The organism is Geobacter sp., assembly GCF_030834625.1.
Classification (GTDB): domain Bacteria; phylum Desulfobacterota; class Desulfuromonadia; order Geobacterales; family Geobacteraceae; genus Geobacter.
On sequence record NZ_JAUQXO010000085.1, the window covers coordinates 1 to 46,721 of the forward strand.

General features: G+C 52.7%; 43 protein-coding genes and 1 riboswitch. Of the genes, 40 read left to right on the top strand and 3 right to left on the bottom strand.

All coding sequences use genetic code 11. From position 1 onward, the window contains the following. The first annotated feature begins 1 nt into the window (after position 1). The 5 genes from tnpA to RCH91_RS19865 all read left to right on the top strand — a co-directional run bounded on the left by tnpA (position 2) and on the right by RCH91_RS19865 (position 4,349). A complete protein-coding gene (tnpA, locus tag RCH91_RS19845) occupies positions 2-436 on the top strand; it encodes an IS200/IS605 family transposase (RefSeq protein ID WP_306536932.1) in 435 nt (144 codons plus the stop codon). A gap of 209 nt (positions 437-645) precedes the next feature. After that, the gene (locus RCH91_RS19850; RefSeq protein WP_306536934.1) at positions 646-1,344 is read left to right on the top strand and encodes a DapH/DapD/GlmU-related protein; all 699 of its coding nucleotides are present in this window, start codon (positions 646-648) and stop codon (positions 1,342-1,344) included. Between the two features lie 64 nt (positions 1,345-1,408). Then, positions 1,409-3,037, top strand: coding sequence for an AMP-binding protein (locus tag RCH91_RS19855; RefSeq protein WP_306536936.1), 1,629 nt, complete (start codon positions 1,409-1,411; stop codon positions 3,035-3,037). A 4-nt stretch (positions 3,038-3,041) separates the two neighbouring features. Beyond that, positions 3,042-3,275, top strand: a complete 234-nt coding sequence (locus RCH91_RS19860; RefSeq protein WP_306536938.1) for an acyl carrier protein — start codon at positions 3,042-3,044, stop codon at positions 3,273-3,275. 204 nt (positions 3,276-3,479) lie between these two features. Beyond that, on the top strand, positions 3,480-4,349 hold the full coding sequence (locus RCH91_RS19865) for a 2-oxo acid dehydrogenase subunit E2 (protein ID WP_306536940.1): 870 nt from the start codon (positions 3,480-3,482) through the stop codon (positions 4,347-4,349). Between the two features lie 99 nt (positions 4,350-4,448). Here the strand turns inward: RCH91_RS19865 and pepA are convergent, their stop codons facing one another. The 3 genes from pepA to RCH91_RS19880 form a co-directional block, all read right to left on the bottom strand. Next, positions 4,449-5,396: a flocculation-associated PEP-CTERM protein PepA gene (pepA, locus tag RCH91_RS19870; protein WP_306536942.1), complete on the bottom strand. Its 948-nt coding sequence runs from the start codon at positions 5,394-5,396 to the stop codon at positions 4,449-4,451. 374 nt (positions 5,397-5,770) lie between these two features. After that, positions 5,771-6,607, bottom strand: coding sequence for a PEP-CTERM/exosortase system-associated acyltransferase (locus RCH91_RS19875; protein WP_306536944.1), 837 nt, complete (start codon positions 6,605-6,607; stop codon positions 5,771-5,773). A 117-nt stretch (positions 6,608-6,724) separates the two neighbouring features. Continuing rightward, positions 6,725-6,801, bottom strand: a riboswitch (cyclic di-GMP riboswitch). A 136-nt stretch (positions 6,802-6,937) separates the two neighbouring features. Then, positions 6,938-7,624, bottom strand: coding sequence for a CAAX prenyl protease-related protein (locus tag RCH91_RS19880; protein ID WP_306536946.1), 687 nt, complete (start codon positions 7,622-7,624; stop codon positions 6,938-6,940). 164 nt (positions 7,625-7,788) lie between these two features. Between RCH91_RS19880 and RCH91_RS19885 the strand changes: the two genes are divergently transcribed. The 35 genes from RCH91_RS19885 (at position 7,789) to RCH91_RS20055 (ending at position 46,570) form a co-directional block, all read left to right on the top strand. Next, positions 7,789-8,463 carry a PEP-CTERM/exosortase system-associated acyltransferase gene (locus tag RCH91_RS19885; protein WP_306536948.1) on the top strand — a complete coding sequence of 225 codons (675 nt, stop codon included), beginning with the start codon at positions 7,789-7,791 and terminating at the stop codon, positions 8,461-8,463. A 35-nt stretch (positions 8,464-8,498) separates the two neighbouring features. After that, positions 8,499-9,536, top strand: coding sequence for a nitrogen regulation protein NR(II) (locus tag RCH91_RS19890; RefSeq protein WP_306536950.1), 1,038 nt, complete (start codon positions 8,499-8,501; stop codon positions 9,534-9,536). Further along, positions 9,526-10,872: a sigma-54 dependent transcriptional regulator gene (locus RCH91_RS19895; RefSeq protein WP_306536952.1), complete on the top strand. Its 1,347-nt coding sequence runs from the start codon at positions 9,526-9,528 to the stop codon at positions 10,870-10,872. The genes RCH91_RS19890 and RCH91_RS19895 overlap by 11 nt, the downstream gene beginning before the upstream one ends. Positions 10,873-11,265: 393 nt before the next feature. After that, on the top strand, positions 11,266-11,643 hold the full coding sequence (locus RCH91_RS19900) for a DNA-binding response regulator (protein ID WP_306536954.1): 378 nt from the start codon (positions 11,266-11,268) through the stop codon (positions 11,641-11,643). Then, on the top strand, positions 11,636-14,287 hold the full coding sequence (gene prsT / locus RCH91_RS19905; RefSeq protein WP_306536956.1) for an XrtA/PEP-CTERM system TPR-repeat protein PrsT: 2,652 nt from the start codon (positions 11,636-11,638) through the stop codon (positions 14,285-14,287). The genes RCH91_RS19900 and prsT overlap by 8 nt, the downstream gene beginning before the upstream one ends. Positions 14,288-14,305: 18 nt before the next feature. Continuing rightward, positions 14,306-15,673 carry a TIGR03013 family XrtA/PEP-CTERM system glycosyltransferase gene (locus RCH91_RS19910; RefSeq protein ID WP_306536958.1) on the top strand — a complete coding sequence of 456 codons (1,368 nt, stop codon included), beginning with the start codon at positions 14,306-14,308 and terminating at the stop codon, positions 15,671-15,673. Between the two features lie 77 nt (positions 15,674-15,750). Next, on the top strand, positions 15,751-16,560 hold the full coding sequence (locus RCH91_RS19915) for a polysaccharide biosynthesis/export family protein (RefSeq protein WP_306536960.1): 810 nt from the start codon (positions 15,751-15,753) through the stop codon (positions 16,558-16,560). Between the two features lie 18 nt (positions 16,561-16,578). Next, positions 16,579-18,141 (top strand): XrtA system polysaccharide chain length determinant, encoded by a 1,563-nt coding sequence (locus RCH91_RS19920; RefSeq protein WP_306536962.1) that lies wholly within the window; start codon positions 16,579-16,581, stop codon positions 18,139-18,141. A gap of 27 nt (positions 18,142-18,168) precedes the next feature. Next, positions 18,169-19,044: an XrtA-associated tyrosine autokinase gene (locus tag RCH91_RS19925; protein ID WP_306536964.1), complete on the top strand. Its 876-nt coding sequence runs from the start codon at positions 18,169-18,171 to the stop codon at positions 19,042-19,044. Then, positions 19,041-20,387: a TIGR03016 family PEP-CTERM system-associated outer membrane protein gene (locus RCH91_RS19930; protein ID WP_306536966.1), complete on the top strand. Its 1,347-nt coding sequence runs from the start codon at positions 19,041-19,043 to the stop codon at positions 20,385-20,387. Before RCH91_RS19925 ends, RCH91_RS19930 begins: the two co-directional genes overlap by 4 nt. Positions 20,388-20,395: 8 nt before the next feature. Then, complete coding sequence (locus RCH91_RS19935) at positions 20,396-21,535, top strand: XrtA/PEP-CTERM system-associated ATPase (RefSeq protein WP_306536968.1); 1,140 nt, start codon at positions 20,396-20,398, stop codon at positions 21,533-21,535. Then, entirely contained in the window at positions 21,535-22,434 is a 900-nt protein-coding gene (locus tag RCH91_RS19940) for an XrtA system polysaccharide deacetylase (protein ID WP_306537016.1), read from the top strand. The genes RCH91_RS19935 and RCH91_RS19940 overlap by 1 nt, the downstream gene beginning before the upstream one ends. Before the next feature lie 35 nt (positions 22,435-22,469). Continuing rightward, complete coding sequence (gene wecB, locus RCH91_RS19945) at positions 22,470-23,516, top strand: non-hydrolyzing UDP-N-acetylglucosamine 2-epimerase (RefSeq protein ID WP_306536970.1); 1,047 nt, start codon at positions 22,470-22,472, stop codon at positions 23,514-23,516. 32 nt (positions 23,517-23,548) lie between these two features. Continuing rightward, on the top strand, positions 23,549-24,592 hold the full coding sequence (locus tag RCH91_RS19950; protein WP_306536972.1) for a FemAB family XrtA/PEP-CTERM system-associated protein: 1,044 nt from the start codon (positions 23,549-23,551) through the stop codon (positions 24,590-24,592). Then, positions 24,589-25,815, top strand: coding sequence for a TIGR03087 family PEP-CTERM/XrtA system glycosyltransferase (locus RCH91_RS19955; protein ID WP_306536974.1), 1,227 nt, complete (start codon positions 24,589-24,591; stop codon positions 25,813-25,815). Before RCH91_RS19950 ends, RCH91_RS19955 begins: the two co-directional genes overlap by 4 nt. Before the next feature lie 8 nt (positions 25,816-25,823). After that, the gene (locus RCH91_RS19960) at positions 25,824-27,650 is read left to right on the top strand and encodes an asparagine synthetase B (protein WP_306536976.1); all 1,827 of its coding nucleotides are present in this window, start codon (positions 25,824-25,826) and stop codon (positions 27,648-27,650) included. Then, entirely contained in the window at positions 27,640-27,930 is a 291-nt protein-coding gene (locus tag RCH91_RS19965; RefSeq protein WP_306536978.1) for a nucleotidyltransferase domain-containing protein, read from the top strand. Before RCH91_RS19960 ends, RCH91_RS19965 begins: the two co-directional genes overlap by 11 nt. A gap of 167 nt (positions 27,931-28,097) precedes the next feature. Further along, complete coding sequence (locus tag RCH91_RS19970) at positions 28,098-29,234, top strand: S1C family serine protease (RefSeq protein WP_306536980.1); 1,137 nt, start codon at positions 28,098-28,100, stop codon at positions 29,232-29,234. A 117-nt stretch (positions 29,235-29,351) separates the two neighbouring features. Beyond that, positions 29,352-30,194, top strand: a complete 843-nt coding sequence (locus tag RCH91_RS19975) for an ABC transporter permease (RefSeq protein ID WP_306536982.1) — start codon at positions 29,352-29,354, stop codon at positions 30,192-30,194. After that, positions 30,194-31,396 (top strand): ABC transporter ATP-binding protein, encoded by a 1,203-nt coding sequence (locus tag RCH91_RS19980; RefSeq protein ID WP_306536984.1) that lies wholly within the window; start codon positions 30,194-30,196, stop codon positions 31,394-31,396. Before RCH91_RS19975 ends, RCH91_RS19980 begins: the two co-directional genes overlap by 1 nt. Then, positions 31,390-32,298 carry a glycosyltransferase family 2 protein gene (locus RCH91_RS19985; protein ID WP_306536986.1) on the top strand — a complete coding sequence of 303 codons (909 nt, stop codon included), beginning with the start codon at positions 31,390-31,392 and terminating at the stop codon, positions 32,296-32,298. Before RCH91_RS19980 ends, RCH91_RS19985 begins: the two co-directional genes overlap by 7 nt. A 62-nt stretch (positions 32,299-32,360) precedes the next feature. After that, positions 32,361-33,491, top strand: coding sequence for a polysaccharide pyruvyl transferase family protein (locus RCH91_RS19990; protein ID WP_306536988.1), 1,131 nt, complete (start codon positions 32,361-32,363; stop codon positions 33,489-33,491). Next, positions 33,478-34,368 (top strand): UDP-N-acetylmuramate dehydrogenase, encoded by an 891-nt coding sequence (locus tag RCH91_RS19995; protein WP_306536990.1) that lies wholly within the window; start codon positions 33,478-33,480, stop codon positions 34,366-34,368. Before RCH91_RS19990 ends, RCH91_RS19995 begins: the two co-directional genes overlap by 14 nt. Next, entirely contained in the window at positions 34,356-35,150 is a 795-nt protein-coding gene (locus RCH91_RS20000; protein WP_306536992.1) for a polysaccharide deacetylase family protein, read from the top strand. The genes RCH91_RS19995 and RCH91_RS20000 overlap by 13 nt, the downstream gene beginning before the upstream one ends. Then, positions 35,129-36,031 carry a DUF6492 family protein gene (locus RCH91_RS20005; RefSeq protein WP_306536994.1) on the top strand — a complete coding sequence of 301 codons (903 nt, stop codon included), beginning with the start codon at positions 35,129-35,131 and terminating at the stop codon, positions 36,029-36,031. Before RCH91_RS20000 ends, RCH91_RS20005 begins: the two co-directional genes overlap by 22 nt. Continuing rightward, the gene (locus RCH91_RS20010; RefSeq protein ID WP_306536996.1) at positions 36,031-36,975 is read left to right on the top strand and encodes a glycosyltransferase family 2 protein; all 945 of its coding nucleotides are present in this window, start codon (positions 36,031-36,033) and stop codon (positions 36,973-36,975) included. Before RCH91_RS20005 ends, RCH91_RS20010 begins: the two co-directional genes overlap by 1 nt. Next, positions 36,972-37,964, top strand: coding sequence for a glycosyltransferase (locus RCH91_RS20015; RefSeq protein WP_306536998.1), 993 nt, complete (start codon positions 36,972-36,974; stop codon positions 37,962-37,964). Before RCH91_RS20010 ends, RCH91_RS20015 begins: the two co-directional genes overlap by 4 nt. After that, positions 37,961-38,968: a glycosyltransferase family A protein gene (locus tag RCH91_RS20020; protein ID WP_306537000.1), complete on the top strand. Its 1,008-nt coding sequence runs from the start codon at positions 37,961-37,963 to the stop codon at positions 38,966-38,968. Before RCH91_RS20015 ends, RCH91_RS20020 begins: the two co-directional genes overlap by 4 nt. Next, the gene (locus RCH91_RS20025; RefSeq protein WP_306537002.1) at positions 38,965-40,077 is read left to right on the top strand and encodes a glycosyltransferase family 4 protein; all 1,113 of its coding nucleotides are present in this window, start codon (positions 38,965-38,967) and stop codon (positions 40,075-40,077) included. Before RCH91_RS20020 ends, RCH91_RS20025 begins: the two co-directional genes overlap by 4 nt. Next, the gene (locus RCH91_RS20030) at positions 40,071-41,264 is read left to right on the top strand and encodes a glycosyltransferase family 4 protein (RefSeq protein WP_306537004.1); all 1,194 of its coding nucleotides are present in this window, start codon (positions 40,071-40,073) and stop codon (positions 41,262-41,264) included. Before RCH91_RS20025 ends, RCH91_RS20030 begins: the two co-directional genes overlap by 7 nt. 3 nt (positions 41,265-41,267) lie before the next feature. Next, positions 41,268-41,861 (top strand): tetratricopeptide repeat protein, encoded by a 594-nt coding sequence (locus RCH91_RS20035; protein WP_306537006.1) that lies wholly within the window; start codon positions 41,268-41,270, stop codon positions 41,859-41,861. Between the two features lie 51 nt (positions 41,862-41,912). Continuing rightward, positions 41,913-43,196, top strand: coding sequence for a putative O-glycosylation ligase, exosortase A system-associated (locus RCH91_RS20040; protein WP_306537008.1), 1,284 nt, complete (start codon positions 41,913-41,915; stop codon positions 43,194-43,196). Continuing rightward, on the top strand, positions 43,193-44,269 hold the full coding sequence (locus RCH91_RS20045) for a glycosyltransferase family 9 protein (protein WP_306537010.1): 1,077 nt from the start codon (positions 43,193-43,195) through the stop codon (positions 44,267-44,269). The genes RCH91_RS20040 and RCH91_RS20045 overlap by 4 nt, the downstream gene beginning before the upstream one ends. Before the next feature lie 18 nt (positions 44,270-44,287). After that, a complete protein-coding gene (locus tag RCH91_RS20050; RefSeq protein ID WP_306537012.1) occupies positions 44,288-45,154 on the top strand; it encodes an FkbM family methyltransferase in 867 nt (288 codons plus the stop codon). Between the two features lie 69 nt (positions 45,155-45,223). After that, a complete protein-coding gene (locus RCH91_RS20055; protein WP_306537014.1) occupies positions 45,224-46,570 on the top strand; it encodes a hypothetical protein in 1,347 nt (448 codons plus the stop codon). Positions 46,571-46,721 lie beyond the last annotated feature (151 nt).

The window sequence follows — 46,721 nt, forward strand, 5'->3', positions numbered from 1 at the left end:
TATACACAAAAGCCATAATGTTTCTGTGCTGTTATACCATTTGGTTTGTCCAGCAAAGTATCGTCGAGTTGTATTTACCGATGAGGTAGATGCTCGACTTAATGAAGTTTGCCTGGAGATAGCTAAACGGTACGAGATCAAGTTTATCGAGATTGGAACTGATTACGACCATGTTCACTTTCTTGTGCAATCAGTACCGATGTATAGCCCAACTCAACTGGTTCGGATTGTAAAGAGCATAACGGCCCGAGAAATCTTCAAGCTTGTTCCTTCTGTAAAGAAGAAGCTATGGGGCGGTGAGTTTTGGTCAAAAGGATACTTTGTTAACACCGTTGGACAGAAAGGCAATGAAGAAACAATTGCAAAGTATGTCCGTAACCAAGGTCGCGAAAAAGAATATCAGCAACTACACCGGGAACAGCTTACGCTTTTTTAAGATACCCCGTAGCTTGCTGCGGGGTAGTTCATTCAGCTGAATTGTCAAAGAACCGTTCCATCTGACCGGAGAACCCCCGTCGGTAGATGGATTTAAGCTGTAAACCCCAGGCTGAATTGATTCAGCGGGGGGAACCAGGCTGGTGCAATCTGACTGCTCACGGATTCAGGTCATTGTTTCATGACAAAGGGAGATAAAAAGGCAGAACTATGAAATCAACTCCATTTGAACTAGCCACTATCGCATCCATTCTCCTGGGCATCACCGGAGTTGCATTGTTGCTTACCTACTTAACAGCTCTATTGACGACATCGATTTTTCATGAATATCATGTTCTTGCCGATGCCTTTCTCTTCATTGCCTTTTACTTGATTCTTTCAGCCCTCACGGTCAGACTACTCATCAGGTATTCTCCCCTTGAAGCGGAAAGTCATGGCATCGACTGCTTCACGGTGACCTCGAAAAAAGCCTTTTTCTGGAAGATTCTCACGTCGGTCACTGCCATGAGTTGCTATCAGTTTCTTCCGTTAATACCTCTTTTCCTTCGCCCTGGTTATTTTGCCCTGTTCGGTGCCAAACTGGGTAATAACGTTGAGGTTGCCGGCATACTCTCCGAACTTCCACTTATCTCTGTTGGTGACTATGCATTTATTGGCGGTAACACTTTCATAACTGCCCATGCAGTGGTGCAGGGGATGATAATCCTCAAACCGATCAAAATCGGCGTTAACGTCACTATCGGAGTAGGCGCTATCGTCATGCCGGGGGTGGAGATTGGAGAAAACTCAATAGTGGCCCCAGGCTCCGTGGTGGTGATGGATACGGTTATTCCGCCACACGAATATTGGAGCGGAATGCCGGCACAAAAGGAGCGGTCACTTAAAATTCCACGAAAAGGTCCCCGCTAGATGTTAGGCCCAAGTTATGACCTAAAGGAATGAACAGGAGATTTTCGCTGTCGGAGAAATAGTCATGAACAATTCACTGATTATTGAAAATCAATATAACATCGGTCACATCTGTACACGTCAGCAGTGTGATTTGGGTAGGGCTGAAAAGGAGGCCATGCGGTGGGTCTCTCCGACGTTTGAGATTATGGCATATACTTTTAAGGACATTGAAATACAAAGTAATAAATTTGCCAATCTATTGCTTCGGCTAGGAATATTGCCGGGGGATGTATTTTTTACGTTCTTGCCTAGAATGCCAGAACAGTTTTTTGCCTTTCTAGGTATACTTAAAATTAACGCGATAGCAGCACCTCTCTTTTCGAATTTTGGCGAAGAAGCACTCCTTGATCGCCTTGGTGATGCGCATGCCAAGGGGGTTATCACCAAGAAAAGTCTATTGAAAAAGATTGAAAAAATCCGCGACCGGCTCCCTTTTTTAGAGCAAGTGATCGTTGTTGACGTTGATGAACATCTCTCAGACACAGTTCTTAGCTATAATGCACTAATGAATGAGGCTTCTCCTGAATATAAAGCTGAACTCACAAGTGCGGAAACCCCTTCCGTCCTCCATTACACTTCTGGGTCAACCGGTAAACCCAAAGGGGTTCTGCATGTTCACAGCAGTGTCCTCCTTCAAAACACGACTGCTGCGGAAATACTCACTTTGAAGGGAGATGACATCTATTGGTGCACTGCCGACCAGGGGTGGGTAACCGGCACCTCATACGGCATCATTGGCCCGTGGAGTATTGGCCTCACCCAAGTGCATTTCGGTGGGGTATATGACGCGGAAGCGTGGCTCAGGATTTTGGAAACTGAAAAAATTACAGTTTGGTACACTGCACCAACAGCTCTCCGAATGCTGATGCGTGAAGAGCCCGCCCTTTTCGCGAAATTCAGCTTGCAGAGCCTCAGGCACATGTTCAGCGTGGGCGAACCTTTAAATGCCGAAGTCATTCATTGGGCGCGCAGAACTCTTGGCAAAGAAATTTACGACACGTGGTTTCAGACAGAAACTGGCGCCATTATGATCTCAAACCGTCCCGGCCTTGAAATAAGACCGGGATCCATGGGAAAGCCGATTTGCGGCATTGAGGCCGCTATCATTGCCGACGATGGTACTCTCCTACATAACAAGGAGCAGGGGAACCTCTGCCTGAAGACTGGGTGGCCTTCGATGTTCGTTACCTATCTCAATAATGAAGAAGTTTATCGTCAAAAATTCAGAGGGGACTTCTATTTTTCAGGGGATACGGCCTATCGTGATGAAGACGGCTATTTCTGGTTTATGGGCAGGAGCGACGATGTTATCAATATCGCGGGTCACCTCGTGAGTCCTTTTGAAGTGGAAAGCGCCCTCTTAGAGATCGAAGAAGTGGCGGAATCGGGTGTTATTGGCGTCCCTGATGATCTCTTGTTTGAAAAAGTAGTTGCCTTTGTCTGCATTCACAAAGGTTATAGCTCTTCAATAGAATTGGAACTCAAAATACGCCTCCATGTGACCAATAAAGTGTCATCGATAGCTACCCCACAAGAAATATTATTTGTCGATTCAGTTCCCAAAAACAAAAGCGGCAAAATAATGAGACGCGTTTTAAAAGCTTTCTACCTGGGAACTGATACCGGCGACATTTCAACATTGGAGATATAGCCATATGACCACTAAGGAAAGACTGAATGCCATTTTTTGCGAAGTTTTCGATGACGAGACCATAGAAATCAGATCCGAAATGACAGCCAATGATGTGGATGGCTGGGATTCTCTTTCTCATATCAATCTTGTTGTTGCAATTGAAGCCAAATTCAAGATGAAATTTAGCCAGAAAGAACTTCAAAGCTTCAAGAATATTGGGGATCTTCTGAAGGGTATTGAAGACAAAACCAGATGACTATCAAAAGGTCGTGGATAAATTCATAAGTGTCCAGTTAAGGACTTGTCGGTGATGGAAGACCAAGGTCAATTAGGCCAAACACATCTCTTCTCCTACACCGTTTTTGTCAAGACCCTTCAATATGGGCCGGTTTGGTGCGTATTTTGATCAGTGGTTCTTGCCTGGAACAAACCATTAAGCAAGCAGACGAGGTAATATTGAATGCAGAGTGGCTATAAATCAGCAAGTAGTGAGGAGAGATACGAAGTTCGGAACGTACATAAATATTTCGATGTCAATGCCACTATCGTAGAACGTGAAATCAAGCCAGGGGCTACTGTAACGTTTTCATCGGAAGTTGATCTGTCAGAAATCGAAGAAATTCGATCAAGTTGTGCAGACGGTTACAAGCCGTCGTACACTGCCTTTGTTGCAAAAGCCGTCGCATTGGCTCTGAAAGAGTTCCCCTATGCGAATCGACGGATATTGCGTGCCGGATGGTTACCTTTTTTACCTGCAAGGATGCAACAATTCAATACTTGTGACATTGCTGTTGCGTGCGAGAGAAATCTTGAGGGTATTGAAGTCTCAACATTTATCGACATATTGAGAGACTCCGAAAAGTTATCACTGTTTGAAATAACAGAATGGCTCCATGATTTGGCTCGATGTAACGAGGCAAATAACAAACAGTGGCGCGATTATAAAAAAGTTATTTTTCAGGCGCCATCCTGGTTCGCCAAGTTTATCATCAACTTACCTGTAAAAATACCCAAGTTATGGAGCATGTGGCGTGGCGGCGCCGTCATTATAAGTTCTCCAGCAAAGTACGGTGTCGATGCTGTCGTGGGCGCCTGGATGAACCCTTTGGGGGTGACCTTTGGGATTGTTAAAAAAAGACCTACCGTAAAAAACGATGAAATTGTCGTGTGTCCTACGTTTATTTTTTCGCTCAATTTCGACCGTCGTGTTATGGCGGGGGCACAGGCCGCTCGCTTTTTCCAGCGTATCATATATATACTGGAACACGCTTCAACTGAGCTGGCATGTCATCTCGGTTTTCCTGCTTCGCGGTGTGCTGGGCAGGGGTAACTTCGGGCACTCCCTACCACAAACGTTCTTGCCATTGAATGAGAAAAGCCAAGGGAATTCCCTTGGCTTTTCTACTGCTGCTGGATTGTGTGGGGGCAGTTAGCTCTTCATTTTTCTCCGAGCGAAGCCTGCCAAACCGAGGAGCCCCATACCCATGAGGATAACGGAGGAGGGTTCCGGAACGACGGTGAACTTATTGCTCCCATCGGCCTTCAGGAGGAGGTCGTTGGACGTGACGGTGTTGACGGCAAACTCTCCTTCACCGGCTCGGCCATCGAAAAAGGCTGCGGTTGCTGAATCGAGTGGCGGGTAGTTCTGGGTGCCTTCGTACCGAATGGCGATGATTTCGTTCCCAGAAAATTGATCGACAGTTATAAGAGTCGGGTCCAGGGTGCCAGCAATAATGTCCCCTAAGAGAATAGCGGACCCTTGACCTTCGGTTGGAGAGGTAGCAATAAAGGAGCTTATCTGTCCCGGCCGTATATCAAATCCCGCAACTAGCTGACCGTCGTCAAAACCGAAACCTGATCCAACGACCGCATTGGGGGTTGGATCATAGAAAATGTAAGCTTGCCCCCCGATGGTCTCAAAAAGAGCAGCTCCGGCCGTCCCAATGGGCGTAAATGAGGAAACTCTTTCCTGGAATTCAGCTACGATGGTGTATTCAAAGTTTGTGTTTAATCCCGGGAAAAGAACAGAATTACCGTTAATGTCGCTCACGCCTTGGAGGAAAGCTTGATACTTAAAGGTTAAGGGGGTTTGGTTATTAAACGCGTCAAGGAATTTTGTTTGGCTTGGCTGTCCCCCAGTTGCCAGACCCACCGCAAGACCGCTCCCTGAAGAAGCCCAGTCTAGGTTGTGGATGTCACTGACAAAGCTAGCAGTATCTTCATTGAATAAGCCCCCCACCCAAAATGGCTGCGCAAATGCCGTCCCAGCGAAAAGCATCGTGCCAGCAACTGCTGTTGCTACTAATGATTTTTTCATTGCTTTCTCCTCCTTTCGAATTGTTTTGTTGTTATTGCTTATCATCACATCCCATTTCATCTGCACACCTCCGTTCTATTTACAATTAATTTGAAAGTGTATTTAGCTGATTGATAGGTTTACATCAGCAAATGGTGTGCCAATGCGTAACTGACCGAAATTACCCTGGATTGTCTTTGGGGGGAGGTTTTTGTGGCCTTGAATGTAAAGAATGTCGACGATTACTTGGGAAATCCTTACAGTTCAAATTTCACAGGGGGGATTTGAGCCAGGTAGGATCGTATTGGAATGTGACGTGACACCGTTGATCAGCTATAACTGGCCAACCTGCGAATGCTCGGCGCACAAGAACGAACGCCCCGCCAGAGGAAGCTGGGGGGCGATCGGTGTGATGCGATAACGATGTCTGATAGGCTAGGGAAGGGTGAAAGTCATCAGGCGTGAAGGGGGAGGGCGCGTCTGTACGTGAGTACCCGTTGATGGCGGGTGGGTGTATTCACTTTTCTCCTCAGTTCTTCCAGGAGTCTTCCCTCATCGGTTATCACGTCCCAGACGTCCTGACGCTCGGTTTTAATCCTAGCGAGAAGCCCTTCGACATTCTGATAACAGGGCTGGCGCTTGCCGTGGTATTCAACAAGAGGCCCGATCGGCTTGAAGTAGATGCCGAAGCGGGTGAGAAGGCGCAGAAGGGACGGTTCCATCACCGCGAACCAGTCGGTGACGCCGTGCGCGGCGCTCATCTGCACGATGGCCTTCATGAGGCCGATGGTGATGCAAGGCATGAGAAGTTGCTTGTCGATGGCGGGCCCTGGATTATCGGATGCGGAGGCTCCACTAGGCTCTGATTCCCTAACCAGCTGTCTGAACCCCTTGGAGATGCAGAAACGGGATATCTCGGCAGCTTTCCCATGGTAAAACATCTTCGGGTCGGAGAGGAGCGGGCTCTTGCAGATCCCCTGGATGGGGAAGCTTTCTTCCGGCTTCGGAGCGGGAAGGATGAGCCGCACCGTGCCGGCAATCGCTCCGGATGACCTGTCTTTAAGCAGGCTGTGGACGGACCGGGCATCGTATTCGTCCCGTTCGACGCAGTTGGGATGGATGTTCGGGTCTTCGAAGCTGTTCTCGATGCAGTAGACTTGGTAACGTAGACGATGCACCTGATCCACCAGGGCCGAGGTCTTGGCGGGAATCACATCGAACCACTGATTATAGGTTTTCTTGAGGCTGACGTTGTTGTCCGCGGGCTGTTCGAACTGTGCACTCGTATTCATTGTCATTCTTACCTCCTCCGTGAGTGATACGCTGGAGTGCCGGGTTATGCGGGTTTTGGAGTTGTTAATTTTTGAACAAAAAAAAGCCGGGGGCCGATATCTAATAATCATAGATATTTCGGCGACCCGGCTGTCTCGGTGAGACCCTGTAGGCTTTCCGCCCCACCCTCGCGGGTGGTTTAGTATTATCGTTTACCTTGAAGCTATTTAGTTGTGAAAATTTAGGTAACACTAGCACTCTGTTTTCCGTAAATCAAGTGTAATATTGTAATTTATTTCTCATGTTACGAATGGTTGACTTGAAGATATGGTGAGATGCTCCATCTAGTCTTACCAGAAATGCCATCTCCCGGTCTGCAGGACATAAATTCCGAGAAGGAGATTCGTTACCGCGTGCGAAAGAATGCAGTGGGCAATGCTCTTGGTATAATAAAGCAATGCGTTGTATGCTATTCCGGCCATAATGCCGGCGACGATAAGATGGTGCTCGAGGCCGAAGAGAACGACGGTGATAAGAAACGACGGCCAGGTGAAGAGGCCTACGGGGATCGATGTGAAGTCTTTATCGATGATGTAGCGCACGAGAAATGATCGCCAGAAGAGCTCTTCCATGATAGGTACGACTACTGCAGCCCCCATCAGTCGGAATGCCACCATGGTATTTCGGGTTAAAGGATCAGCGAAGAGGGTGGGATTGAATCCCTGCGGTGTGCTCTGGCTTGCAAACACCCAGTCCATGTTGATCCAGAGTATGAAAACAAGGAAGCCTAGAATCAGGCTCGCGAAGGTTTTCGAAAAAGTTGCAAGATCACTGAGGCGAATCTCGTCGTAACGGGAACGTAAGAAAACGAGCGCCATTCCTACAGAAATTGCCTTCAGAGGATAGAGGTACAGGAATGCCTCTGGTGAAAGAGAGAAAAACCCCTGACGGGAAATAAAACGAAGTGCTTCTTCACCACCTATCCAACCCATGAAAAGAGCGAAGGGGAAAATCCTGCAAAAAGCCGGTGTATTCATGAAAGCTCCAGACTTATGGAGTTACCTGAGAGTGAAAATTGTTGTTGCCTTGAAGCGAACGTTACTTCATATTGTTAAAAAATATACACAAAAACCGTATGTTGTCATCAGATAAATTAGTCTATGAATAGAATATCTTTCTTTTGTTCATCGGGAGGGTCGCCATGTTTGAATTCAGGAAAGCTGACCATGATAAGCAACTTATGGATGAAATCTATTGGCTTCGCTACAAAGTCTATTGCGATGAATGGGGGTTCGAGAAACCTGAAGACCATCCTGATGGGATCGAAATTGATGACTATGATCACCACTCGGTCCATTTTGCAGCCTTTCGGGAGGACGATGGCAGCCTGATCGGAACGGTTCGCCTTATCCGCTCGTCGGAGTTGGGATTTCCTCTTTTCAGCCACTGTACGGTCGATACCGATCTGTCTTTTCTTGGGGGAAATGCCGTGGGAGAGATTTCTCGCCTGGCAATCAGCAAGGAACTCCGCAGGAGGCGACCCGACAGGGCCCTGTACGATGGTGAAATGCAGGAACTGGAAGTGGAGGATACACCGCTCGCGGTTCGTGAACGGAGGAAAAATGAGAACGCAATCGTCTTGGGTCTTTACCGCTGTCTTTACAAGGAAAGCATCGAAACGGGGGTAACACATCTTTATGCGGTAATGGCTCGGGGGCTTTTCCTCTTACTCAAGAAGATATCAATTAACTTCAGACAGATAGGGCCGGAGGTGAATTATCATGGATCGAGGACTCCGTATATTCTTGATCTTGCTCAAATGATGGTTGACCTCAAAGAGAGGAATTCCCAACTTTATCAGTATTTCAAGGATTAACCCGAGTTACGAATTTTTCATCTCGGAGCGTTGATGTGATAATATTTTGTTCGTTTCGCGTAGGCAGGAACCTTGAGGTCACCTCTGTTAATAGCGAGTTGGAGCAACGTTTAGGTGACGAGGCAAAACGGGCTATTGGAGAGCCCTATTACTACTTTATCCCCAAGATATACAGCGGACCTCGCGATGCGGTGCAACAGGTTCTTGACGAGGGGAGGACCATCGTCATCAGGGGTTTTCGCATCTTGTGGATCTGTGATGAGATGACGATGGATATCACAATTTCCCCCCTTTACGACAACGATTCAACGATCAACGGCGCTGAGATTGCCATGGTTGCCTCTCAGCGTTGCCTCCCCATGCGCGAAAGTGACCATTTCCGCTCACTTATCGACATCGGCAAAGTATCTGCTACCCTTGCACACGGAGTCCGCAATCCGCTCAATGCCATCAAGGGGGCTGTTGTTTACCTCAAGCACCGCTATGGTTCCGATGAAACGTTTGTGGAGTTTGCGGACATCATTGACGAAGAGATCGCCAAGCTCGACGCTTTCATCACCCGCTTCCTCAGTACATCGCTCCTGGAAATGGAGAAATCGCGCAGCGATATTCATGAGCTGCTGGAAAAGATCATGAAGATTACGTCCCTCCAGGCTCAGGAGCGTAATATCCGGTTCGTCTGCGATTATACGGACGTTCCCCTCTTAGAGATCGATGCTTTTCATCTGGAGAGTGCAATCCTCAACATCGTAAACAATGCCATTGAGGCGATGGGAAGCGGCGGCACCATTACCTTTAGAACCCGCATGACCACAATGTCCTCCAAGGAACACGTGACGATCGACATCTGTGATTCCGGTCCGGGGGTGCCCGAGAGTGCGTTCCGCAATCTGCTTTGTCCTCCCAGCGGCACGGCACGGGATAAGGGGAGGGGATTCGGGCTTTTCATCTCCCGAGAGATTGTCCAGCATCACGGTGGAAACCTTGAGATACTGAACGCCAAAGGAAGCGGTGCGACAGTGCGTCTCTATCTTCCCGTAGAGAGTCCTCAGGGAGAGAAATATGCAGGGTAAAGTGCATGGCAAGGTGCTCATTGTCGATGATGAGCCGAATGCACTCACGGTTCTCGCTGCAATACTGCGTGAGGAGGGATACTCTGTATTCAAGGCTGGGGATGCCGAAGCGGCAGAGCATGCCTTGGGTAAAGAGGATATAGATACCGTCATCACCGACATGAAAATGCCGGCTAAAGACGGGATGCAGTTGATGGATTTCATAGCGGATCGCTACCCTGACATACCGGTCATTTTCCTCACGGCATACGGGTCTGTGGATTCTGCCGTCCATGCCATAACTCGTGGGGCATTTTATTATTTCATCAAACCTCCCGATTACGCAAAGCTCAAGGGCATTCTGGCCCGTGCCGTGGAGCAGCGGGGGCTCAAACGTGAGCTCGAAGCGTTGCGCAAGAGAGTCCCCGGGGGGAAGACGGCACGCATTGTTGGTGTCACGCCGGAGATGGTTCGTATTTTCGAGACGATCGAGGCCGTCAAGGATTCAATGAGCAGCGTACTTATAAGTGGCGAAACCGGTACCGGCAAGGAGCTCATTGCGCGGTCCCTTCACTATGGGAGTGTGCGAAGGGACAAGCCGTTCGTGGCGGTAAACTGCGCGGCGATGCCTCGGGAGCTGATCGAGTCTGAATTGTTTGGCTACGAAAAGGGGGCCTTCAGCGGGGCATTTTCTCGGCGTATCGGCCGCTTTGAAGAGGCGGCGGAAGGGACGATCTTTCTCGATGAGATCGGAGAACTGGAGATGCCGCTCCAGGCAAAGCTCCTGCGGGTTCTTCAGGAGAAGGAAATAGAACGGCTTGGCAGCAATAAAAAGATCAAAGTCAATTTTCGGCTCATTTCTTCCACCAACAGGAATATCCCCGCCGAAATCTCCGCTGGAAATTTCCGCGAAGACCTTTACTACCGTCTCAATGTGGTCCAGATTCAGGTTCCTCCCCTCCGTGACCGCCGAGAAGACATCCCTCTTCTTGCGGCCGAACTCATCAGGGAGTACGGCGCGCGGGAGGGGAAGGTGCTCCGTATTGACGACGAAGTCATGCAGGCGTTCCTTAATTACGACTGGCCCGGAAACATACGTCAATTGGGCAATATCATCGAGCGTGCCGTAGTCCTCGCAAAGAAGGACCGGATAACAATCAAGGAGCTTCCCGAAGATCTCAAAACCTATGTGTTGCATACGGAGACTCGTCCGCCGGTACGAACTCTGCGTGAGATCGAAGAGGAGGCTATTCGGGCTGCGCTGGAAGAGAGCGCCGGAAACAAGTCGCAAGCGGCCAAGCTGCTCGGTATTTCCCGAAAATTCCTGTACAAGCGGCTTGAAGAAATGGGGCAATGACGTGGCCTGAGTTTTTTGGCCGGTTGCACATGCTTTTTCAGTGCACTGGCAACCATTTAGGAAAGATGTATCCAAAGGGTACAATGGTGGCAATCTTTTAACCAGTGGTAATTATTGTATTTGTATTAAAGGTGTATCTGTCGGATACACTTTTTTTTGTGTTTCGCACACCATCAACCATAAGTGTATCCAATGGGTACAGTATTCGCCGTTTCATCGGTTTTCATGCTGTGGATTCATCTCCATTTGGTGCGGTGAGATTATCTTCCTAATGGTACTTAAATTAAAAACAAACGTAAATACAGAGTGATAAGGATTGCTGTGCGGCAGTTAATGACGATTTTTTCGTAAAGCGTTTAGATCGGGTATCTATTTTGCTCACTGTATAGGGGTATGGAACAAGAAACTATTCTCATAATTGACGAGGCCGGCTTTTCTCGGGTCTGTTCTGCAATTCTCGAGGCAGAGGGGTATCGTGCAGAAACTATCCCCCTTGAAAGCCCCGAGCCACAAACAGTATGCAATGAGGGGGTGGGGCTGGTGATAACCAGTTATCCCTACGGCTCACGTTTCTTTGATGACCTGTGTCGGTACAGCCTCCCCATTATTGTCCTTACTGACCACATTAGCAAAGAACTCCTCTCTGCACTTGAGGGTTTTGAAAATTCGATATGTATGATAAAGCCTCTTGACTACCAAAAATTCACGTCACTCGTGAGACAAATGATGGCTGGTACGTACGCGAGCCAAGGAGGGTACAGCATTGTCTAGAAAACATATTGTAATGCTTCTTGTTATTGCGGCGACTCTTTCCGCCTGCGGAGCGAAAACGAAGGAAGAGCTTTACACCGAGGCAGTTAAAGAGATGGAAAAGGGCAACGCCAATGGAGCGATTGTCCTTCTCAAGAATGCGGTTGAAAAAGACCAGAACTACTTCGATGCCCGCTACCAGCTTGCCAAGGCATATATGGCAGCCGGCAAGTTAGAGCAGGCAGAAAAGGAGTTGCAGAAAGCGCTCAGGCAGAATCCTTCCCGTCCGGAGATCAGGCTCGAACTGGCCAAGATTTACATTGCCACCAACAAGCCCGACATGGCCATTTCCGAAGCTCAGGAGTTTCTGAAATCCCACCCTGCTTCGCCCGAAGCGCTCGAAATTCTTGCTGTGAGCCACCTCCGGAAAAAAATGTTTCCTGAGGCTGAGAAGTATCTCAAAGAAGCCCTGCAGGCTGAGCCGGGGCGCTCTTCCGCGAAGATTGAGTTGGCGAGGCTCTATCTGGCAAGCGATCGGGTTGCGGAAGGGAACGAGATTCTTGACGACATCATCCGCAAAGATCCCAAGAATACCGCTGCATACTACCTTTTGGCCACATATGCAGGTTCGAAGGGAGACCGTGAAAAAGCGAAGGAGTATTATCAAAAAATTTTCGAGGTCGACCCTACGGATGTGAACGCGGCGTTCAGGGTTGGTCTTATGTACTTAGAAAAGGGCGAACTCGAAAAGGCGCATGGGATAGCCAGCGACCTGATCGGGAAATTCCCCAACAGAGCCGAAGGCCGGCGACTCAAGGGGATGTACCTGTATACTAAAAAGGACTACGACCAGGCAATAACTGAACTCCAGAGCTCCCTGAAGATTCAACAGAATCCCGGTACCTATTATTACCTTGGACTCAGTTACTACAAACGCAACGAGCTTGAGAACGCCCTGAGCCAGTTTCGTAAGGTTCTCGATCTTGCACCTAACCATCAACAGGCACGGCTTTTGACCTCTTTGGTTTTGCTCCAGCAGAAGCGGGTCGACGATGCCATTACCGAGGCCAAGCGCGTCATTGAGGCTGACGACCGCAATCCGACTGCCCATAACATCCTTGGTAATGCCTACATTGCGAAGGGTATGGTAGACGAGGCGCTTAAAGAATTCGACAGAGCCCTCGAGCTTGAGCCGAGATTAGTGGATGCGCATGTAAAGAAGGGTATCGTCAGCTTGGCGCGGGGGAAGGCAGCCGAAGGAGAAGCCGACCTGGTGGCAGCGGTTAAGGTTGCCCCCGAGATCCTCAACAGCCGGTATCTGCTCGCTACCTATTACCTGCGTACAAACAAAAAAGACAAGGCTATCTCCGTCCTGAAGGAGGGCTTACGTGGGGGCAAGCAGGACGCACTTCTATACAACAGCATGGCCGCCGCTGCCTTTGCCGCCAAACGCGAGGATGAGGGTATCTCCTATCTGCAGAAGGCCAGAGAAATGGCCCCAGACTACTTCCCGCCGTACTTTAACCTTGCATCATATTATATAAACAAGAAGGACAATGCACGGGCGGCAGGACTGCTCAACGATGTTCTGAAGCGTGACGGCGCCAACATCCAGGCCTTGATCGGCCTTGGTGCCATCCGGGAAGCTGAGGGGAAAACCCAGGATGCTCTCGCTTATTATGCCAAGGCAAAGGAGACCAAGAAACCGCTCGGGTATCTCTCGCTTGCTTCGTATCATGTTCGCAGGAAGGAGCCGGCAAAGGCACTAACCATAGCAGATGAGGCATTGAAGGCCAATCCTGGTAATGCGGGACTATTGGAGCTAAAGGGGGGACTCCTCGCTGCCGATAAGAAGTATACAGAGGCAGTGAAAGTGTATGATGAATTGGAAAAAACCACACCCGCGCGGGCCATCCCCCTGAAGATCAACGCTTATGTGGCGATGCACGATATCCCCAAGGCTGCAGAGCAGGCCCAGAAGATCATCAAACAACGCCCTGATTCCGCCGCAGGGCATCTGGTCCTTGCCTCCATTTACGAGAGCCAGAAGGACTACGATCGAGCCATCGCCGCTTGCCGGAACGGTCTCGCTGCCGAATCGGGGAACGTGCAGGCAGCCCTGACACTGGGGGGCCTATACGAGAAAAAGCGCAATTACACACAGGCTATAACCACTTACGAGGACATACTCAAGAAGAACCCAAAGTATACTCCTGCGCTATACGCAAAAGGGTCGGCCTATGACCGCATGGGCAAGAAAAAGGAGGCTGCGGGTATCTACCGTGAGGTGATTAAGCGGGCGCCAAACAACCTTCTTGCCCTCAACAACCTCTCTTTCCTTTATTCCGAGGGATACGGGAGCAAGGCGGAGGCACTCAGCCTTGCCACCAAAGCGTATAATCTGCAGCCAAAGAGTCCAGAGATAATGGATACTTACGGCTACGCGCTCCTAAAGAACAACAAGAAGACTGAAGCCTTAACGGTGCTTGAGAAGTCGGCATCGCTTCTCCCGAACAACCCGACAGTGCTTTATCACCTTGCCCTCGCGTATCGCGAAAATGGCAACAAGGCAAAGGCAGCAACAAACATTCAGAAAGCGCTTCAGTTTGGTGATTTCCCGGAAGTTGCTGCAGCAAGGACGCTGCTTGCAGAGTTGAAAAAATGATGCAAGGAAGTGAGCGGTATGAAAAAAATGATGATGATGCTACTTACAACCGGTGATATCATCCTGTCATGTTTGGCGCTGGGTGCGGCCTACCTGTTCCGCTTCGGTGTCGAGACGGGGGTGACGGGGCTCCTGGGGATCAAGGGCGGGTTCCAGATGGCTCTGCTATGCCTGGCGGTGCTCTTTTCATCATTCCTTGTGGAGCTTTACAACACCGACCGATTGTTGAAGCTGAAGGAGCGCGTGGTTTTCGGCTCAGTTTCCCTCTGCATCTCCTTCTTCCTTCTCTCTGCCATCTTCTATCTCGTTCCGGATCTCACCATCGGCAGGGGGCTCCTGGCACTGGCCCTGTCGATCTTCGGCATGCTCCAGCTCTTCTGGCACCTCTGCTGCAACGTCTGGTTACACCACCCGGGGCTGGCGAACCGGGTGCTGGTTGTCGGTACCGGCCCCCTCGCGCGGGAGATCGGTGGACTTGTCGCGGCCACGAACCACAATCACGTGCTGGCCGGTTATTTCGGCTGCTCCAACGAGCCTGTCTACGTTCCCGAACAGCACATCGTAGACAACAGGAGCGGCCTGGTATCAACAGCTCTCAGAGAAAGAACAGACAAGATCGTCGTCAGTCTCTCCGAGCGACGCGGGACCTTCCCTCTCAGCGAGGTGCTGAACTGCAAGTTCAGTGGCATCGAGGTCATCGACGCACCGTCGTTTTATGAGCAACTCACCGGCAAGCTGATGATCGAGAATATCACGCCGAGCTGGTTCATTTTTTCCGACGGGTTCAAGAGAACCGGCCTTCACCGGATCTGCAAGAGGGGCGCCGACGTTGTTCTCTCGCTTATCGGCATTGTGCTGACCCTGCCGCTCCTGCCGCTTGTCGCCTTGGGGATCAAACTGACTTCGCCCGGTTCTGTCCTGTTCAGGCAGGTGCGCGTGGGGGAGCGGGAGAAGAGCTTCGTTCTCTACAAGTTCCGGACCATGAGGGCCGACGCCGAGAAGGAGACGGGTGCTGTCTGGGCACAGAAGGATGATCCCCGGATTACGAAGTTAGGAAAGTTTCTGCGGACCTCCCGCCTTGACGAGATACCCCAGCTCTACAACGTGCTCAGGGGGAACATGAGCCTCGTCGGGCCTCGTCCCGAGCGTCCCGAGTTTGTCGAGAAGCTGAAAGAGATTATCCCCTATTACTCAGAGCGCCACTTCGTCAAGCCGGGGGTGACCGGTTGGGCCCAGGTCAAGTACGCCTATGGGGCCTCGGTGGATGATGCGATTGAGAAACTGCGCTACGATCTTTATTACATCAAGAACATGTCCCTGTTTCTCGATCTCGTGATTGTCCTTGAAACCGTCAAGGTCATGATGTTCGGGAGAGGGAGCAGGTAGGAGGAAAAATGGTTCATCGATTAAGTCGGTTAGGTCGGTTAGGTTGGTTGGGAGCGTTCCTTGTGGGAGTGCTTCTTATGGTTCCCATTTGGGCAGTTTCTGCCGAGAACCCCGAACAGAGTATGAAGAACGGGAAGGTCGACAATGCTCAAGAGCAGGAATACGTCATCGGCGACGGTGACGGTCTCATGATCTCAGTATGGGGGGTTCCTGAACTGAGTGTAGGCGTTGCGGTGAGGCCCGATGGCAAAATTACCCTCCCGGCTATTGGCGATATAACGGCATCGGGCTACACTCCCATGAAGCTCGCGGAGAAACTGACTGAGAAGCTCAAGGAAGTAGTAAAGGCTCCCATCGTTACCGTTACCGTGTCGGGCATCACCAACAACAAGGTCTACGTCATCGGAGGCGGGGTCCCGCCGGGGATCAACGTCCTGATCGGTAGAACCACCCTTTTGAAGTTCATGGCCAGGTTTGGCAGCTATAAGGGTGCCGACCTGAACCGCGCCTACATCATGCGTGACGGTAAGAAACTCGACGTCAACTTCTACGATCTCCTCATCAAGGGTGACCTTTCCAACGACCCGCTGCTGAAGGCGGAGGACATTATCTACGTACCGGATATCGAAGCCAACAAAATCTATATCATGGGGGCGGTCAACGCGCCCAAATTCACTTATCACCGCGAGGGGTACAAGATTCTCGACGCTATCCTCGAAGCAGGCGGAATGACCAAGTTCGCCAGCGAGAATTCGGTGCTGGTGCAGCGTAAGGGGTCGGCTACCGTCACCGTGAGGGTTAAAGACCTGATGAAAGACGGTGACCTCTCCCAGAATATCTACCTCATGCCGGGCGATTTCATCATCGTCAAGGAAGGCATTTTCTAACAAAGGGTCTGAACGGTCATGGAACTGCATTCAAACGAATTCCAGAAGTATTACAAGATGCTGGTCAAGCGGCGCTACCTCTTCATCGCCTCTGCGCTCCTTATTATGTCGGTGGTGGTCTGGGGGAGCTTCTTCCTCCCCAAGCAGTACGAGGCCAAGAGCACGGTCTTCATCGAGCGGAGCGTCATCAAGGACATGGTGAAGGGGCTCACGATCACGCCGTCGATTGATGACAAGATACGGGTGTTGCGCTACGCCATGCTGAGCAGGGAAAATGTTCTCAATGTGCTGAAAAAGCTCGATTACGATGTAACAGTGAAAAATGATAAGGCCCTCGAAGAGATGGTTGCAGGATTCCAGGGGAAGACCGACATCAACATCAAGGGGAGCGATCTCTTTTTTGTTTCCTACACGGACAAGGATCCCCAACGGGCAATGGAGTATGTGAACGCGCTCGTTCGATCATATGTGGAATCAAACGCCTCATCCAAACGTGAAGATGCCTATGGCGCCAACCGGTTCATCACCGAGCAGGTCAAGCTCTACAAGGACAAGGTTGACCAGGCTGAAGAGGCGATCATCAAGTACCGTCAGAGTAAAGGGGTCTACATGTCAGTGGACGACCGGGCTCTGATCAGCGACATAAAGGCCTATCAGACCGAGATGGATACCATGCGGATCCGGCGTAACGAGTTGGTGGCCACCCGCAACAGCATCAAACAGCAGCTCACGGGCGAGGAGCCCTTCACGGTGGCGGTGCTTAACACCAGGAAGGGGGGAGGCTCTAGCGATGCGCAGATCACCATGCGCGAGAACCGCATCAAGCAGCTTCTCTCGAGCTATACGGAGAACTACCCAGAGATCATTAAGCTCAAGGCTGAGATAGAGGGGCTTAAGACTCAACCCAAATCATTGGATGTCATGGACAAAGGTACCACCGAGAGCGAGATGAGTACCCTGAACCCGATCCATCAGGATCTCAAACAGCGTCTCTCAATGGCCGAATCGGAGCTTAGTGCCATAGACGCCAAGCTGAGGCAGCTCGGCTCCGTCATAGGGCGGAAAGAGGGGGAGCTACGCAACATCCCTACCGAAAAATTGAAGCTGGCCGAGTTGGAGAAGGAACGCGACGCCCACCGGACCATCTATGAGCAACTACTTGCCCGACAGGGGCAGTCCGAGGTCTCCAAGCAGATGGAGGTTGAGGACAAGGCGACGAACTTCAGGATCGTCGACCCAGCCGTTGTCCCGACCAAGCCGGTGAGTCCCAACCGGGTACGGCTTATACTCCTGGGAATTCTCGCCGGGTTTGCAGGCGCTGCAGGGATTGTTTTCCTGCGGGAAACCATCGACACCTCGGTCAGGGAGAGTGCTACCATCAAGCAAATGGGGCTCGAGGTCATCGCCGTTATCCCCCGTATCTTCAACGCCGCCGAAGAAGAGCGAATCAAGAAGCGCGACCGACTCGTCTACATCATTGCCGGAAGCTACATGCTTATCATTGTGAGCGCCTTGATTCACGAGGTGATGGGTTTCACCCTTCTCGAATCGTTGATCAACCAATTCGGCTTCACTTTATAATAGTCACTCGAACGCCAGGAGCATACCGTGAGCAAGATCGAAGAAATTCTCGAAAAGGCAACCAGGCTTCGCCAGCAGGGGGGGGGCACCATGGCCGCCCCGACCGAGGTCAAGCGCCCCGTTTCGCCGGCAACTCCAGCACCACCCCTCGCCGGGGCTGAACTGGGACCCTACAAGACTGAACAGCGTCTAGACTTGGTAAGCCCCTACCTGGTGTCGGTCACCCAGCCCCAGTCGCCGGTAGCCGAAGAGTACAAAAAGCTCAAGTCTGTCATAATCAAGCTGACAACGGGAGAGCGGTTCCTCAATACCATTATGGTTACCAGTACCCTGAAGGGTGAGGGTAAGAGCATCACCTCTCTTAATATTGCCCTCGCCCTGGCTCAGGAGTATGACCACACCGTTCTCCTGGTCGATGCCGATCTGCGGCGCCCCTCCACCCACACATATCTGGGGATTCCCAACGAACAGGGCCTTTCCGACTGCCTCATGAACGGCGTTGACGTGGGATCGGTCCTCGTCAAGACCGGCATCGGCCGGCTTTCCATCCTTCCGGCCGGCCGTCCCGTGCAGAATCCGGTGGAGCTCATTGCGTCAAGCCGGATGAAGGAATTCATCCAGGAACTCAAGCACCGTTACCCCGACCGCTACGTCATTATCGACACGCCGCCGGTGCTCCATTTTGCCGAGGCATACTCCATCGCTTCAGAGGTTGACGGCGTGATCTTCGTTGTGCGCGAGGGACAGGTGCCGATTGCCCACCTTAAAGAGGCCGTCGGCATGCTCAAGGGGTCTAATATCCTCGGGGTGGTCTACAACGACGTTGAGGTGAACCGCTACAGCAGCTACCACTATTACTCCTACAAAAACTATTCTGACTACGCCGGGCAGGGGTCTGCATGAGAGCCTGCATCCACGCCGCCACGACCTCTCTCCTCCTGGTCTGCGCATGGGCCTCCCACGCTGCGGCGGAGTTCAATCTAACGCCGAGTCTCTTGATTCGCGAGGAGTACAACGACAATATCGATCTGGAGCGGGATGACCGGGTCGACGATTTTATCACCATAATCAATCCTTCTCTCGGCATAAGCTGGAAGACGAGCTTCGTTGAGCTTTCCGCCGATTACGGGCTCGGCTTCAGATTTTATCTGAAGAATTCCGATCGAAACGAAACCGACATCACCGGTGCCCAAAGGGCGAAAGTCGATTCAACGTTCACGCTTCTGCCGGAGCGTCTTTTCCTTAAGGTGTCAGATGTGTTTGAACGGGTCCCCATTGACGAACGGGACCAGGTCGCCTATGAAAACTATCTCGTCAACATGACCAACACGAACCGTTTCACCGTGAACCCCTATCTCCAGTACCCGATAACCGCGACCCTTTTCCTCAATGCCGGCTACACCTACAATAACATCTGGTACGACGATCCCGCAGGTGACAATTCGCAAAGCCACATTGCCACTGTAGGACTGACGCAATATTTCGGCGAAAGACTTTCGATATTCGGAAGTTACTCCTACCGCTGGTACCGCCCCGAGGGTGATCAGACCGATAGCGAAACCGGCTCCTTTGATTATGATAGCCAGACCGGCACCGTTGGAGCTTTGATGCAGTTGACGAGTAAGCTATCACTGAATGGTTCGGTAGGTTATACGTCCATCAAGTACAAGCCTGTTAAGGAGCTGTTCATTCCAGTAATATTTGTTCCAGGTGTCGGGCTTGTACAAGTTGGCCCCCCATTTGAGTCAAACATAGCGCCGAGTGATTCTTCATCGGCGATCTGGGACATCAAGACAACCTACCGCCTCAGTGATCGTCTCAGCCTGAGTGGCGGGTATTCACAATCGTTCCAGGACTCGGTCAGCGAGGGGGCGGTTAAAAACAGGTCGGCTATCGGTGCCATCAGCTACGATGCCAAAATTCCCATAACTCTTTCGGTATTTCACACGAGGGGCAAATATGTTGAAGAAGACCGTGAAGATAAGGCTACGGGAGGAACTCTGAGTCTCGGCATTCCGTTGACTGGGGCGATCACCCTCAGGGTCGATGGCACTTACTCATACCGCACCTTCGAGCCCGACGGCGAAAAGATCAATCGTTACGGTTTCCGGACCGGTTTCGACTATCAGATCATCCCGAAGGCCACCGTTGGCGTCGGGTACACATTCAACCGTGAAGATTCCAATGTGGACGAAAACGACTACTACAACAACATCGCCTTTGTTCAGGCGAGATATACCTTCTGAGAGACACTATGTACGAAGAATTCTTCAATCTCACTACCAAGCCCTTTGAACTGGTCCCGAACCCCGAGTTCCTCTTCCTGAGCAAGTCCCACAAGAAGGCGATCACCTACCTGGACTACGGGATCAAGGAGCGGGTCGGCTTCATCCTGCTCACCGGCGAGATCGGTTCCGGCAAGACAACGATCCTGCGCAACCTCATCAAGGGCCTCGGGGACAGGGTCGTCCTCTCCAAGGTGTTCAACACGCGCGTTACGTCGGAGCAGCTCATCGCCATGGTCAACGAAGACTTCGGCCTTGAGGTCTCGGGCAAGGACCGACTGACGCTTCTGCGGGAGCTCAATGAGTTCCTGATCGACCAGTACGCCCGGGGCAACCAGCCGATCCTCATCGTCGACGAGGCCCAGAATCTCTCTCCTGATCTGCTGGAGGAGGTACGGCTCCTGTCGAACCTGGAGACCGACCGCTCCAAGCTTCTGCAGATCATCCTCGTGGGGCAGCCAGAGCTCCGCAAGGCCCTACACCAGCCCGAGCTCAAGCAGCTGCGGCAACGGATCGGCATATCCTGCCACTTGAAGCCCCTCTGCCTCGATGAGACGGGCAACTACATCCATCACCGGCTCGAAGTAGCCGGCAACCGTGACGCCGTCGAACTTCCCCCCGAGACCATCGAGATTATCTACCAATTCAGCCGGGGGATTCCACGGCTCATCAACATTATCGGTGATTTCCTCATGATTTCCGCCTTTGCCGAGCAGACCCGCGAGATCTCAGTCGACCTGGTCAGGGAAGTGGTGGGAGAACTGGAAGAGGATGCCAATTACTGGGGAGACGAAGATGTCGAAGAAATTTCCTCTTCCCGTGCCCTGTCGCCCAAGGTTGCCGAGCGGCTCGACCGCGTGGAGGAGGCTTTGTCTGTCATTGTCCATGGCGGTGCGGGGGACTTCATCGACAAACTGATCAGCATCGAAAAGCACATGGGCGAGATCGCCGGTGGCATCGATGCGCGCCTGACAGTGATTGACAGCAGCGTCGGCAGTATCCTTCGCGAGGTGAAGACCCTTAAGGATAAGACCGCGCTCCTGGAGAAAAGGGTAGACATCGAACCCGATAAAAAGCGCAAAGGTATGCTGGGGTGGATGTCAAGCTGATCGCCAACGCCCTGACAGTTGATGTGGAGGATTACTTCCAGGTAAACGCCTTCGCACGGGTTGTCAAGCACCACGACTGGGACCGCTTCACTCTCCGGGTCGTCGAGAACACCCTCAAGGCGCTCGATCTCTTCGATGAGTTCTCGGTTAAGGGAACCTTCTTCATCCTCGGCTGGGTGGCCGAGCGGGCACCGGGGCTCGTCACCGAGATCGCCCGGCGGGGGCATGAGGTGGCGTGTCACGGTTACGGTCACCAACTGGTCTACGAGATCGGTCCCGACCGATTCCGGGAAGACATCCGGCGGGCCAAGGGGATCATCGAAGGGATAACCGGAGCGGCGGTCCACGGTTACCGGGCCCCCAGCTACTCCATCACGGGGCGCTCCCTCTGGGCCCTCGACATCCTGGTGGAAGAAGGCTTCTCCTACGATTCGAGCATCTTTCCTGTCGTCCACGACACCTACGGCATACCCGACGCCCGGCGCTTTCCCCACGACATCGCATGTGCCGCCGGCAGCCTGAGGGAATTTCCTCTCACAACCCTGAATCTGCGCGGCGCTGGCCGGGAACTGCGGCTTCCCATTGCCGGTGGAGGTTACCTTAGACTCCTGCCGGCTGCTCTCGTCAGGCGTGGAATTGAGGCAGTCAACCTCAACGAGCAACAACCTGCGGTCCTCTACTTCCACCCCTGGGAGCTTGACCCCGATCAGCCGAGGATCCGAGCCGGTTTCAAATCGCGCTTCAGGCACTACTTGAACCTCCATCGGACCGAAGGCAAACTGCGGCACCTTCTCGGCGCGCTCTCCTTCGCTCCCATGGGGCAAGTTATGGGGACAGGGGAATGGAGAAAGGGAGCGAGTAGCGAGATAGGCATGACTACCGAGGTGATCGTTAAATGAAAATTCTGAGTATTGTCGGCGCGAGGCCGAATTTCATGAAAATTGCCCCCCTCTGCGAGCAGTTCGCGGCGCGGGGGATTCCGCACGTCCTCGTTCACACGGGGCAGCATTATGATCACCGGATGTCGAAGCTCTTCTTCGATGAGCTCGGCATCCCCCGGCCCGACCGCGACCTGGGGGTCGGTTCCGGCAGCCAGGCCGAGCAGACCGCCGAGATCATGAAGCGGCTCGAGCCAGTACTCTTGGAGGAGCGGCCCGACCTCATGATCGTCGTCGGCGACGTCACCTCCACCATGGCCGCCACCATAACCGCCGCAAAGCTGGGCATCCCCGTCGCCCATGTGGAGTCGGGGCTGCGGAGTTTCGACCGGACCATGCCCGAGGAGATCAACCGGCTCCTGACCGACGCCATCGCCGACTGGCACTTCACCACCGAGGATAGCGCTAACGAGAACCTGAAGCGTGAAGGGGTAGCGGCCGAGAAGGTCTTCTTCGTCGGCAACACCATGATCGACACCCTGGTCAAACATGTCGAACGAGCATCAGAATCCCCCATTCTCGAAACCCTCGGGGTCGCTCCCAAGGGGTACGGCGTCGTAACGCTCCACCGTCCGTCGAACGTCGACAACCGGGAAAACCTCACCGTCATCATGGAGGCCCTCCATGAGATTGCCCGGGAGATTCCCCTCGTCTTCCCGATCCATCCGCGTACCCGGAAGCGGATCGACGAGTTCGGACTCGGCCACCTCATAAACGGTTTCATCTTTACCGAACCCCTGGGATATCTCGATTTTCTCCGCCTCACCAGCCAGGCGCGGCTGGTCCTCACCGACTCGGGCGGTATCCAGGAAGAAACCACTGTCCTCGGCGTCCCCTGCATAACCATGCGGGAAAATACCGAGCGGCCCGTCACCGTCACCTGCGGCACCAATATTCTGGTGGGGGCCGACGGCAAGCGGATTGTCGAGGAAGGTAAAAAGCGGCTCAACGGCTTTACTGCCGGTGGATCCATTCCTCCTCTCTGGGATGGGCATGCGGCGGAACGGATCGTCGATTTCATTGTGAACAGGATTTGCAGCTGAAGCGTTAGGTTGAAGGAAGAACGGTTCTTACCATGGAAATAACACCTTACACCGACAGATACAAAAAACAGTGGGACGACTTCGTCAGAACCTCCGCCGACGGCTCCCTCTTTCACCTCACCGGCTGGAAGGAGGCGGTGGAGCGGGCGTTTGGCCATCGCTCCCATTACCTCATGGCCTTCGAAGGGGATGAACTGCGCGGTATTCTTCCCCTCATCGAGGTGAAGTCACGGTTCTTTGGCCACAGCCTCGTCTCTGTCCCCTATGGGGTCTACGGCGGAATTCTTGCCGCCGATCCGTCGGCACACGATGCTCTTCTCGCCGGTTCGGAGGAATGTGCGGCGCAGCTGGGAGTCGATTACCTGGAGGTCAGGAACTGTCCAAGCGAGGGGGCCGAACAACCGCAGCGGCCCAACTGGTTCGCCAAGGATCTCTACGTCACTTTCCGCAGGGAGATCCTCGCGACGGTGACCGACAACATGAACGCCATTCCGCGCAAGCAGCGGGCCATGGTGCGCAAGGGGCAGAACGTGGGGCTCATCTCCCGCGTCGGCGGCATCAAAGACCTGGAGATGTTCCACGGAGTCTATGCCCGCAACGTCCGCGACCTGGGGAGCCCTGTCTATCCGCTCGCCTTCTTCAGGCACCTCATGGAGGCATTCCCCGACACCTTCATCCTCAGCGTCTGGAAAGACGGCGCCATTGCCGCCGGGGTCCTCACCTTCGTCTACGGCGGCACGCTCCTTCCCTATTACGGCGGGGGCCTGCGCGAATATTTCGACTACGCCGTCAACGATTTCATGTACTGGGAGCTCATGCGCTACGGCTGCGAGCATGGTTACAAGGTCTTCGACTTTGGCCGCAGCAAGCGCGACACCGGCTCCTACAAGTTCAAGAAGCACTGGGGCTTCGAACCAGAACAACTCGATTACCGGTGTCATCTGGTGAAGGCGACGGAAATGCCGAACGTGAGCCCTGTCAATCCCAAGTACGAGCTCATGATCCGGGCGTGGAAGAAACTGCCGCTCCCCGTGGCCAACTGGCTGGGGCCGAAGCTTGTGCGGGGTATTCCTTGAATATTCTGTTCCTCTCACATAGGATTCCGTATCCTCCCAACAAAGGTGACAAGATCCGTTCCTTCCACGAGATCAAATACCTTGCGCGGGAGCACAACCTTCATCTAGCCTTCCTTGTGGACGATGAGCGGGATCTGGAGCACGTTGCGGGGCTTAAGGATTACTGCATCGACTATCGCTACGACGTCATCAGCCCCACATGGCAGAAGATCAAGTCGTTGCCGTATCTGATGACCAACACCGCCTTGAGTGTGCCTTACTTTTACTCGGCCCGGCTTCAGGAGCAGATCGACCGGCTCCTTGACGATGCGGCCATTGATGCTATCTTCTGTTTCTCCTCGCCCATGGCGGAGTACGTCTTCCGGAGCCGGCACTACGACGGCAGCCGGTGCGGCAGCGCCAGGCTCGTCATGGATTTCGTTGATGTCGATTCCGACAAGTGGCGCATGTACGCCGGGTTCACCGGTTTCCCCCATGGCGCGGTCTACCGGCGGGAATGGCGACGGCTGGAGGAGTACGAGAAGCGTGTAGGGGAGGCGTTCGACTGGAGCGTGTTCGTCTCGGACAAGGAGGTGGAGTTGTTCCACTCCTTCTGTCCCCAAGCCCGGACCATGGCTATCCCGAACGGCGTCGATACCGACTATTTCGGAAAAATCGGTGCAATCGGCTCAACCGACAAAACCATCCTTTTCATGGGTGCCATGGACTACTATCCCAACGAGGATGCTGTCGTGCACTTTGCCGACGACATCTGGCCGCTGGTCAGAAGTGAGCTCCCCAATGCCCGGTTTGTGATTGCGGGTTCAAAGCCTGGCCCACGGGTCACGGCCCTTGCCGGACGGGGGGAGAACATCGACGTTACCGGCTTTGTCCCCGATATCCGCCCCTATCTTGCCGAGGCAGGAGTATTCGTCGCCCCGTTCAGGATTGCCCGGGGAATCCAGAACAAAGTCCTTGAAGCCATGGCCGCCGGCGTTCCTGTCGTGGCCCGGCCAGAGGCGGTACAGGGGGTCACTGGCCACAATGGAAGCATCCGGGTGGAGAGCGAGCCGACTGCCTTTGCCCGGGCCGTTGTTGAATGTCTCCGCGACGAACAGAGGCGTAACGGCATGATTCCCGAAGCACGGGACTTCGTTACCACGCACCATGACTGGGGACGGAACCTCGGGTTGCTTGATCAGCTTTTAGTAGCTGAAGGGCCTATAATGAAGGCTGAGGTCTGATAATCGAAATGTACGCATTACTAGCCAATACTAATGATGGAACCACGTTCGCTTCCCTTTCATCGTTTTCTCCCTTGCCTTGGGCGATGATCGGGGGAGGGGAGGAGTACGATGGAGAAACCGTCTCGGTGGCCTTCGACGGTACCATTTACAATGCCCGCGACCTGGCCCGGGAACTTTCGCTTGAGCCGGACAACACCGCCCGTCTCATCGCCGCCCTCTACGAGCGCCACGGGCTCGATCTCTTCACACGCCTCAATGGCCCCTGTGCCGTCTGTATTGTCGATAAGCGCCAGAATACGGCCCACGTTGCTACCGACCGCTACGGCATCAACCCCGTGGTCTATCTGGCCAACGGCGGCCGGGTGATCTGTGCGCCGCGTATCCGCGATATCTTGGCACTCCCGAGTGTCGACCCCGGCGGCATCGATCCCGGCGCCCTGGTGGACTACCTCAACTTCTCGGCGATACCGGGCCCCCGCACCGTTTACCGCAATCTGCGGATGCTGCCGCCCGGCCACGTCATGACCATCTCCGGTGCCAACCCCGCACCCCGGCTCACCTGCTACTACGACCTCGACTACACCGTCGAGAATGCCGGGGAAGAGCGCTACCGCGCCCTGGTCCCCTCCGCCATCGAAGAGGCGGTCCGCGTCATCCTCGACACCGAGGCGGCCGCCGGTCGCCAAGTGGGGACGTTCCTTTCCGGCGGCACCGATTCCAGCACCGTCACCGGCATGGTCAAGAAACTCGCCGGCAGCGTCAAGAGCTTCTCCATCGGCTTCGACGAGCCGGGCTACAACGAGCTCGACTACGCCCGCATCGCCGCCCGGCACTTCGGTGCCGAGCACCACGAATACATGGTTACCCCGAACGACGTCCTTGCCGCCATCGATGCGCTCCTCGATGTCTACGACGAGCCCTTTGGCAACGCCTCGGCCATCCCCTCTTACTTCTGCGCCCGCTTCGCCCGGGACCACGGGGTCGACACCATGCTCGCCGGCGACGGCGGCGATGAAATCTTTGGTGGCAACGAGCGCTACGCCGCCGGCCGGGTCTTCAGCGCCTACCACCAGGTGCCGAAGCTGCTCCGCAAGGGGTTCATTGAACCGCTGGTGGCCCTCGCCCCGGTGGTGCACCCCGTCATCGGCAAGGGGAAGAAGTACGTCAGCCGCGCCAACATTCCCCAGCCCGACCGCTTCTACTCGTACAACCCCGTGGCGGCTCTGGGGGTCGATGCCATCTTCTCCCCGGACTTCGTCAGGCAACTGGGAGGCCACGACACCAACGCCTGGGCCCGTGAACTCTGGAACGCAGCCGGCACCGACGACGAACTCAATCGGCTCCTCTACCTCGATATGAAGCATACCGTTACCGACAACGACCTGCGCAAGGTCAACGGCATGACCGCCAAGGCCGGCATGAGGGTAGCCTACCCGTTCCTCGACCACCGGCTCGTGGATCTGGCCGGGCGGATGCCCTCCGATCTCAAGGTGCGGGGCACCTATCTCCGTTACATCTTCAAGGAATCTCTTAAGGGGTTTCTTCCCCCTGAGGTTATCGCCAAGCAGAAACACGGCTTTGGGCTCCCCATTGGCGTTTGGGTAAGGACCAAGGGGAATATTTCAGAATTTGTCAGGGACGCACTGCTTGGACCGTCATGCTCTATTCGTCCTTGGCTGCGCGATGGCTTCCTTGAGGATATTTTTCGGATTCACGGAGAGACTGGTGCTTCTTTCTATGGCGATATTATCTGGAACCTATTGATGATGGAATTGTGGAATATGCGTACAGCGAACACTGACCACCACCAACGGAGAACCCATGCGGATTGAACAGGAAGAACTTGACGCAATTGTCAATTCGATTGCACGGTTTGACCGTAAGTCGGAAATTTATCTGTTCGGCTCGCGTCTTGATGATTCCAAGCGAGGTGGTGACATTGATATTCTGATCGCATCGGAGGTCATTTCGTCAAGCCTGCTTGCCCACATCGAGGACAAAATCTTCAGCTTGATCGACGAGCAGAAGATTGATTTCGTCTTGACACGCAAGAGCCAACCCTCGGCTTTTGCCCGGATGATTCTTGCAAAAGGAGTCAGGAAGTTATGCTGAGATTAGGGCAAATACGCCGAATCGGATGAAAATGTCGTGGCAATATATGGGGAAACCCTGCAGAGCGCTCCACTGCTTTTCTACAGTGTTGAAAGAATCAGGAAGTATTCCATAAAGTACGGGGTATAGGCTGTGCTGTTCGCTGACCGCTGAAAAGGAAACTGATGGTGCTTGGGAAGAGGTTCATAAAGTCGATCATCTGCACGGCGCCCCTGCTTTCGCTCTTGCTGCTCATGTCAGCCTGCTCGTCTTCGTTGGGCACGTTGGGAAGTGGTGCCCCCCTCTATGACAAGTACCTGAAGATTACCCGTGACCAGGCGGCCAAGGATCCGCTTATCGGCATCTGGCAGGGAAGCGAGTTGGGGAAAGAGATCCTCCTTGCCATTTATCTTAACGATGATTCCGGACGGGAAAAGCTCAAGGGGGTCATTCTTAACGGCAGTGATTATGAATTCGGTTACTCGCAGGAGGATCCCTGGTTCTACCTGTCGCCCATGGCTGCCCAAGGGACCTATTCCGGCAGAACGACGCACAAGCTCCTTTTCTGGGATCGTTGGTTTCCGACACGTGTCGCACTGTCCAATCCCAATCAGTTCACGGCCTATGACGACATACCGCCTGGCGTGAAAGCTCGGGGGAGTAAAATCCGTTCGTTCCTTCGCAAGGAGGCGCAGACGGCTGCCATTGACGACCTCATGCGGTCTTCGGGAAGCGGATTCCTTTTGTGGGAGAGCAACAGGGTTCTCACTGCCCATCATGTGGTCAAGCAAGCAAAGAAGACTTCGGTTCGTTTCCCCGATGGGAAACGATTTGAGGCGCACGTCATTGCAAGCGACCCTGCCAACGACCTGGCCCTCCTTGAGCTGAGAGGGTTCAACCCTTTACCGGGGAGGGGATTGCGAATACTGCAAGGGGTTCCGGTTGCGCCGGGTGAGGATATCCATGTGATTGGCTACCCCCTTGGGGCAGTCCTCGGCAACCGGCCCGGCATCGTTTCGGGGCAGGTGAGCGCATCGGTTGGCCCTCGAAACGCCGAGAATCAGTTCAGGATAACCGCATCCATCAACCCAGGTAACAGCGGCGGCCCGATTCTGAATGCCCGTGGCGAGGTGATCGGGGTTGCGGTTTCAGTGGTTCGGCAACAGCAGATCGAAGGGATTGCCTTTGGGGTCAAGATCGGTACCTCCATTCCCATGCCTGGTGATGCGCTTCAGAAGGGGAGTCTGGTGGTGCGGAAGCCGATGAGGGCCGATGAAATTTTCAGAGCTTTTTCCAGTGATGTTTTGCTGATAACAGTCGAATAGAGAAGAAATGTAAAGCTAATTGTGCGGATCATCAATAATCAATAAACAGGTAAGAAGCAAGGAAGCGGACGAGAGCATTTATCCGCGAAGCTGCCAGGATTGAGAAAGGAAGCAGTTATGGCGTCGGAAACCGGAACCCTGTATATCTCAGGGACAAAAGAAACAGCGGCCGAAAGGTTGAAGGAGGTTTTGAAGTACCGAACGCTCCTCTGGTCGCTGGCATGGCGTGACATCCGCGTCCGCTACAAGCAATCGCTGTTGGGAGTCGTGTGGGCTCTGGCGGTCCCCCTTGCGACCATGCTCCTGTTCTCGTTCGTCTTCTCCCAGGTTGTCCCCTTGAAGACCGACATCCCCTATCCGATATTCGCCTATTGCGGGATTCTTCCGTGGCAGCTTTTCGCTTCCTCAACGACCGGCGCAACCAACAGCCTCATCGCCAACCGTTCCCTGGTGACGAAAATCTACTTTCCGGCTGAGGTCTTCCCCCTATCGTCCATTATTGCCGCGCTTGTCGATTTTGCCGTGGGTGGGATCATTCTTGTGGGAATGATGATCTTCTTCTCTGTTACGGGCGCAAACATCACCGTGTCCTGGACCGTCCTCTTCTTCCCGGTGGTCCTGGCTGTGCAGCTTCTTTTTACCATGGGCATCGGTTTCCTCCTGGCAATGGGGAACGTCTTCTTCAGCGACGTCCGGTATGTGTATAGTATCGGCATTACCCTCTGGATGTTTGCCTCTTCGGTTGTCTATCCGATGAAAACTGAAGACCCCACAATGCAGTTGATTCTTTCGCTCAACCCCATTACTCCCATTCTCGATGCGTATCGTGATGTTCTCCTTCGGGGCAAGCTCCCTGATCCATTCTCATTTGGGTTTGCTGCGTTCATCAGTCTCGTGGTTTTCATCGTCGGGTGGAGCATATTCCGCCGGATGCAGTATCGTTTTGCGGAGAAGGCCTGATGTCAAGTCCAGTCATTACGTTCGATAATGTGAGCAAACGTTTCAGCCGGGGGTACTACGCCGATTCGCTGCGTGATGCCGTGGCCCAGAGGATGCGGCGTATTTTTTCCGGTCGCGGCCATGATAAGGCTCAAGATGCGAACGCTTTCTGGGCACTTCGTGGGGTAAGTTTTGAAGTTCAACCGGGTGAGGTTCTGGGAATCATCGGGCCCAATGGAAGCGGCAAGAGTACGACTCTTAAGCTCCTATCCCGTATTCTTCGTCCCGATGAGGGGCAGATTCGGGTGGCGGGCCGCCTTGGGGCCCTCATCGAGCTGGGGGCAGGATTCAGCCCGGACCTGACCGGGAAGGAAAACGTCTATTTGAACGGTTCCATTCTTGGCATGACGCGGGAGGAAATCCAGGCAAAATATGACAGTATCGTCGATTTTGCGGAACTTCATGATTTCATGGATACACCGGTAAAGTGGTACTCCTCGGGGATGTATGCCCGTCTCGGCTTTTCCGTTGCGGTTCATACCGATCCAGAGGTGCTTCTGGTGGACGAAGTACTGAGCGTGGGTGATGTGGGGTTTCAGAAAAAATGCTTCGACAAAATGATGGATATTCGCAACAGGGCTTCCGTGACCACTGTCTTTGTTTCCCATAACATGAACGCGGTTGCGACCCTCTGTGATCGCATTCTCCTTCTCGACAAGGGCAAAGTAAAGGCTATCGGTGATCCGAGCAGCATGGTTCAGCGATATCTTAAGATAACCGAGCATGAAAAGGCAGACCAGGCTGCTGCTGTCGTGGAGCTTGAGAAGATATCCGTAACTTCTGAAACTGGTGATGAAGGGATCATTTTCCCGTCCGGTGCACGGGTACGGGTTTCGGTCAAAATCCGGTTCAAAAAATTGGTGGAGGATGTGCTTGCAACTTTGATGGTGAAAGCTGGCGATGGCACCATGATTTTCGGTACCAATTCCCGCAGGCTTGGCGCCAATCCGATAACCGCCCATGAGGGGCAGGTTGTTAGTTTTGATATCGGCATCACCCTCAATCTGGCGCCTGGCACCTACACAATAGCTACATCCCTGCTCAAATATCATCAGTACGAGTATGTCTGTGGTCTCGATCTATCTCAGCTGATTATTCTTGAAGACCCGCGTGTGACTGGCATTGCGCATCTCCAACCGGCATTGGAATCTTTCGTATGTTAATGGCTGACCACGTTAACACCGGCATGGTTTCTGTCATTATTCCGGCAAAGAACGAAGGCCGCCGGATCGCCAGAACCCTTACAGCGGTTCTCGCGCAGGACTTTGCCGGACCATATGAGGTCATCGTAGTCGATAACGGCTCGACTGATGGCACAGGTGAGGAGGCACGTCGTTTTCCGGTGACGGTTCTCGAAGAGCCCAGGCAGGGGAGGGCCCAAGCCAGAAACGCCGGGATCCGGTCCGCTTCGGGAGAGATTCTTGTCTTTCTTGATGCCGACTGTGCCCCCCAGAGTTCGTGGTTGCGGGAACTGCTGATTCCGTTCAGTGAGCCTGACGTCGGGTGTGTCGCAGGGGAAATCCTTCCCACCGATATAGAGACCGAACTCCACCGGTATTTGTCAAAAATTGGCTACTTCTCGCAGAAGACTACCCTTTCCCATCCCTTCCGGCCCTTTGCGCAGACAGGTAACGCCGCCTATCGAAAGTCCGTCATCGATATGATCGGATTGTTCGATGAGGGGCTGCTGAGCGGTCAGGATGCAGACCTTACATGGCGAATGCTTCTTGAAACGGACAAGAGACTTGAATTTGCGGAAACAGCCATTGTTTACCATCCATACCCAAAGGAGTCTCGCGGTTTCTTCAAACAGCGGATGCGTCACGCATACGGCTCAGTGGCGCTCTTTGTCAAGTACCGGAGTTATATGCCGGTAAAGGGGAAGAAAGAGACGTACTGGGAGTATCGTGCGCTGCTGAAACGGGCTCTTCGGACAGCGTTAGCCATGGTGTTGAACAAGAACCGTGATGATGTCCGTGAGCAATGGTTCCTGGTTCTGGCTGAACTGTCAGCAAAGACGGGGCGTGTGCTGGGGTCGATTGAGAGGAGAATATGGTACCTGTAAACGGTCGGGCAGCAGGACGAATCGGGATATTGACCCTTCACCACGGATACAATGAAGGTGCAATGCTCCAGGCATTTTCCCTTGCACGAAATCTGGAGAAGTCTGTCCCCGGAGCAAGCGTCGAAATTGTTGACCAGCGATATCCTGCCAAGGTTGCCGTCTATGGCCCCCCCACAAGTGATCGGACCAGGACTCTGGAGACGTTTCTTGATGAAACACTTCCCCTCAGTTCGGATAAGTTTGTGGACGATGGGCACCTTCGTTCTTTTTCCTATGTCCGTACTAACTGTTCTGCAGTGGTCACGGGCAGCGATGAACTGTGGAAGGTGAAATACAGCAGAAAGTTTCTGGGTCTTGTGGCGGAGCAGTCCGACCCCTGGTGCCCTGCCTTTCCCAATGCCTACTGGGCCGATGGCTCCCTTGGCATCCCACGGATTGCCTATGCCGCATCGGTCGGTTCCACTGACTGGCGGACGATTCCGTCCAGACATCGGGAGCAGATGAGGGAGATCCTTTCAGGATACTCTCTCCTTGGAATCCGTGACGAACGCACGCTGCGTTTTCTGGAATGGCTCGATCCACAACTCAGGGAAAAGGGAGAGTGGGTGCCCGATCCTACCTTTTCCTATGACTTCCAGTCACTTGTGGACCGTGAAGCCCTTCGGCGTCGTTTGGAGCAGGCCGGTGTAGATTTTTCAAGGCCACGGGTGGGAGTAGTTCTCATGGATTCACCGCCAGGGAATGCAGTGCTCAGGCAGCTGCGTGAGAAGGGGTGGCAGGTTGTATCCTTTACCCTTGCCAACAAAGAGGCTGACGTGCCTCTCCACGATTTAGGCCTGACGCCGCTGGAGTGGTCCGTTGCTCTCGGCATGATGGACTTCTGCATTCTTCAACGGATGCATGCGTGCATCTCGTGCCTTCTGTCGGGAACCCCGTTTGTTGCCGTTGATTTCTACGGAAACCCTCTCGACGATGACACGAAGCTCAAGGATTTGCTGCGTCGGTTCAATGTCGGTCACTTTTATGCGTCGCCGGCCGAGAACGGAAAGCTGGATCTGGAGCGTCCGGTGCAGCTTATCACTGCTGGAGAGTGGCCGCGGGAGGCAGTAGCACAGACGGTTGTGATGTTCCGCAGAAGGTCTGAAGAGTTCACCGGGAAAGTCAGGGAGGTTATAACTGGTGCCTCCAAGTGAGATAAAAAACGAGCCGCTATCATCCTGCACGACGTTCCGGATCGGCGGTCCAGCGGATCGGCTTGTAACTCCTCCCGATCGTGCGTCCCTCCTGGATACGTTAGCGACGTGCCTGAGAAACCGGACCCCATGTTTCGTCCTGGGGCGTGGCTCCAATGTGCTTTTCAGCGATGCCGGTTTCAGAGGGGTCGTGATCAGAAACACCGCTGCGTGCAATGAACTTGACTACGATGGTGAAACCGTCACGGCGGGTTCCAGTGTGCCGCTCCAGACCTTTATCCGCTTCTGCCATTCACACGGCCTCCACGGCATGGAGTACCTCTATTCGGTTCCGGGAAACATTGGCGGGGCTGTGGTTATGAACGCCGGGAGGGGGGAGTCATACGCGAAGGCCATATCGGACCACATCCTTTCGGTGGATGTCTTTGACGGATCGAAGATAAGAACGATAACCCGCGACGACTGCGGTTTTTCCTACCGCACATCGATTTTTCAGCAGATGCCCGCCTGGGTGATTCTGGGTGCACGGTTCCGGCTTCCTCCGCAGGATCCAGGGGTGGGAGCGAGAAACATAGAGGAGCGAATGGCCGTGGTGCGCGAGCAGCACGATCTCGGGTTTCCGAACGCCGGAACGATCTTCAAGAAGAATTTTGTTCCGCTCCCCGAGATTCTGGGCAAGCGGATTGGCGGTGCGGCCTTTTCGGTGAAAACCCCAGGATGGATTGTCAACGTTGACCATGCGAAGGCAAAGGATGTTCTTGCGCTGATGGCATTTGCCCAGAAGATACATCGGGATAAGAAGCTTCCGGCGCCAATTCCTGAAGTAGTCGTGGTGCGGCAGGGCTTAAGGGAGAGGCTTGCTGCATGGCTGCGGTAAGAAAGGAAGAGGTCGTCTTGCCCCAGCGGGTGCCGATCCTCATGTACCACAGCATCGCTGGGCCCGGTGAGCCTGCAGGGAGATATTCCGTACCTGTTGACCGTTTCCGGAAACAGATTGCCTTTCTTCGGCGCCTGGGTTTTTCCCCCTATACCCTCGACGACCTTGCTGAGGGGCGGGCAGGAGGGGAAAAGCCGGTTGTCATAACCTTCGACGATGGTTATCGCGACAATCTGAAATACGCTCTCCCGGTCCTCGAGGAGTATGGCTTTAAGGCGACATTTTTTATTGTAAGTGGTCTTGCAGGCAAGCGAGCTGAATGGGTACACGGAAGCAGAGAGTTGATGAATTGGGAAGAAATTCGCCAAGTAAGGGATAGAGGAATGAATTTGGGGGCTCATTCTCGGACCCATAAGAGGCTTTCTTCTCTGGATCAATGGCAAATTGTCAGCGAAATTGAGGGATCTCGAAGAGATATAGAGGAAAATACCGGAATATCAGTCCGCCATTTTTCTTACCCGTATGGATGTTATAGTGCTTCGATTGCCGAGACAGTAGGTGACTCAGGTTTTCATACGGCATGTACCACTGATTCAGGGTTTGCTTCAGCATCGCCGTCTTTTATGCGCCTGAGACGGATAGAGGTGACCGGGATGGACTCAGTTTTTATTTTTGGTTGCAAGCTTATTTATGGAGATAACAACCCATCAATTAAACAAAAAATTTTGGGTCTTCTGTACCTGACAGCGGAGATGTTAGCATGGCGTCGTATGCATTTTTGACTCCCTCATATTCAGGAGACCTCGAAAGATTTCTCCTGCTTCGGGAAAGTATTCAGCGTTTTTTCCATGAGAGCTGCAACCATTACGTTGTCGTTCCCAGGGAGGACCGCCACTCGTTTGAGCGTTGCGCAGACAGCGGCGTTCAGGTGCTAGTTCAGGAGGATTTCGTACCGAAGTATTACTACCCAACGCAAGGCTATAGGATCTTGAGCCGTCTCCTGCCGAAAGCACATAAGTGGCGATTTCACCATTTGGGAGGACGTCCAGGGTGGATAACCCAGCAGGTTGTGAAAATTTCTGCGCCGGAGATTGTCCCGACGGCTGATGCCGTCGTCATAATTGATTCGGATGTCGTATTTATGCGCCATTTTTCTTCAGTTGATTTGCATTTAATTGACGATCCTGTTCTGGTGCGAATCACTCCCCAATCCGAATCTGCAAAGCAAAGAGAACATTTTGAAAAGGCGAGGCAGATTCTTCAACTGCCTTCTGGACCAACGGAGCATCATTACATGGGATGGCCTGCTATCTGGTACCGGGAGTGGATTCTCGCGATGCGAAAATATATAGAGAATCTTCACGGTATTAAATGGCAGAGAGTTCTTTATGACCATGGTGTTTTCTCGGAGTACACAATTTATGGTACATTTATCGAAGAGATACTACGACCTGAAAAACTAAAGATACTTGAAACTCCATTTCACCATCTTATCTGGGATGAAACAAGCTATGAGATATTTAGATCGGGACATGCTGAAATTCCTGCTGAAAAGCTGGCAGTGACGATTCAATCAAATATTAAGATCGATCCGAGTGAATACCGAGAGTTGGTTTATCAGTACTGGTCTGGCCTTGCTTCCAATACTATGGGTACTCCTTGATGGGAACTGTAACTTTTGCTGTATGCACTTACAACCGTAAGCAACGTCTACTTCCTCTGATAGAGGCGTTGAAAAATCTTCAATCACCAATCCACTTTGAGATTCTCTTTGTGGACAACAACAGCAATGATGGAACTGCGGAAGTCCTATCGGAGCATTCAGGAGGGTCCCCCTCTCTCCGTTTCGTGACAGAACGCACCCCCGGTATCGTTCCAGCACGTAATCGGGCCATTGAGGAAACGTTAAAGAGAGGGTCCGATTATCTGGTTTTTATCGATGATGATGAAATTCCCTTCCCTGGCATGCTTTCAGCTGCTGTCCATGCTCTTGTTGAGGAAAAGGCAGAGGCTGTGGGAGGGCGTGTTAAGGTTCGTTTCCCCATTGAACGACCAAAATGGCTTGAGGATAATCTCTTAGGGTTTCTCTCAGAGGTGAATTACGGAGAAGAACCATTTTGGATCACCAACGGATCGACCCCAGTATGGACGTCGAACATTGCATATCGGATGGATCTCTTTGCTGATGGGCTTCGCTTTGATTCCCGCTATAACCGCCAGGGATATGCTGTTGGAGGTGGTGAGGACGTCATGATGTTTGAGGAACTCCTGAAGCGGGGTATAAAAATGCGATATCGCCCCGATATGGCGGTCCATCACGATGTGGAGGAGTGGCGAATATCACGGCGATACTTCATAAAGCTTCATTATACTTCTGGCTGGAAGAGTGGAATGTGGGAAGACTCGACCTATAGTCGTGAAATTCTTGGAGTCCCTCCCTTTTTGGTTACCCAGGCATTTCGTCATTTCATGCATGCCGTACCTTTACTTGTTGGAGGGAGGCAAGGGGCGATGCGACAGGCAATGACTGCCGCACACTCGTTCGGGATGATCGGTGGCAGATATAGCCGCTGGATGGATCTGAGAAAACGGGAGGAGACGCTTTGAAGGTTTCCGTGGTCATGACGGTGCTCAACGAAGAGCTCTCCCTCTCTTCTCTCCTCGAAGCCCTCCTCTCTCAGTCGAGGCAGCCGGACGAGATTGTCATAGTTGACGGCGGATCAACGGACGGAACACTCAAGCTTTTGGAGCGATATGCGGGTGAAGGCTCGAGAATTCGCGTTCACCGCGCCCCTGGCGTCAACATCGCTCGCGGAAGAAACATCGGGATTGCCGAGGCGAAGAGTGACATCATCGCCGTGACAGACGGCGGATGTATACCAGAAGGTGCGTGGCTGGAGGAATTACTCAAGAGGTTCACCGATCCCGACATCGCAGCGGTGGCCGGTTCGTTCAGGGGTGAGTGGACCACCAGATTTGAGTATTACGCGGCTCTTCTCGCCGTCCCTCGAGAGTCGGACGCTGGAGCCGAAGAACCCTCCTTGTTTTTCGGTCGTTCCTCCGCCTTTCGCAAGAACGCGTGGGAGCAGGCTGGAGGGTATCCTGAGTGGTTGTACACCGGTGAGGACACCCTGTTTGCTCTGCGGTTCAAAGAGTTAGGGTGCCGGATTGCGTCTGCGCCGCTGGCGGTTGTTCGCTGGAGGCCTCGGCCGAATCTACGCAAACTGGCAAAGATGTATTTCCTGTATGGCAGGGGAAACGGTCGGATCCTTTTGGGCAGCGTTAGCGGGTCGCTTTACTGGATACGGTATCATGCCGCATGGATTCTCTGCATTATTGGAGGAGTGTTTTTCCCGTTGCTGTGGATTCCAGCGGTCCTTGTTCTTATGTATCTTTACCTGATCGCTGCTCTTCCTGTGGTGCGGGGACTGAGAGGAGAGTGCAATAGCTTTTTCTGTGAATTTTACATTCCTCTCATTGTCTTGACGAGAAATGTCACAACCAATGCTGGATTTCTTCTTGGGTGGTGGGAAAATAGATTCCGTCCAGAGTTCCGTGATTGTCTGGAGCGCTATAGAGGGGCAACGGTATCATGAGTTGCGGTCAATGCCCCCTTGTTACAGTCATAGTCCCTGCGTACAATTCCTCAGCATTCATTGATGAAAGTTTGGAATCTGTAAAAAAGCAGACTTACCGCCCCATCGAGGTCATCATTGTTGACGACGGATCAACAGATGATACTTGGGGAAAGATCATCTCGTTTCGTGATCGGAGTGAAGAGGCGGATGAGATCACGGTGCGCTGCATTCGTCAGGAGAATGGTGGACCTTCCCGAGCCCGTAATGCCGGTATTCGCGTCGCAACCGGCAAGTACCTTTGCATGCTGGATGCCGACGATTGGTGGCCTGAAGACAAGTTGGAACAGCAAGTCCGATTTCTCGAGGAAAGGCCAACTCTGGCGATGACGTTTGGGGACTCCCGATTTTTCCGTGGGTCTGATGAAGTGGTTACTCCTTCTGTTTTTCGGAAGTACGGTCATCTTGTCAGCGCCCTTGATAACCCGGAAGGGATTACGGGACTTTTTGAAAAATTGCTTATGCGTGATTTGATCCTTACCGGGACGGAGATGACACGCCGTGAATGCATCGTTTCGGTTGGCTGCTACGATGAGTCGCTGGGCCATGCCGAGGACGTTCACCTATGGTTGAAGCTTGCTGCCCGCTATAAGGTGGGATTTATCGATAAAATAATGCTTTGCCGCAGGCTTCATGATTCAAATACTTCCAGAGATTTTATTGCTTCCAACCTCAATGGTCTTCGGGCAATCGAGAGTATTCGAATCCTCTGCCCCGAGCAGGCGTCTCAGCATTGGCAAATTTTTCGTCGGAAACTGCGGGATATCCATTTTACCCGGGGATACTATCTTTTTTCCGGTATGAAATTGCGAGAAGCCAGGGCGGCTTTCCGTGCGAGCTTGCGGTATCAGGTGACCCGGTCAGGGCTCATTTATTGGGCATCGACTTTTCTCCCCACATCGCTGATACACAGGATCAGAGCATTTCGCGAAGGTGCAGGGCATATGGAGAGTCCGGGGGCATGACAGAGCTAAAACAGGTCCTCTACGTCCACTCGGGCGACAACTGGATCGCAGGTAGTGAGCGGGTTCTTCTGGATATTGTGGAGTCTCTTGACCGGAGTCGATTCCGTCCCACGGCCCTCTGTAAGAGCGAGGTCCTTGCCAAGGAACTGGCTGCAAGAGGTGTCAAGACGAAGGTATTTCCGCTTGCGACGGTTCTCCCTTACGGAGGAAGGAGCCTTCGTGCCTACCTTCAATCAGTCGCCCAGGTACGCAATATGGTCCGGGAAGAAAGCATAGACTTGGTTCATGCTACGAGTGCCATTTCCATGCAGTATGTACTTCCAGTGGCGAAAATGAGAGGTATTTCAGCTATAGCCCATGTTCAAGGGAAACACCTGAAGAGTTCCAGGGTGGGTGCGTTCATCGCTTGGGCAGACGCCGTAGTTGCTGTCTCCACATGGATTTCCCGTGATTACCGAATAGCTGGTAACAGACTATCAATTGTCTCTGACGGCATAAACACTGATCGTTTTTGCAGAAACATAGTGGAGCGGGAGCGACTTCGGCTAGAGCTAGGCATTGCCACCGACGAGCCAGTGGTGGGAATGGTGGGCCAACTTCTTCCCGGCAAGAGACCCCTGCTTTTTGTAGACATCGCTTCGGTTGTCTGCACCAAATTCCCTAGGGCGAGGTTTATCCTTGCCGGGGCGGGTGAGCTTGAAAAGGATGTCGTTGCGGCAGTTGAGGCAGCTGGCCTCTCAGGTCGAATCTTGGTTCTAGGCTACCGTGCTGACGTTCCTGCCCTCCTTTCTGCAATGGATATTTTCCTCTTCACCTCCTGCAATGAGGCGTTAGGACTAGCTCCGTTGGAGGCCGCAAGCTCAGGGCTACCGGTGGTGGCAGGGGCCGCAACGGCCCTGCCGGAGGTGGTTGAGGATGGGACAACGGGATTCTTGGTTGATCCGGACAATGTGGGCGCATACGCGGAGAAATGCGTGCAGTTGATCGAAGATGAGGCTTTGGCCCAGCGAATGGGTGCAGCTGGCAGAGAAATGATTTTCCGAAAGTTCAGTCTTGAGGCATTCAGGATGAATATCGACCAACTGTACCGGAGGCTCCTTCAGTGCTGAGAGAAAAGCGGCGTATCCTCTATTGCGAGAATGGGGTCGGCTACGGCGGGGCCGTGATCAGTCTCATTAACCTGTTGGAGGCTCTCGACCGTGACGAGTTTGAACCACATGTCCTCACGACTGCATCGTCTGGAGAGTATCGACGCTTCGGCCCCGTTTCTGTTTGGGCTACGATGAGCGGGAAATTCTTCGATCCCGGGAAAGTGGCCGCGGCTCTCCCTTCATTTCCCCTTCGCAGCAAGCTCCTGTCTCTGGCGGACTATCTCTTCAATGTCTTCCCCCAAGCGTTCGCAATCATCACCTATGCCCGGAGGAACAGGATAGACATCATTCACATCAATAATGATCCTGTGGGCAACCTCTCTGGTGTTATCGCTGCACGTATTGTTGGTATCCCGTGTGTCTGCCATGTTCGGGGTACCCTTTGGGATTCATCTCTGACTAAAAGGGTGATGGGGGCCATCGACTACTTCTTGCCGGTCTCAAAGTTTATCCGGGACGAGGTTTTGAAGTTTGGTGTTTCGCCCGAGCGAGTGACGATTGTACCTGAGGGGTTCGACTTCTCACGTTTTTCGGATAAGACAGAGTTGAACATACGTGATGAGTTCGGGATTCCTGCCGATGCCCCACTTGTTGGGATAGCCGGGGTATTGATGGAATGGAAGGGGCAGGAAACGGTTATTAGAAGCATGCGGCACGTTCTTGAAATCTTTCCCGAGTGTCGCTTGATCATAATGGGAGAGGCTCCTGAGGGGCATGAATGGTATCGGGAACGGCTCGAAAGTGTGGCTGAGGAAACAGGAACCTCGAATCGTATTGTTTTTACGGGCTTTCGTAAAGACACGGAGCAGATCTTCCGGCAGCTCGATATTGTCGTTCATGCTTCCCTGTCGCCTGAACCATTCGGGAGAGTCATTGTTGAGGGTATGGCGGCAGGAGCTGCAGTGGTGGCATCGGCTTTAGGGGCTCCCCCGGAGATCCTCGAGGAGGGTGTCACGGGGATGCTTGTCCCTCCAGGAGACCCCTATGCCTTGGGACAAGCCCTTGTGAAACTCCTTGCGGACGATAAGCTTAGGAGACGAATCGGCAAGGCCGCTCGCGAGGAAGCACTATCCGTGTATGGCTTAGATAAGCATGCACAACTGGTAGAAGGGGTCTACCGGCAATTGAGAAAAACTAGGAGGTAGCAAATGAGAAAATGTTTTTTCGTCTCAGCTTTTTTAATTTCGGCTTTTGTTATCGTCTTTTCAAGTAGTTCATTCGCACGTACCAATCCCAATACGCACATGGATCAAGGCATTCAGGCTATGTCGAAGGGTGATTTCAAAACTGCTGTAGGGGAGTTCAAGGGAGCGATCTGGTATTTCATAGAAGAAAAGGTGCAAAAAAATTGGCCTTTTGAGCCGAATGACCATGAACGTGGATCAATGTGCTATTTATACCGAGGGATGTCCTATCTCCGTCTGCAAAATACGCAATTGGCTTTGGAAGACTTTAAAAGTGCAGAAAAGTGGTCGGATGGCATGCCGGATGTCCAGATGAACATTGCCACCGAATACTACAAGCTTGGTCGTCATGATGATGCAATACGCTTGTATGGAAAGGTATTGGAGAAACAACCGGAAAGAGGCCTTGCACACTACTTTATAGGGTTTCCATATATGAAGAAGAAGGATTACGAGCGTGCATGGTTTCATGCACTTAAGGCCAAGGAACTGGGTGTCAATCAGACGGGACTTATTAACAAACTTGAGGCAGTGGCTCCAAAACGGCAGACGAAGTGACAATGTTAACAACGGGTCCGTAAAGAATGTGTTTTACTTTCCAGGGTAATCATGCGTGATATTTTTGTAGTCCTATTTACTTGTGGAGCGTGCATAACCGCTTTGCGTCGCCCTTGGCTCGGTGTGATCGGTTTAGCCATTATGGCCTATCTGAATCCTCATCGGTATGCCTGGGGCTTCTCAATGACGCTTCCGCTCTATTTTGTACTCTTTATAGCGACATGCATTGGCATTTTTCTTAACCCTTCAGAACGACAACCATTCCCTAGGACTCGTGAGACTTTCCTTTTCGTTCTCCTTTTGCTCTGGTTTACGGTAACAACTTTCATATCCCCTGATTTTCCTCTTGCCGCTCGGGAGCAGTGGATGAAGGTCATGAAGATTTACATCGGAATATTCCCGACGCTCTGGCTTATCAATTCTCGCGAAAAACTTCGCTGGCTGATTGTGGCAATCGCGGTTTCGTTCGGATTCATCGGCTTCAAGGGGGGGCTCTTTTCTCTCGCTACTGGTTTTCACTACCGGGTCTGGGGGCCAGATAACACCTTCTACGCAGGAAACAATGAGATAGCCTTGGCGCTCAATATGTCGCTTCCCCTCATCGCGCTTGCTGCCCGGGAGGCGTCGAGCAGAAACGTCAGGCTCTTTTTCTACGCCATGTTTTCCCTTTCGGTTTGTTCGGTGGTCGGGTCGTGGTCCCGGGGTGGGCTTCTTGCCTTGGCGGTTGTCTTGTCGGGGATCGTTCTCATGGGCAAGAGGAAATGGTTGGTGATTCCATTGCTCATTATCGGTGTAACGTTTATTGTGCCTCGGCTTCCAGAAGAATGGTTTTCACGGATGGATACCATAAAGACATACGATGAGGACCTGTCGGTACAGGGTCGATTTCTTGCGTGGGAATACGCCATGAACAAGGCAAATCAAAGTCCCATAACAGGAGGAGGGTTTGAAACGTTCAGGGGGGCCTGGGTCGATGCTCACAGTGCATATTTTGAAGTCTTGGGAGAGCATGGCTATGTGGGGCTTTTCCTATGGCTCTCTCTGATAGGAGGGACATTGTTGAAGCTCCATCGCTTGACGAGGGTGTGGCGAAATCACTCGGACCATTGGATTATCCGGTACGCACGGGCGATTCAATTGTCGATAGTTGCCTATCTGGCAGGAGGCTTGGCCCTCGGTGTTGCATACTGGGACATCCTTTACCACCTTGTGGCTGTAACGGTTGTGCTCACAGTTATTTCCCGACAGGAATCTCTTGTTTTTCAGCCAGTTAACGAATTCGCTCCGTTTTCTGCCCATGCGCCTGCCCATGCGGTTACAGGGAGTGGCAAATGAGCAGGGTCCTTGCGGTTTCATTGACAGCCTTGGGAGATACGTTACTCTCTCTTCCTGCCCTGAAATCTCTCCATGAGGCGTTCCCGGAAAGTCGAATTGCATTCCTTGTTCGCCCACCGTTCAGCCGTTTGTACGAAGAGTCTGGCGTTGCCGATGAAGTAATCGCTATGCCAACCCCATCGACCAAAAATCTAAAAGGTTGCGTTACACTTGCGAGGATGTATCAAGCAATTGCCCGTTTTTCACCTGATACAGCAGTCATTTTTTCCGGATCTCCTGATTACGTTGTGCCGCTTTTGCGGTTGGCTGGTGCAAAGAGGGTCGTTCATGTTCCAAACCGTCATCGTTTCCGGTTTCTTTTGTCTAACCGGGCCCTCTCTCCCACAAGTGAATGGGATGTCAGGGAACACGCGGTGGAGGACCGACTCAGGGCAGTTCGGCTCTTGGGAGTCAAAGCGGCAACTGAACCTCTGACGCTGCCGGTTCAGGAGGGTTGGAAGAGTGAAGCGTTGGCGTGGCTCTCCGGTAAGGGGTGGAAGGGAAAGCAGTTGATCGTCTTTCAGCTCTGTTCAAGCAACTTCCGGAGGGCGTGGCCCCGGGAAAGGTTTTCTCGTCTTGCCTGTGACCTCTTTGTCGAATCCCCCGACGCAATCTGCGTTCTCACGGGGGCTCCTGATGAACGAGAATATTGTGAGGGAGTGCGGGAAATGGCGAATGATGCCCGGGTTGTCGTGAGTGCAGGAGAGCTCAGCCTTACTGGGCTTGCTGGGCTCCTTTCTCTTGCGGATCTCGTGGTGACTCCAGATACTGGCACTATGCACCTGGCCCATGCAGTACGGGCGCCCACAGTGTCTTTGTACGGTCTGTATGACCTTCATAGGACGATCCCGCTTGACGATGTGCACCCCCATATAGAGATTCAGAGGTTCCCACCGAATCATCCTCATAGTAAACCCGAAGACAGGGATAACGCCGGGATGCAGTTCATTCCCTATGAGGACGTTTTCAACGCATGCATGAAAATACTTGCAATTCGGTCGTCAAGATTACCGATAAGCGAACTTACTGCTTAATACGAGGATATTTATCTTATGGGAATTGTACAAGAAGTTGCCCGCATGTATTTTTCTTACTTCCCCATTGAAAAAGGGAAATGGTTTTTTTGGCAGTTATTCAATAGCAGATGTACTACTTGCCCACCTGCTGTCATTGAGTACCCACTCAAGTACGGTATCTCTATGCGCCTTAACACCGGCGATAAACTCGACTATTTCATATATTACTGGAGATGCTGGGAGCCGAACGAGACATGGCTGATCAGGCAAATCTTGCGACCCGGAGACACATTTGTGGATATCGGGGCAAATATCGGATATTTTTCGCTGCTCGCAGGGAAAATAATTGGTGCCAAGGGCCAAGTACATGCTTTTGAACCGGTCCCGCCGACAGTCGAAAAGTTGCGACACAATGTTGCTATCAATAAATTCACCAACGTAATGATCCATGACTACGCCCTTGCGGATAAGGAAGGAAGTGTCAGGATTAACCAACTGATTGAGCACAATCCAGGCATGAATTCGATGCGTGCCGATATTTCGGGGACGGGGAAGTTCTGGGATATTCCAGCCAAACAACTTGACAGTGTGTTGGCAGATTCGGGACCCATCAGGCTCGTTAAGATTGATGTCGAGGGTGCTGAAATGTTGGTTCTTAATGGGTTCCGTAAACATTTGGCGGCAAATGACGCACCGGCGATTTTATGCGAGGTGACAGGTTCATATATGCGTTCCCTGGGAAGCAGTCCAGAGGAGCTTTTCAGTGTTATGAATGAACTTGGCTACAGGGGATACCTGTTGGATAATCTTAAGTTGACACCAGCCAGTTACAGCGATCTGCTGGCCCTTTGCACTGATAGTGCGCCGAACGTTCTTTTTTCTAAGACGAGCCCACTTGGTTAGATTAAGGTGATTCCTTTGATTCGAAATATTCTCAACTTTGCTGTAATTACGTTGGCGGTTGCAGTAATCATGAACCACAATTTCTCTTGGGGGGCGTCGAGAGAAGCCTCAAAGAGTAAAGGTGTTTCATACGTTTCGTCTCTCGCCAGTTTTGAGTCAGAAATCCCCAGCAGTGACTTGGGCGATCCCATCGGCTTCCGTCAGTCCGACTTCTACCGCGGCAAACTGGCTGAAAGCGGCGCGGATGGGTCAAAGAAGAGCGCTACATTCAGGTTGGAACCGGGCAAGGATAACGATCTCTTTTTTCAGGGGAGCGTGCGCAGGCGTTATCTGGTTACCAGAAACGAGCGTTATCTCAAGATCGGCCCCAACGTCTTTTCCATGTGGATCCATCTGCCGGAGGAAAGCCAATTGATCGCTAGAGATGGGGACGCGACAGCAGAGGGGAAACCGTTGCCGAACAGCCTGGGTATCTGGACCTACCACTGGCGCTCCGGCGACATGGGGGTGGGTGGGAAGAGCAACAAGAGCTTGGCGACTGACTCCAATATGCACGGTTACGCAGATTTCTCTTTTACCGAAAAGGCTGCGGGCAGGTGGGTTAAGGTAACACTATCGCCATCGGCCTTCAGGATATCCCGGAACTACTATCACTTCTTTGCTGCCCAGGCGGTGACCGATGACTTGGAGCTTTTTCCGTCCCTCAGGCAGCTCCAGTTCCATGTCCACCCGAAAATCGAGAAACCTGAACTGCTTCAGATCGACGAGATAAAACTCGAACGCCGTGAACCAACGGCTCGATTCGCGAGGGAGTTTCATTCAGCCGTGGTGAAAAAAGATGCCGGCGATGTCGTTGTGCCGGTGACTATCAGGAATCCGACGGACCGGGAACGACGCTATCGGGTCTACATCAGCAGCTTCCTCGGCGCGGTGCGGGAGACCTTGCACAAAGCGTTGGTGGAGTCTGATGATCTCTCCATCATGCGTCAGCTTCAGCAGGAAGTTAAAGGGGATGGCGGTCTGGGTGCCGTCGAGCTGCTTTTCGAGAATGGGCCCCCCGTAATCGCCTCGGCCCGCGACATTATCATTCCCGCCGGCGGTTCATGGAAGGGAAAGCTGGTGCATCATGTGAAGCCGGAGATGCTGGGCGTGAAGGTGATGGCCGTAAAAGAGGGCAGGTTATTCTCGGCAAAGCGTGACACCCTGACCACATCGGTGATCGTCTGGGATCCTTACGATCCTGCCAACGGCGAAATGGATTTCGTGAAGGTGAATCCCCATAACTCCGATGACGAAAACCGCTCACTGCCGCCAGGATTTCCGAAGCCCAAGCGACCTGCGGAAGGGTGGAGGAGTGAGGATATTCCTCTCAACCAGGTTGGAGGGTATTTTGTCTCGGTGCTGACGCTTGAGTGAAGCGAATGAACTATTACCACGGCAATTAAATAGTGCATAAAAAGCCGGTTTGTGATATCGTTCGGGCATGGAAAAGATCGATGCACGAACACTGAATCAAGAAGCGCAGGAGGCCTTGCGGAACCAGATCATAAGGCTGCGCAGGGCTGGT

Bases quoted from the DNA above. Each gene is read 5' to 3' on its own strand.
- RCH91_RS19850 (WP_306536934.1), top strand. From the start codon at position 646: ATGAAATCAACTCCATTTGAACTAGCCACTATCGCATCCATTCTCCTG.
- RCH91_RS19855 (WP_306536936.1), top strand. From the start codon at position 1,409: ATGAACAATTCACTGATTATTGAAAATCAATATAACATCGGTCACATC.
- RCH91_RS19860 (WP_306536938.1), top strand. From the start codon at position 3,042: ATGACCACTAAGGAAAGACTGAATGCCATTTTTTGCGAAGTTTTCGAT.
- RCH91_RS19865 (WP_306536940.1), top strand. From the start codon at position 3,480: ATGCAGAGTGGCTATAAATCAGCAAGTAGTGAGGAGAGATACGAAGTT.
- pepA (WP_306536942.1), bottom strand. From the start codon at position 5,396: ATGAAATGGGATGTGATGATAAGCAATAACAACAAAACAATTCGAAAG.
- RCH91_RS19875 (WP_306536944.1), bottom strand. From the start codon at position 6,607: ATGAATACGAGTGCACAGTTCGAACAGCCCGCGGACAACAACGTCAGC.
- RCH91_RS19880 (WP_306536946.1), bottom strand. From the start codon at position 7,624: ATGAATACACCGGCTTTTTGCAGGATTTTCCCCTTCGCTCTTTTCATG.
- RCH91_RS19885 (WP_306536948.1), top strand. From the start codon at position 7,789: ATGTTTGAATTCAGGAAAGCTGACCATGATAAGCAACTTATGGATGAA.
- RCH91_RS19895 (WP_306536952.1), top strand. From the start codon at position 9,526: ATGCAGGGTAAAGTGCATGGCAAGGTGCTCATTGTCGATGATGAGCCG.
- RCH91_RS19900 (WP_306536954.1), top strand. From the start codon at position 11,266: ATGGAACAAGAAACTATTCTCATAATTGACGAGGCCGGCTTTTCTCGG.
- RCH91_RS19910 (WP_306536958.1), top strand. From the start codon at position 14,306: ATGAAAAAAATGATGATGATGCTACTTACAACCGGTGATATCATCCTG.
- RCH91_RS19915 (WP_306536960.1), top strand. From the start codon at position 15,751: ATGGTTCCCATTTGGGCAGTTTCTGCCGAGAACCCCGAACAGAGTATG.
- RCH91_RS19920 (WP_306536962.1), top strand. From the start codon at position 16,579: ATGGAACTGCATTCAAACGAATTCCAGAAGTATTACAAGATGCTGGTC.
- RCH91_RS19930 (WP_306536966.1), top strand. From the start codon at position 19,041: ATGAGAGCCTGCATCCACGCCGCCACGACCTCTCTCCTCCTGGTCTGC.
- RCH91_RS19935 (WP_306536968.1), top strand. From the start codon at position 20,396: ATGTACGAAGAATTCTTCAATCTCACTACCAAGCCCTTTGAACTGGTC.
- wecB (WP_306536970.1), top strand. From the start codon at position 22,470: ATGAAAATTGCCCCCCTCTGCGAGCAGTTCGCGGCGCGGGGGATTCCG.
- RCH91_RS19950 (WP_306536972.1), top strand. From the start codon at position 23,549: ATGGAAATAACACCTTACACCGACAGATACAAAAAACAGTGGGACGAC.
- RCH91_RS19960 (WP_306536976.1), top strand. From the start codon at position 25,824: ATGTACGCATTACTAGCCAATACTAATGATGGAACCACGTTCGCTTCC.
- RCH91_RS19965 (WP_306536978.1), top strand. From the start codon at position 27,640: ATGCGGATTGAACAGGAAGAACTTGACGCAATTGTCAATTCGATTGCA.
- RCH91_RS19975 (WP_306536982.1), top strand. From the start codon at position 29,352: ATGGCGTCGGAAACCGGAACCCTGTATATCTCAGGGACAAAAGAAACA.
- RCH91_RS19980 (WP_306536984.1), top strand. From the start codon at position 30,194: ATGTCAAGTCCAGTCATTACGTTCGATAATGTGAGCAAACGTTTCAGC.
- RCH91_RS19985 (WP_306536986.1), top strand. From the start codon at position 31,390: ATGTTAATGGCTGACCACGTTAACACCGGCATGGTTTCTGTCATTATT.
- RCH91_RS19990 (WP_306536988.1), top strand. From the start codon at position 32,361: ATGCTCCAGGCATTTTCCCTTGCACGAAATCTGGAGAAGTCTGTCCCC.
- RCH91_RS20000 (WP_306536992.1), top strand. From the start codon at position 34,356: ATGGCTGCGGTAAGAAAGGAAGAGGTCGTCTTGCCCCAGCGGGTGCCG.
- RCH91_RS20005 (WP_306536994.1), top strand. From the start codon at position 35,129: ATGGCGTCGTATGCATTTTTGACTCCCTCATATTCAGGAGACCTCGAA.
- RCH91_RS20010 (WP_306536996.1), top strand. From the start codon at position 36,031: ATGGGAACTGTAACTTTTGCTGTATGCACTTACAACCGTAAGCAACGT.
- RCH91_RS20020 (WP_306537000.1), top strand. From the start codon at position 37,961: ATGAGTTGCGGTCAATGCCCCCTTGTTACAGTCATAGTCCCTGCGTAC.
- RCH91_RS20025 (WP_306537002.1), top strand. From the start codon at position 38,965: ATGACAGAGCTAAAACAGGTCCTCTACGTCCACTCGGGCGACAACTGG.
- RCH91_RS20035 (WP_306537006.1), top strand. From the start codon at position 41,268: ATGAGAAAATGTTTTTTCGTCTCAGCTTTTTTAATTTCGGCTTTTGTT.
- RCH91_RS20040 (WP_306537008.1), top strand. From the start codon at position 41,913: ATGCGTGATATTTTTGTAGTCCTATTTACTTGTGGAGCGTGCATAACC.
- RCH91_RS20045 (WP_306537010.1), top strand. From the start codon at position 43,193: ATGAGCAGGGTCCTTGCGGTTTCATTGACAGCCTTGGGAGATACGTTA.
- RCH91_RS20050 (WP_306537012.1), top strand. From the start codon at position 44,288: ATGGGAATTGTACAAGAAGTTGCCCGCATGTATTTTTCTTACTTCCCC.
- RCH91_RS20055 (WP_306537014.1), top strand. From the start codon at position 45,224: ATGAACCACAATTTCTCTTGGGGGGCGTCGAGAGAAGCCTCAAAGAGT.